At 73.8% G+C, this 57,671-nt stretch carries 43 protein-coding genes and 1 pseudogene (2 of these 44 only partly in view); 19 read left to right on the top strand and 25 right to left on the bottom strand.

The annotated features are described in order from the left end of the window. A protein-coding gene (locus AC27L3_RS06865) for a non-ribosomal peptide synthase/polyketide synthase (RefSeq protein WP_487233105.1) crosses the window boundary here: on the top strand, positions 1–13,900 show its 3' portion. The gene continues 9,902 nt to the left of window position 1, outside the view; 13,900 of the gene's 23,802 nt are visible here — the last part of the coding sequence; its start codon lies beyond the left edge, outside the window; its stop codon occupies positions 13,898–13,900. A 136-nt stretch (positions 13,901–14,036) separates the two neighbouring features. Here AC27L3_RS06865 and clpX read toward each other — a convergent pair whose 3' ends face one another. Beyond that, entirely contained in the window at positions 14,037–15,308 is a 1,272-nt protein-coding gene (gene clpX / locus AC27L3_RS06870; RefSeq protein WP_487233106.1) for an ATP-dependent Clp protease ATP-binding subunit ClpX, read from the bottom strand. A gap of 162 nt (positions 15,309–15,470) precedes the next feature. Between clpX and AC27L3_RS06875 the strand changes: the two genes are divergently transcribed. Continuing rightward, positions 15,471–16,652 (top strand): TetR/AcrR family transcriptional regulator, encoded by a 1,182-nt coding sequence (locus AC27L3_RS06875; protein WP_487233107.1) that lies wholly within the window; start codon positions 15,471–15,473, stop codon positions 16,650–16,652. Here AC27L3_RS06875 and AC27L3_RS06880 read toward each other — a convergent pair. Beyond that, complete coding sequence (locus AC27L3_RS06880; protein ID WP_487233108.1) at positions 16,603–17,838, bottom strand: alpha-hydroxy acid oxidase; 1,236 nt, start codon at positions 17,836–17,838, stop codon at positions 16,603–16,605. The two genes, AC27L3_RS06875 and AC27L3_RS06880, sit on opposite strands and share 50 nt — an antisense overlap. Before the next feature lie 181 nt (positions 17,839–18,019). Here AC27L3_RS06880 and AC27L3_RS06885 point away from each other — a divergent pair, with 181 nt between their 5' ends. After that, positions 18,020–19,222 (top strand): serine hydrolase domain-containing protein, encoded by a 1,203-nt coding sequence (locus AC27L3_RS06885; RefSeq protein WP_487233109.1) that lies wholly within the window; start codon positions 18,020–18,022, stop codon positions 19,220–19,222. 19 nt (positions 19,223–19,241) lie between these two features. On the opposite strand, the gene AC27L3_RS06890 is transcribed toward AC27L3_RS06885, so the two are convergent. From AC27L3_RS06890 to AC27L3_RS06910, 5 genes are all read right to left on the bottom strand, one after another. Next, complete coding sequence (locus tag AC27L3_RS06890; RefSeq protein ID WP_487233110.1) at positions 19,242–19,694, bottom strand: VOC family protein; 453 nt, start codon at positions 19,692–19,694, stop codon at positions 19,242–19,244. Between the two features lie 128 nt (positions 19,695–19,822). Next, positions 19,823–20,365, bottom strand: a complete 543-nt coding sequence (locus AC27L3_RS06895; RefSeq protein WP_487233111.1) for a hypothetical protein — start codon at positions 20,363–20,365, stop codon at positions 19,823–19,825. Between the two features lie 119 nt (positions 20,366–20,484). Then, the gene (locus AC27L3_RS06900; protein ID WP_487233112.1) at positions 20,485–20,886 is read right to left on the bottom strand and encodes a hypothetical protein; all 402 of its coding nucleotides are present in this window, start codon (positions 20,884–20,886) and stop codon (positions 20,485–20,487) included. Between the two features lie 89 nt (positions 20,887–20,975). Then, positions 20,976–22,499, bottom strand: a complete 1,524-nt coding sequence (gene exaC / locus AC27L3_RS06905; protein WP_487233113.1) for an acetaldehyde dehydrogenase ExaC — start codon at positions 22,497–22,499, stop codon at positions 20,976–20,978. An 89-nt stretch (positions 22,500–22,588) separates the two neighbouring features. After that, entirely contained in the window at positions 22,589–23,740 is a 1,152-nt protein-coding gene (locus AC27L3_RS06910; protein ID WP_487233114.1) for a GAF domain-containing protein, read from the bottom strand. Between the two features lie 208 nt (positions 23,741–23,948). On the opposite strand from AC27L3_RS06910, the gene AC27L3_RS06915 reads away from it, so the two are divergent. Further along, positions 23,949–24,212 (top strand): hypothetical protein, encoded by a 264-nt coding sequence (locus AC27L3_RS06915; RefSeq protein WP_487233115.1) that lies wholly within the window; start codon positions 23,949–23,951, stop codon positions 24,210–24,212. A 393-nt stretch (positions 24,213–24,605) separates the two neighbouring features. Continuing rightward, the gene (locus AC27L3_RS06920; protein WP_487233116.1) at positions 24,606–25,316 is read left to right on the top strand and encodes a hypothetical protein; all 711 of its coding nucleotides are present in this window, start codon (positions 24,606–24,608) and stop codon (positions 25,314–25,316) included. Positions 25,317–25,453: 137 nt separating this feature from the next. Here the strand turns inward: AC27L3_RS06920 and AC27L3_RS06925 are convergent, their stop codons facing one another. Continuing rightward, positions 25,454–25,630 (bottom strand): zf-HC2 domain-containing protein, encoded by a 177-nt coding sequence (locus AC27L3_RS06925; protein WP_487233117.1) that lies wholly within the window; start codon positions 25,628–25,630, stop codon positions 25,454–25,456. Between the two features lie 49 nt (positions 25,631–25,679). On the opposite strand from AC27L3_RS06925, the gene AC27L3_RS06930 reads away from it, so the two are divergent. Next, positions 25,680–26,279 (top strand): sigma-70 family RNA polymerase sigma factor, encoded by a 600-nt coding sequence (locus AC27L3_RS06930; RefSeq protein WP_487233118.1) that lies wholly within the window; start codon positions 25,680–25,682, stop codon positions 26,277–26,279. A gap of 82 nt (positions 26,280–26,361) precedes the next feature. Here the strand turns inward: AC27L3_RS06930 and AC27L3_RS06935 are convergent, their stop codons facing one another. Genes AC27L3_RS06935 through AC27L3_RS06945 form a run of 3 tightly spaced genes read right to left on the bottom strand, consistent with a single transcriptional unit; the run spans position 26,362 to position 29,560 of the window. Then, complete coding sequence (locus AC27L3_RS06935; RefSeq protein WP_487233119.1) at positions 26,362–26,838, bottom strand: copper chaperone PCu(A)C; 477 nt, start codon at positions 26,836–26,838, stop codon at positions 26,362–26,364. Beyond that, positions 26,835–29,363: a heavy metal translocating P-type ATPase gene (locus AC27L3_RS06940; protein ID WP_487233120.1), complete on the bottom strand. Its 2,529-nt coding sequence runs from the start codon at positions 29,361–29,363 to the stop codon at positions 26,835–26,837. Before AC27L3_RS06940 ends, AC27L3_RS06935 begins: the two co-directional genes overlap by 4 nt. Further along, the gene (locus AC27L3_RS06945) at positions 29,363–29,560 is read right to left on the bottom strand and encodes a hypothetical protein (RefSeq protein ID WP_487233121.1); all 198 of its coding nucleotides are present in this window, start codon (positions 29,558–29,560) and stop codon (positions 29,363–29,365) included. The genes AC27L3_RS06940 and AC27L3_RS06945 overlap by 1 nt, the downstream gene beginning before the upstream one ends. 231 nt (positions 29,561–29,791) lie before the next feature. Between AC27L3_RS06945 and AC27L3_RS06950 the strand changes: the two genes are divergently transcribed. Next, entirely contained in the window at positions 29,792–31,045 is a 1,254-nt protein-coding gene (locus AC27L3_RS06950) for a cytochrome P450 family protein (RefSeq protein WP_487233122.1), read from the top strand. A gap of 7 nt (positions 31,046–31,052) precedes the next feature. Further along, positions 31,053–31,994 (top strand): L-tyrosine/L-tryptophan isonitrile synthase family protein, encoded by a 942-nt coding sequence (locus AC27L3_RS06955; RefSeq protein WP_487233123.1) that lies wholly within the window; start codon positions 31,053–31,055, stop codon positions 31,992–31,994. A gap of 22 nt (positions 31,995–32,016) precedes the next feature. Here the strand turns inward: AC27L3_RS06955 and AC27L3_RS06960 are convergent, their stop codons facing one another. Genes AC27L3_RS06960 through AC27L3_RS06970 form a run of 3 tightly spaced genes read right to left on the bottom strand, consistent with a single transcriptional unit; the run spans position 32,017 to position 34,973 of the window. Next, the gene (locus tag AC27L3_RS06960; protein ID WP_487233124.1) at positions 32,017–32,838 is read right to left on the bottom strand and encodes an ABC transporter ATP-binding protein; all 822 of its coding nucleotides are present in this window, start codon (positions 32,836–32,838) and stop codon (positions 32,017–32,019) included. Beyond that, a complete protein-coding gene (locus AC27L3_RS06965) occupies positions 32,835–33,911 on the bottom strand; it encodes a FecCD family ABC transporter permease (RefSeq protein ID WP_487233125.1) in 1,077 nt (358 codons plus the stop codon). The genes AC27L3_RS06960 and AC27L3_RS06965 overlap by 4 nt, the downstream gene beginning before the upstream one ends. Further along, positions 33,912–34,973: an ABC transporter substrate-binding protein gene (locus tag AC27L3_RS06970; protein ID WP_487233126.1), complete on the bottom strand. Its 1,062-nt coding sequence runs from the start codon at positions 34,971–34,973 to the stop codon at positions 33,912–33,914. 163 nt (positions 34,974–35,136) lie between these two features. On the opposite strand from AC27L3_RS06970, the gene AC27L3_RS06975 reads away from it, so the two are divergent. Then, on the top strand, positions 35,137–35,868 hold the full coding sequence (locus AC27L3_RS06975) for a PIG-L deacetylase family protein (protein WP_487233127.1): 732 nt from the start codon (positions 35,137–35,139) through the stop codon (positions 35,866–35,868). On the opposite strand, the gene AC27L3_RS06980 is transcribed toward AC27L3_RS06975, so the two are convergent. The 4 genes and pseudogenes from AC27L3_RS06980 to AC27L3_RS06995 all read right to left on the bottom strand — a co-directional run bounded on the left by AC27L3_RS06980 (position 35,858) and on the right by AC27L3_RS06995 (position 39,670). Continuing rightward, entirely contained in the window at positions 35,858–36,985 is a 1,128-nt protein-coding gene (locus AC27L3_RS06980; RefSeq protein ID WP_487233128.1) for a PP2C family protein-serine/threonine phosphatase, read from the bottom strand. The genes AC27L3_RS06975 and AC27L3_RS06980 overlap by 11 nt on opposite strands. A gap of 126 nt (positions 36,986–37,111) precedes the next feature. Beyond that, positions 37,112–37,600, bottom strand: a complete 489-nt coding sequence (gene dhaM, locus AC27L3_RS06985; RefSeq protein ID WP_487233177.1) for a dihydroxyacetone kinase phosphoryl donor subunit DhaM — start codon at positions 37,598–37,600, stop codon at positions 37,112–37,114. Further along, positions 37,574–38,203, bottom strand: a pseudogene (gene dhaL / locus AC27L3_RS06990) (dihydroxyacetone kinase subunit DhaL); the annotation flags it as partial. The gene dhaM and the pseudogene dhaL, both read right to left, overlap by 27 nt. A 198-nt stretch (positions 38,204–38,401) precedes the next feature. Further along, complete coding sequence (locus tag AC27L3_RS06995; RefSeq protein ID WP_487233129.1) at positions 38,402–39,670, bottom strand: glycoside hydrolase family 18 protein; 1,269 nt, start codon at positions 39,668–39,670, stop codon at positions 38,402–38,404. 332 nt (positions 39,671–40,002) lie between these two features. On the opposite strand from AC27L3_RS06995, the gene AC27L3_RS07000 reads away from it, so the two are divergent. After that, complete coding sequence (locus AC27L3_RS07000) at positions 40,003–41,175, top strand: acyl-CoA dehydrogenase family protein (RefSeq protein WP_487233130.1); 1,173 nt, start codon at positions 40,003–40,005, stop codon at positions 41,173–41,175. 60 nt (positions 41,176–41,235) lie between these two features. On the opposite strand, the gene AC27L3_RS07005 is transcribed toward AC27L3_RS07000, so the two are convergent. Further along, positions 41,236–41,613, bottom strand: a complete 378-nt coding sequence (locus tag AC27L3_RS07005) for a hypothetical protein (RefSeq protein ID WP_487233131.1) — start codon at positions 41,611–41,613, stop codon at positions 41,236–41,238. A 195-nt stretch (positions 41,614–41,808) separates the two neighbouring features. Between AC27L3_RS07005 and AC27L3_RS07010 the strand changes: the two genes are divergently transcribed. The 5 genes from AC27L3_RS07010 to fxsA all read left to right on the top strand — a co-directional run bounded on the left by AC27L3_RS07010 (position 41,809) and on the right by fxsA (position 47,493). Next, positions 41,809–42,252, top strand: a complete 444-nt coding sequence (locus tag AC27L3_RS07010; protein WP_344433990.1) for an Lrp/AsnC family transcriptional regulator — start codon at positions 41,809–41,811, stop codon at positions 42,250–42,252. 53 nt (positions 42,253–42,305) lie between these two features. Beyond that, positions 42,306–43,934, top strand: coding sequence for an amidohydrolase (locus AC27L3_RS07015; RefSeq protein ID WP_487233132.1), 1,629 nt, complete (start codon positions 42,306–42,308; stop codon positions 43,932–43,934). Between the two features lie 478 nt (positions 43,935–44,412). Continuing rightward, a complete protein-coding gene (gene lnt, locus AC27L3_RS07020) occupies positions 44,413–46,089 on the top strand; it encodes an apolipoprotein N-acyltransferase (RefSeq protein WP_487233133.1) in 1,677 nt (558 codons plus the stop codon). Beyond that, on the top strand, positions 46,086–46,892 hold the full coding sequence (locus AC27L3_RS07025; RefSeq protein WP_487233134.1) for a polyprenol monophosphomannose synthase: 807 nt from the start codon (positions 46,086–46,088) through the stop codon (positions 46,890–46,892). Before lnt ends, AC27L3_RS07025 begins: the two co-directional genes overlap by 4 nt. A 43-nt stretch (positions 46,893–46,935) precedes the next feature. Beyond that, positions 46,936–47,493 (top strand): FxsA family membrane protein, encoded by a 558-nt coding sequence (gene fxsA / locus AC27L3_RS07030; RefSeq protein ID WP_487233135.1) that lies wholly within the window; start codon positions 46,936–46,938, stop codon positions 47,491–47,493. A gap of 101 nt (positions 47,494–47,594) precedes the next feature. On the opposite strand, the gene AC27L3_RS07035 is transcribed toward fxsA, so the two are convergent. Then, complete coding sequence (locus AC27L3_RS07035) at positions 47,595–47,969, bottom strand: RNA polymerase-binding protein RbpA (RefSeq protein WP_004948858.1); 375 nt, start codon at positions 47,967–47,969, stop codon at positions 47,595–47,597. A gap of 257 nt (positions 47,970–48,226) precedes the next feature. Further along, positions 48,227–48,862, bottom strand: coding sequence for a membrane protein YczE (gene yczE / locus AC27L3_RS07040; protein WP_487233178.1), 636 nt, complete (start codon positions 48,860–48,862; stop codon positions 48,227–48,229). Between the two features lie 202 nt (positions 48,863–49,064). Between yczE and AC27L3_RS07045 the strand changes: the two genes are divergently transcribed. Continuing rightward, positions 49,065–50,570: an SCO1417 family PLP biosynthesis transcription factor gene (locus AC27L3_RS07045; RefSeq protein WP_487233136.1), complete on the top strand. Its 1,506-nt coding sequence runs from the start codon at positions 49,065–49,067 to the stop codon at positions 50,568–50,570. A gap of 41 nt (positions 50,571–50,611) precedes the next feature. Here the strand turns inward: AC27L3_RS07045 and AC27L3_RS07050 are convergent, their stop codons facing one another. Together AC27L3_RS07050 and AC27L3_RS07055 are read right to left on the bottom strand one after the other, a co-directional pair. Then, positions 50,612–52,156: a hypothetical protein gene (locus AC27L3_RS07050; RefSeq protein WP_487233137.1), complete on the bottom strand. Its 1,545-nt coding sequence runs from the start codon at positions 52,154–52,156 to the stop codon at positions 50,612–50,614. 22 nt (positions 52,157–52,178) lie between these two features. Continuing rightward, complete coding sequence (locus AC27L3_RS07055) at positions 52,179–52,373, bottom strand: hypothetical protein (RefSeq protein WP_344440042.1); 195 nt, start codon at positions 52,371–52,373, stop codon at positions 52,179–52,181. A gap of 105 nt (positions 52,374–52,478) precedes the next feature. On the opposite strand from AC27L3_RS07055, the gene AC27L3_RS07060 reads away from it, so the two are divergent. Together AC27L3_RS07060 and AC27L3_RS07065 are read left to right on the top strand one after the other, a co-directional pair. Next, positions 52,479–52,895, top strand: coding sequence for an ankyrin repeat domain-containing protein (locus tag AC27L3_RS07060; RefSeq protein ID WP_365968726.1), 417 nt, complete (start codon positions 52,479–52,481; stop codon positions 52,893–52,895). 103 nt (positions 52,896–52,998) lie between these two features. Continuing rightward, entirely contained in the window at positions 52,999–54,993 is a 1,995-nt protein-coding gene (locus AC27L3_RS07065) for a glycoside hydrolase (RefSeq protein WP_487233138.1), read from the top strand. Here AC27L3_RS07065 and AC27L3_RS07070 read toward each other — a convergent pair. Then, positions 54,983–56,545 carry an ATP-dependent DNA ligase gene (locus AC27L3_RS07070; protein WP_487233139.1) on the bottom strand — a complete coding sequence of 521 codons (1,563 nt, stop codon included), beginning with the start codon at positions 56,543–56,545 and terminating at the stop codon, positions 54,983–54,985. The two genes, AC27L3_RS07065 and AC27L3_RS07070, sit on opposite strands and share 11 nt — an antisense overlap. A gap of 193 nt (positions 56,546–56,738) precedes the next feature. On the opposite strand from AC27L3_RS07070, the gene AC27L3_RS07075 reads away from it, so the two are divergent. Continuing rightward, entirely contained in the window at positions 56,739–57,035 is a 297-nt protein-coding gene (locus tag AC27L3_RS07075) for a hypothetical protein (RefSeq protein ID WP_487233140.1), read from the top strand. A gap of 31 nt (positions 57,036–57,066) precedes the next feature. Here the strand turns inward: AC27L3_RS07075 and AC27L3_RS07080 are convergent, their stop codons facing one another. Further along, positions 57,067–57,671, bottom strand: partial view of a cytochrome P450 gene (locus tag AC27L3_RS07080; RefSeq protein WP_487233141.1) — the 3' portion only. The gene runs 808 nt beyond the window's last position; the window shows 605 of its 1,413 coding nt (coding positions 809–1,413); its start codon lies off the right edge, out of view — the gene reads right to left on this strand; the stop codon is at positions 57,067–57,069.

Below are 57,671 nucleotides of genomic sequence, written 5' to 3' on the forward strand. Positions count from 1 at the left end.
GACCGTCCCGTCCGACCATCCCCGGCCGCCCGTCGCCTCCTACCGGGGGGCGGAATTCCGGTTCACCTGGGACGCGCGGACGCACGCGGCACTGAGGGAGTTCGCGCGTACCAGCGGCACCACGCTGTTCATGGTGCTGCATGCGGGTCTGGCCGCGTTGCTGACGCGGTTGGGTGCGGGCACCGACATCGCCGTGGGTTCACCGATCGCGGGGCGTACGGACGAGGGGCTGGACGATCTGGTCGGCTTCTTCGTCAACACCCTCGTGCTGCGTACGGACACCTCCGGCGACCCGAGCTTCACCGACCTGCTGGAGCAGGTGCGCGAGACGAGCCTGGCGGCCTTCACTCATCAGGACGTGCCCTTCGAGTACCTGGTCGAGAAGCTCAACCCCCGTCGCACCACCGCCCACCACCCCCTCGTCCAGATCATGCTCGCCCTGCAGAACAACGCCGACGTCCACTTCGAACTCCCCGGGCTCCACACCCGCCTCGAACACCCCGGCCCCGGCGGTTCCCAGTTCGACCTGACCGTCAACCTGGCCGAGACCTTCGACGCCGACGGCAACCCCACCGGGCTCACCGGCACCATCGACTACGCCACCGACCTGTACGCACCCGCCACCGTCGAGGCCCTGGCCGCCCGGTGGGCCCGCCTCCTCGACGCGGCGGCAGCCGCGCCGGACGAACCCGTCGGCGCGCTGCCCGTGCTCACGGCCGCGGAACACGAACTCCTGCTCACCCACTGGGGCACCAACGACGACCCCGCTGCACCCCTGCCCCTCCCGGCACTGCTCGAACGGCAGGTCCGTGCCACCCCCGACGCCACCGCGCTGACCGACGCCGCGGGCTCCCTCACCTACGCCGAACTCGACGCCCGCTCCAACCGGATCGCCCAGTGGCTCCTGCGCCGGCGCCCGGGCACCGCAACGAGCAGCGCAACCGAACAGATCGTGGCCCTCGCCGCACCCCGCACCGCGCTCCACGTCACGGCCGTCCTCGGCATCCTCAAGGCCGGCGCGGCCCATCTGCCCGTCGACCCGGACTATCCGGCCGAGCGCATCGCCACCATGCTCGCCGACGCCGCACCGGCCGTGCTCCTCACCACCCGCGGGATCGCCGAGCGCCTCCCGGCCGGCCTGCCCACCGAGGTCGTCCTCCTCGACGCCCCGGCCGTCGTCGCCGAACTGCGCGACCAACCGGACACCGACCCGCTCGACGCCGGCCTGATCGACGCCGGCCTGATCGACGACGGTCACCCCGCGTACGTCATCTACACCTCCGGCTCCACCGGGCACCCCAAGGGCGTCATCGTCACCCACGCGGGCCTGCCCGCGCTCGCCGCCACCCTGGACCGCTTCGCCGTCGCACCGGACAGCCGCATCCTGCAGCTCACCTCGCCCAGCTTCGACGTGTCGGTGATGGAACTGCTGATGGGCTTCACCGCCGGCGCGACCCTCGTCCTGCCCGGCACCGACCGGCTCGCGGGGGACGAACTCGCCCGCGTCCTCGCCGACCGGCGCATCAGCCACCTGTTCATCCCGCCCTCCGTCCTGCAGACCCTGCCGCCCGGTACCGAGGACGCCCTGCCCGACCTCGCCTGCGTCGTCGTCGCGGGCGAGGCATGCCCGCCCGAACTCGTCCGGCGCTGGGCGCCCGGCCGCCGGATGGTCAACGCCTACGGCCCCACCGAGACCACGGTCTACGCCACCACCAGCGGCCCGCTCACCGGAGCCGGCGCACCCATCGGCCGCCCGGTGACCGGCACCCGCGTCCACGTCCTCGACGACCGGTTACGGCCCGTCCCGCCGGGCGTGCCCGGCGAGCTGTACGTGGCCGGACCCGGCCTGGCCCGCGGCTACCTCGGCCGCCCCGGGCTCACCTCCGAACGGTTCATCGCCGACCCGTACGCCACCGCGCCGGGCGCGCGCATGTACCGCACCGGCGACGTCGTCCGCTGGAACACCGACGGGCAGCTGGAGTACCTGGGCCGGGCCGACGACCAGGTCAAGGTGCGCGGCTTCCGCGTCGAACCCGGCGAGATCGAGGCCCAACTGCGCCGCACGCCGCAAGTCCGCCAAGCCCTCGTCGTCGCCCGCGACCATCAGGACGACGACAGGCGGCTGGTCGCGTATGTCGTACCGGAGGACGGAGCCCGGTTCTCGGAGGCGGCGGTGCGCGAGGCGCTGCGCGAGCGGCTGCCCGGGTACATGGTGCCGTCGGCGATCGTGGTGCTGGACGCCTTCCCGCTGAGCCCGAACGGCAAGGTGGACCGGACCGCGCTGCCCGCGCCGGACTACGGGCCGGGTGCGCGGCGGGCGCCGCGCACGCCGCAGGAGGAGATCCTGTGCGCGCTGTTCGCCGAGGTGCTGGGCCTGGCGGAGGTGGGGATCGACGACGACTTCTTCGACCTGGGCGGGCACTCCCTGCTGGCGACCCGGCTCGTCAGCCGCATCCGCCGCGCCCTGGGCGCCGAAGTGCCCCTGCGCACCCTCTTCGACGCACCCTCCGTCGCCCGGCTCGCCCGCCACCTCACCACCGGCGACGTACGCGCCGCGCTCACCCCGCGGCCGCGGCCGGAGCGGCTGCCGCTGTCGTACGCGCAGCAGCGGCTGTGGTTCCTGCACCGGCTCGAAGGCCCCTCGGCGACCTACAACATGCCGCTCGCCCTTCGGCTTGTCGGGCAGCTGGACGTGGCGGCGCTGGAAGCCGCCCTCAACGACGTGATCGCCCGCCACGAGCCCCTGCGCACCCTGTTCCCCGAACGCGACGGTCACCCGTACCAGCACGTCCTCGCCCCGCAGCAGGCACGGCTCGACCTGCCGGTCGAGCCGGTCGCCGAACACCGGGTCCGGCAGGCGGTGGAGGAGACCGCGCGCCTCGGCTTCCGCTTGGAGCACGAGATGCCGGTGCGGGCACGGCTGCTCGTGCCGGGGCCGCAGGAGTCGGTGCTGGTGCTCGTCATTCACCACATTGCGGGTGACGGCTGGTCCATGGGGCCGCTGGCGCGGGACGTGGTGGCGGCGTACGCGGCACGGCGGGCGGGGAGCGCCGAGCCGCAGTGGTCGGCGTTGCCGGTGCAGTACGCGGACTACACGATGTGGCAGCGGGAAGTGCTGGGCGAGGAGTCGGATCCGGGGAGTCCGTTCGGGCAGCAGTTCCGGTACTGGCAGGAACGGCTGGCCGGCCTGCCGGACGAAGTGACCGTCCCCGCCGACCGGCCCCGGCCCGCCGTGGCCTCGTACGCAGGCGACGCGATCCGCGTCGACCTCGGGCCGCAGACGCACGACGCCCTGCGGCAGCTGGCGCGTTCTTCGGGCACCACGCTGTTCATGGTGCTGCACGCGGGGCTGGCCGCGTTGCTGACCCGCCTGGGCGCGGGCACCGACATCGCGGTCGGCAGTGGTGTGGCCGGACGCACGGACGAGGCCCTCGACGATCTCGTCGGATTCTTCGTGAACACGGTGGTGCTGCGGACGGACACCGCGGGAGATCCGTCGTTCGGTGAGCTGTTGGAGCGGGTGCGGGAGTCGAGTCTGGCGGCCTTCGCACATCAGGAGGTGCCGTTCGAGTACTTGGTGGAGCGTCTCAATCCGCAGCGGTCGGCGGGTCGGCATCCGCTGTTCCAGGTGGCGCTGGTGCTGCAGAACAACGAAGAAGGCCGCTTCGACCTGCCGGACCTGCAGGTCGGCACCGAACCCCTCGGCACCGGCACGGCGAAGTTCGACCTGACGCTGAGCGTCTCCGAGACCTTCGACGACGCCGGCCGCCCGGCCGGTGTCACGGGCTTCGTGGAGTTCGCCACCGACCTGTACGAGCGCGGGACGGTGGAGGCGTTCGCGGCCCGGTGGGTGCGCCTGCTGGCGGAAGCCGCGGCGGAGCCGGGGCGGGCGATCGGCGAGTTGCCGATCCTTGCCGAGGACGAGCGGGAGCGTCTGCTCGGTGAGTGGGGCGTTGGCGAGGAATCGGAGTCGCGCAGCTGGCCGGTGCTCTTCGAGGAGCGGGTGCGGGCCGATGCGGATGCGGTTGCGGTGGTGGAGGGGGACACCACCTGGTCGTACGGGGAGTTGGCCGCCCGGGTCGATCGCGTTGCGTGGTGGTTGGTGGAGCGTGGGGTCGGTCCGGAGGATGTGGTGGCGGTGTCGGTGCCTGCGGGTGCCGGGCAGGTGGCGGCGGTGCTGGGTGTGTTGAAGGCGGGGGCGGCGTATCTGCCGGTGGATGTGGAGTATCCGGCGGAACGTATTCGGCAGGTGCTGGATGACGCGGGGGCTCGGGTCGTTCTTGATGCTTCTGCTTTGGCTGAGGCGTTGGGGAGGGAGTGCGGTTCGGGGCCTGTGGTGCGGTTGTTGCCGCAGCATCCGGCGTATGTGATCTACACGTCGGGTTCGACGGGGGTGCCGAAGGGCGTGGTGGTCTCGCATGAGGGCTTGGCGGGGCTGGCTGCCGGTTTGCGGGAGCGGTCGGGGGTGCGTCCCGGCGCCCGGGTGTTGCGGGCTGCGTCGCTGAGCTTTGATGCGTCGGTGTTGGAGATGCTGCTGGCGTTGTCGTCGGGCGCGGCGTTGGTGGTGGCTACGGATCGTGGGCAGCTGGCGGGGGAGGAGCTGGAGTTCCTGCTGTCGGGCGGTGGGGTCACGCATGCGTTTCTGCCGCCGTCGGTGTTGATGTCGCTGCCTGCCGGCGCGTCGGAGCGGTTGTCGCGGCTGGAAACGCTGATGGTCGGGGCGGAGGCATGTCCGCCGGAAGTGGTCGCCGCTTGGTCGAAGGGGCGTCGCATGGTGAATGCGTACGGTCCGACAGAGGCCACCGTGGCAGTGGCGATGAGCCGCCCGTTGTCGGGAGCGCGCGCGCCGATAGGCGGCCCCGTGCCCGGAGTGCGGCTGCTGGTGCTCGACGAGCGGTTGAAGCTGGTTCCGTCCGGCGTTCCGGGCGAGTTGTACGTTGCCGGAGCTGCTCTGGCGCGGGGTTACGGGGGGCGTACCGATCTGACTGCCGAGCGGTTCGTGGCCTGTCCTTATGCGCCGGGTGAGCGGATGTACCGCACCGGCGACCTGGTGCGGTGGGCGGCCGACGGGCAGTTGGAGTTCCTGGGGCGGACCGACGATCAGGTGAAGGTCCGGGGTTTTCGTATCGAGCCCGGCGAGGTGGAAGCCGTCCTGCGCGCTCAGCCCGGCGTCGCCCAGGCCGTCGTCGTGGCGCGTCGGCACCAGGAACACGACACCCGCCTCGTCGCCTACATCGTGCCGTCCGGCTCGGACGATGGCGGCAGCGCGTCCGCCGGAGAGCAGGTCGACGAATGGCAGGAGATCTACGAGTCGGTGTATGCCCGGCCGGATTCGGAGGTGTTGGGCGAGGATTTCGCCGGCTGGAACAGCTCCTACACGGGTGAACCGATACCGCTGGGCGAGATGCGGGAGTGGCGTGATGCTGCTGTGGCGCGTGTTTGTGAGTGGCAGCCGCGGCGGGTGCTGGAGATCGGTGTGGGTTCGGGCCTGCTGCTGGGGCATGTGGCGGGTGAGGTGGAGTCCTACTGGGCCACCGACTTCTCCTCGGCCGTCATCGACCGGCTGAGTGGGCAGATCACGGCGGCCGGTTGGGATCACGTGCGGCTGTTGTGCCGTCCTGCCGACGATTTCACTGATCTGCCGGCGGGTTTCTTCGACACGATCGTGCTCAACTCGGTCGTCCAGTACTTCCCGGATCATGGTTACCTGCAGCGTGTTCTCGACCAGGCATGGCAGCTCCTTGCCGACGGTGGCCGGATTGTGGTCGGTGACGTCCGCCACCGTGGTTCGGTCCGTGCTTTCCACACCGCCATCCATGCCCCCCACGCCCCCGACACCGGTCACCTGCGTGCCGCGGTCGAGCAGGCAGTGGTCACCGAGAAGGAACTCCTCCTCGATCCCGGCTTCTTCACCACTTGGGCCACCACCCGGAACGTCCCCGTCGACATTCGTCTCAAGCGCGGCACCGCCCACAACGAACTCACCCGCCACCGCTACGAAGTCACCCTCCACAAAGCCGCAACAGCAACCGATGTGTCGGCTTTCCCTGCCCTCGCCTGGGGTCAGGACATCACCTCCCTGGACGACGCCACCGCCCCCGGCCCCGTCCGCATCACCGGCATCCCCAACTCCCGCCTGACCGGCGAGGTCGCCGCCGAGCGGGCGGCGGCCGGCGGGGCGCCGGTGCAGCGCATCCGTGAGCTGCTGGCCGAGGTGGCGGAGGGCGCAGGGCCGGACCCGGAGGCCGTTCATCGCTGGGCCGTGCAGCAGGGGTGCCGGGCCCTCCTCACCTGGAACCCTCAAGAGGTCGACCGGTACGACGCGGTGCTCGTCCCGTACGCCGACGAGGCGCGGGCGTTCACAGGGACGTACGCGCCCGTCACCGACCTGCCGTTGCCGGCGCTCGTCAGCGACCCCGCCCGTGCCCGCGGCACCGGCGACCTGGTCACCGACCTGCGGCACACGCTCAAGGAGGTGCTCCCGGCCCACCTCGTGCCGTCGGCGATCGTCGCCCTCGACGCCTTACCCCTCACCCTCAGCGGCAAGGTGGACCGTGCCGCCCTGCCCGCGCCGGACTACGGATCCGGCGCGCGGCGGGCGCCGCGCACGCCGCAGGAGGAGATCCTGTGCGCCCTGTTCGCCGAGGTGCTGGGGCTCGCGGAGGTGGGGATCGACGACGACTTCTTCGACCTCGGCGGCCACTCCCTCCTCGCCACCAAGCTCGTCAACAGGATCCGCACCACCCTCGGCGCCGAAGTGCCCCTGCGCACCCTCTTCGACGCCCCCACCGTGGCCCGGCTGGTACGACAGCTGCGGAGTGCCGTCGCTCTTCGTACCGCCCTTGCTCCTCGTCCGCGCCTGGACGCGCTGCCGTTGTCGTTCGCGCAGCAGCGGTTGTGGTTCCTGTACAAGTTCGAGGGGCCGTCGTCGACGTACAACATGCCGCTCGCCCTGCGGCTCACCGGTCGGCTGGACGTGGTGGCGCTGGAGGCCGCTCTCAACGACGTGGTCGCGCGGCACGAGTCGTTGCGGACGGTCTTCCCCGACACCGACGGCCGCCCGCGGCAGCACGTGCTCAGCCCGCAGGAGGCGCGGCTGCGGCTGCCCGTCGAGCGCGTCACCGAAGAGGAAGCCGTCCGCGCCCGGATCCATGAGATCGTCCGGCACGGATTCGCTCTCGACCGGGAGATTCCCTTCCGCGCCCGTCTCCTGTCCGTGGGGAACGGGACGGACGCATGGGTGCTGGTGCTGGCCGTGCACCACATCGCGGGCGACGGCTGGTCCTCCGGACCGCTGGGACGCGATCTGGCCGTTGCGTACGCGGCGCGTGTGGCGGGTGAGGAGCCGCAGTGGTCGCCGTTGCCCGTGCAGTACGCGGACTACACCCTCTGGCAGCACGAACTGCTCGGTGACGACAGCGATCCCGACAGCGTCTTTGCCCGCCAGGCCCGCTACTGGACCGATCATCTCGCTGCTCTGCCCGAGCAGGTGACGGTACCGGCCGACCATCCGCGGCCGCCCGTCGCCTCGTACGAGAGCGACACCCTCTCCTTCTCGCTCGACGCACGGGCGCACGAGGCGTTGAGGGAGTTGGCGCGTACCAGCGGCACCACGCTGTTCATGGTGCTGCATGCGGGTTTGGCCGCGTTGCTGACGCGGTTGGGTGCGGGCACCGACATTGCCGTGGGTTCACCGATCGCGGGGCGTACGGACGAGGGGCTGGACGATCTGGTCGGCTTCTTCGTCAACACCCTCGTGCTGCGTACGGACACCTCCGGCGACCCCTCCTTCACCGACTTGCTGGAGCAGGTGCGGGAGACGAGTCTGGCGGCCTTCAGCCACCAGGACGTGCCCTTCGAGTACCTGGTCGAGAAGCTCAACCCCCGCCGGACCACCGCCCACCACCCCCTCGTCCAGATCATGCTCGCCCTGCAGAACAACGCCGACGTCCACTTCGAACTCCCCGGACTTCGTGCGCAGTACCAGGATCCGGGCGCCGGAGGCTCGCAGTTCGACCTGACGCTGAGCCTGTCCGAGTCCTTCGGCAACGCAGGCGATCCGGCCGGTGTTCAAGGTGTTGTGGAGTTCGCCAAGGATCTGTACGACCGGGGGACGGTGGAGGCGCTCGCGGCGCGCTGGGTACGACTGCTGGCAGCTGCCGCAGCCGCACCGGGCCGACCGATCAGCGCCCTGCCGGTCCTCAGCGAGGACGAGCGGGAGCGCCTCCTCGACGACTGGGGCGTTGGTGTCGGTGGAGATGCCGGGCCGCAGCAGACCTGGCCTGCGCTGTTCGAGGAACGGGTGCGGGCCGATGGCGGCGCGGTTGCCGTGGTGGAAGGGGGCACCACCTGGACGTACGCCGAGCTCGATGCCCGGGCGAACCGGGTCGCGTGGTGGCTGGTGGAGCGTGGAGTCGGTCCGGAGGACGTGGTGGCGGTGTCGGTGCCTGCGGGTGCGGGGCAGGTGGCCGCGGTGCTGGGCGTGCTGAAGGCGGGCGCGGCCTACGTACCTGTGGACGCCGACTACCCCGCCGAACGCATCCGCCGGCTGCTCGCCGACGCCGACGCCGCGGTCGTTCTCGACGACTCCGCCCTCGCCGAGGCGCTGGCGATGCAGCGCGACTCCGGGCCTGTGGTGCGGTTGTTGCCGCAGCATCCGGCGTATGTGATCTATACGTCGGGTTCGACGGGTGCGCCGAAGGGTGTCGTGGTTTCGCACGAGGGCTTGGCGGGGCTGGCTACCGGTTTGCGGGAGCGGGCCGGGATCCGGCCAGGTGCTCGGGTGCTCCGGGCGGCCTCGCTGAGTTTCGACGCATCGGTTCTCGAAATGCTGCTGGCGTTGTCGTCGGGTGCGGCGTTGGTAGTGGCTGCGGATCGTGGGCAGTTGGCTGGGGAGGAGCTGGAGCTCCTACTGTCGGGCAACGAGATCACGCATGCGTTCTTGCCGCCGTCGGTGTTGATGTCGCTGCCTGCCGGCGCCCCGGAGCGGTTGTCGCGGCTGGAAACGCTGATGGTCGGGGCGGAAGCGTGCCCTCCCGAGGCGGTATCCGCCTGGTCCGCGGGTCGTCGCATGGTCAACGCCTACGGCCCCACGGAAGCCACGGTCGCGGTGGCGATGAGCTGCCCGCTGTCGGGAGCGCGCGCACCGGTAGGCGGTCCCGTCCCCGGCGTGCGGCTCCTCGTCCTCGACGAGCGCCTCGGCCTCGTCCCGCCCGGCGTGCCCGGTGAGTTGTACGTTGCCGGGCCTGGTCTGGCCCGCGGGTACGGGGGGCGTCCCGACCTGACCGCTGAACGCTTCGTGGCATGCCCCTACGCCACCGCGCCCGGGAGCCGCATGTACCGCACCGGCGACCTCGTGCGGTGGGCGACCGACGGGCAGCTGGAGTTCCTGGGGCGGACCGACGACCAGGTGAAGATCCGGGGTTTTCGTATCGAGCCCGGCGAGGTGGAAGCCGTCCTGCGCGCTCAGCCCGGTGTCGCCCAGGCCGTCGTCGTGGCGCGCCGGTACCAGGACCATGACACCCGCCTCGTCGCCTACATCGTCCCGACCCCCGCTCCCGACGAGCGGCTCTCCTCGACCGCCTCCCTTCGCACCTCCCTTCGTGCCTCCCTTCGCGACGCTCTCCGCACCCGGCTGCCCGCACACATGGTGCCGTCGGCCGTTGTCGTCCTGGACGCCCTGCCGCTCACCCCGAGCGGCAAGCTCGACCGCGCCGCCCTGCCCGCCCCCGACTACACCACGGACACCACACGCCAACCGCGCACTCCGCAGGAGGAAGCCCTGTGCGCGCTCTTCGCGGACGTGCTGGGCGTGCCGGAGGTCGGCATCGACGACGACTTCTTCGACCTCGGGGGCCACTCCCTCCTCGCCACCCGCCTCGTCAGCCGCATCCGCAGCGTGCTGGGCGCGGACATCGCCCTGCGGACGCTGTTCGACGTACCGACAGTGGCCGGCCTGGCCCACCACGTGGGTGCTCCGTCGGACACCGCCCGTACCGCTCTCGCCCCCCGCCCGCGCCCCGCCGTGCTCCCCTTGTCGTTCGCGCAGCAGCGGTTGTGGTTCCTGTACAAGTTCGAAGGCCCCTCCTCGACCTACAACATGCCGCTCGCCCTGCGCCTCACCGGGCAGCTCGACGTGGCAGCCCTGGAGGCCGCCCTCAACGACGTGATCGCCCGCCACGAGCCGTTGCGGACGGTCTTCCCCGACACCGACGGCCGCCCCCGGCAGCACGTCCTCACCCCTCAGGAGGCCCGTCTCCCGCTGCCCGTCGTGCGGGTGCGGGAGGAGCAGGTGGCGGAGGCGGTGCGCGACGCCGTGCGGTACGGCTTCGCGCTCGACCGGGAGATCCCCGTGCACGCCCGGCTGCTGTCAGTGGGGCCGGAGGAGTCGGTCCTGGTGCTCGTCGTCCACCACATCGCGGGCGACGGCTGGTCGATGGGGCCGCTGGCCCGTGACCTGGTGGCCGCCTACGGGGCCCGGCTGGAAGGCGGGGCGCCGCAGTGGTCGCCGCTTCCCGTGCAGTATGCGGACTACACCCTGTGGCAGCACGAAGTGCTCGGCGACGACAGCGATCCCGACAGCCTCTTCGTCCGTCAGGCCCGCTATTGGACCGACCACCTCGCCGGTCTCCCCGAGCAGGTGACCGTGCCGACCGACCGGCCCCGGCCGGCCGTCGCCTCCTACCAGGGCGACGTGGCGCCGCTGACGATCGATGCCCGCACGCACGCCGGGCTGCGGGAGCTGGCCCGCACCTCCGGCACCACGCTCTTCATGGTGCTGCAGACCGGTCTGGCCGCGCTGCTGACCCGGCTCGGGGCGGGTGAGGACATCACCCTGGGCTCGCCCATCGCCGGCCGGGGGGACGAGGGCCTGGACGATCTGGTCGGCTTCTTCGTCAACACCCTCGTCCTGCGCACCGACACCTCCGGTGACCCCGCCTTCTCCACTCTCCTCTCCCGCGTCCGCGAGACGAGCCTGGCGGCCTACATGCACCAGGATGTGCCCTTCGAGTACCTCGTGGAGAAGCTCAACCCGCAGCGGTCCACCGCTCATCACCCCTTGTTCCAGGTGGTGCTGGTGCTGCAGAGCGGCGACGACGCCCGGTTCGAGCTGCCGGGGCTGCGCGTGCGCACGGAGCCGATCGGGGTGGGATCGGCCAAGTTCGACGTGTTCTTCAGCGTCGCCGAGACGTTCGACGACGGGGGCCGTCCCGCCGGGCTGACCGGCCTGATCGAATACGCCACCGACCTGTACGACGCGCAGACCGTGCGCGTCCTCGCCGACCGGTGGTCCCGGCTGCTGCGGGCAGCGGTCGCGGATCCCGGGCGGTCGATCGGGGCGCTGGAGATCCTCGGAGCGGGGGAGCGGGAGGAGTTGCTGGCGTGGTCGCGGGCCGACCGGTCCGACGAGCCGGCGGTGACGCTGCCGGAGCTCTTCGCCCGGGCGGTGGCCCGGGACCCGGGCGCGGTCGCGCTGCGGTGGGACGCCGGGCACCTGGCGTACGGGGAGCTGGACCGGCTCTCCAACCGCATCGCGCACTGGCTGCTCGACCGCGGGGTGGGGCCCGAGCGGCGCGTGGCGCTGCTGATGCGGCGCGGTCCCGGGCTGGTCGCGACCGTGCTCGGCGTGCTGAAGACCGGGGCGGCCTACGTCCCCGTCGACCCGGACTACCCGGCCGAGCGCATCGCGTTCATGCTGCAGGACGCGGAGCCCGCCCAGGTGTTCGACGACGGATGGACCGAGCGCGAGGATCTCTCCCGCTTCCCGGACACCGCACCCGAGGTGACCGTCCATCCCGCGCACCCCGCGTACGTCATCTACACCTCCGGTTCCACGGGCCGGCCCAAGGGGGTGGCCGTCACCCACGCCGGCATCGCCAACCTGGCCAGGGCGCAGGTCGACGGCTTCGCCCTCACACCGGAGAGCAGGGTCCTGCAGTTCGCCTCGCCCAGCTTCGACGTGTCCGTGTGGGAGCTGGTGATGGCCTTCGCCGCCGGGGCGAGCCTGGTGGCGGTCCCGGCCGACGCGCTGGCGGGCGAGGCGCTGCAGGAGACCATGCGGCGCCTGCAGGTCACGCACGTGACGCTGCCGCCGTCGGTGCTGGCCACCTTGGACGGGTACGGGCCCGGTGGCGCCCTCGCCGGGCTGGCGGTGCTGCTGGTGGCGGGCGAGGCGTGCCCGCCGGACCTGGTGGGCCGGTGGGCCCCGGGGCGCCGCATGATCAACGCGTACGGGCCCACGGAGTCGACCGTCGGGGCGGCCATGAGCACGCCGCTGACCGGGCGCGAGGCGCCTGCGGTGCCGATCGGCCGGCCGCTGTTCGGGCTGTCCGGGTTCGTGCTGGACGCCGGGCTGCGCCTGGTGCCGCGGGGCGTGGTGGGCGAGCTGTACATAGCCGGTGCCGGGCTGGCCCGCGGGTACCTGGGCCGGCCGGGACTGACGGCCGAGCGCTTCGTCGCACATCCCTTCGGCGGCCCGGGCGAGCGGATGTACCGCACGGGCGACGTGGTCCGCTGGAACGCCGAGGGACAGCTGGAGTTCCTCGGGCGCGCCGACGACCAGGTCAAGATCCGCGGCTTCCGGGTCGAACCCGGCGAGGTGCAGGCCGCCTTGCGGCGCCTGCCCGGCATCGTGCAGGCCGTCGTCGTCGCGGACCGGCACGCGGCGGGCGACACCCGCCTGGTGGCGTACGTCGTGCCCGAGCATCCGGAGTCCTTCTCCACCGCGGACGTGCGCGAGGCGCTGCGCGACCGGCTCCCGGCGTACATGGTGCCCGCGGCCGTCGTGGCCCTCGACGAGCTCGTCCTCAGCCCCAACGGCAAGGTCGACCGGCGCGCCCTGCCCGCCCCGGACTACGGGGGCGGCCCGGTGCGACCGCCGCGCACCCCGCAGGAGGAGGTGCTGTGCGGTTTGTTCACGGAGGTGCTGGCGGTGCCGGGGGTGGGGGTCGACGACGGGTTCTTCGACCTGGGCGGGCACTCCTTGCTGGCGACCCGGCTGATCAGCCGCATCCGTGACGTCCTGGGTGTCGAGCTGCCCCTGCGGGCCCTGTTCGAGGCGCCGACGGTGGCCGCGCTCGCGCAGCGGTTGGGCGGCGAGGGGGAGAGGTCCAGTGCCTTCGACGTCCTGCTGCCCCTGCGGGCGAGGGGGGAGCGGCCGCCGCTGTTCTGCCTGCACTCCGGTGGCGGCATGAGCTGGAACTATGCCGCCCTGCTGCCGCACTTGGCCGCTGACGTCCCACTGTACGGGCTGCAGGCCCGCGGCCTGGCGCACCCCGACGACCTGCCGCGGTCGCTGGAGGAGGTGGCCGACGACTGCATCGAGGCGATGCGCCGGGTGCAGCCGTCGGGGCCGTACCACCTGCTGGGTCACTCCTTCGGCGGGGTGGTGGCCCACGCCATGGCCGCCCGGCTGCGCGAGCGCGGGCAGGAGGTCGCCCTGATCGTCTGCCTGGACGCCAAACCGGCCGCCGACGAGGGCGAGCTGGAGGAGCATGCGCACGAGGAGTACTACCGGGGGATCCTCGACCTGCTGGGCGTCGGCACGGAGCAGGTGCCGGCCGGGCCGATGGGCTTCGAGGAGTTCGCCGAGCTGGCCCGGACCACCAACACCGTGCTCGGCAGCATCGAGGAGGAGGAATTCCTCACCATCATGCGGGTGCTGGAGAACAACATCGCCGTCACGGCGCGCTACCGGCATGAGCGGGTCGCCACGCGCATGGTGCTGTTCGCGGCGACGGAGGAGACCGACACCGTGCTGGACGCCGGCAGCTGGCGCCCGTACGTCGACGGCGAGGTCGTCTGCCACCGGGTGGCCACCACCCACGCCGGCATCCTCAAGCCGGAGATGCTCGGCCGGATCGCCTCGGTGATCGAGGCGGAGCTGCGCGCGGGGAGGTGATGGCGAGGAGCGACGGCAAGGGGTGACGGTGAGGACGACAACGGTGAGGACGGCAACGGCGAGGGGCCCGCATCGCCGGCCGACGTACCGTACGTCGGCGGGCGGCGCAGGCCCCCGGGCCGCCGGGCAGCTGCCGTCAGGCGGAGTGGCCGCCGGACACCTCGGAGAAGGGCGGCCGTGTCACGATCATCGGGCTGCGGTTCTCGGTGACCGTGCGCTCGTTGATGACGACCTTGACGACGTCGCTGCGGCTCGGTATGTCGAACATGACCGGCCGCAGGACGTTCTCCATGATGCCGCGCAGACCGCGGGCGCCCGTGCCGCGCAGAATGGCCCGGTCGACGATCGCCTCCAGCGCGCCCCGGCTGAACTCGAGCTCCACCTGGTCCATTTCGAACAGCTTCTTGTACTGCTTGACCAGCGCGTTGCGCGGCTCGGTCAGCGTCTTGAGCAGGGCCGCCTTGTCGAGGCTGGAGACGCGGGCGATGACCGGCAGCCGGCCGATGAACTCGGGGATCAGCCCGTACTTGACGAGGTCGGCCGGCATGACGCTGGCGAAGACGTCCCCGTCCGCGCGCGTCGTGACCGGCTCGATCTGGGCGCCGAAGCCCAGCCCGCGCCGGCCCACCCGGTCGTTGATGATGTTCTCCAGGCCCGCGAAGGCACCGGCCACGATGAACAGCACGTTGGAGGTGTCGATCTGGATGAACTCCTGGTGCGGGTGCTTGCGCCCGCCCTGCGGCGGCACCGAGGCCGTCGTGCCCTCCAGGATCTTCAGCAGCGCCTGCTGGACGCCCTCGCCGGAGACGTCCCGGGTGATGGAGGGGTTCTCGCTCTTGCGGGCGATCTTGTCGATCTCGTCGATGTAGACGATGCCGGTCTCGGCCCGGGTCACGTCGTAGTCGGCGGCCTGCAGCAGCTTGAGCAGGATGTTCTCGACGTCCTCGCCCACGTAGCCGGCCTCGGTCAGGGCGGTCGCGTCGGCGATGGCGAACGGGACGTTCAGCAGCCGCGCCAGGGTCTGCACGAGGTAGGTCTTGCCGCAGCCGGTGGGTCCGAGCATCAGGATGTTCGACTTGGCGACCTCGACGTCCTTGTCGTCGTCCTCCATGCCCCACACGCGCTTGTAGTGGTTGTAGACGGCCACCGCCAGCGAGCGCTTCGCGGCCTCCTGGCCCACCACGTACTGGTCGAGGAACCGGTGGATCTCCGCCGGCTTGGGCAGCTCCTCCAGCGGCGCCTCGGTGACGACCGCCAGCTCCTCCTCGATGAGCTCGTTGCACAACCCCACGCACTCGTCGCAGATGTGCACGCCGGGCGGGCCGGCGATGAGCTTCCTGACCTGTTTCTGCGTCTTCCCGCAGAAGGAGCACTTCAGCAGGAACCCCTCGTCACCGATGCGTGCCATGACCCGTCGACCCGTCCCCTCCGGTGCGCCGCGGCCCCGCCTGGGAACCCCGCGCGCTCTTGCGTGACTTTAACAGCTGCCCCTGCCATCCAGATGTTCCCGTCATCCCGATGCTAGGGTAATTTGACGGCCGCCCTGTGGGGGCCCGGTACGAGGAGGACAATGGCTCGGCTCAACAGGGCGCAGACGCAGGAGCGCACGCGTGCCAGGGTGCTGGCCGCCGCCCGTGAGGAGTTCGCCGAGAAGGGCTTCCGGGCCGCCCGGATCGACGCCGTCGCCGAGCGCGCCGAGCTCACCCGCGGCGCCGTCTACTCCAACTTCCCCGGCAAACGGGCCCTGTACTTCACCGTTCTGGCCGAGCGCGCCGAACGCGCGCCCGCCCCGCCGGCCACCGAGGCGGGCGGCACGGCCCGCGAGGCGCTCGGCGCCCTTGCGCGCACCTGGGTCGCCCGGCTGCCCGGCACCGGCTTCGCCGACGCCGGTTCCGCTCCCGGAGGCGTCCCCCCGCAGTACGGCGAGGCCCGCATCGACGTCGACGCGCTGCCCGAAATCCTCGCCGACACCCGGCTCGCACAGCCGTTCGTCGAGCTGATGAAGCTCGACGCGCTCCTCCTCGCGCTCGCCCTCGAACACCTGCGGCCACCCCGGTCGCCGCAGGGCGCGCCCCCCGGCCGGCTCGTCCGGCTCGCCGAGACGGTGCTGACCTCCCTGCACGGAGCCCGGCAACTCGCCGCCGCCGCGCCCGGGTTCGTGCAGCCCTTCGACATGGTCAGCGCCGCCGAGCGGCTGTGCGGGCTCGAACTCAACGACTGGTGGGCGCCCCCGCCCGTGCACCCGCCCGCCCGCGCCGAGGACCGGCCCTGGGAGCCGCCCGCGGCCGTCGACGCCGTACGGGCCGCACCCGCGCCCCTGCACGAGGACGGCATCGTCGCCGTGCTCGGCCTGCACCGGCTCTCCGCGGTCGAGGAGGCCGTCCGCGCCGCACCACCCGGCACTCCCGTCACGGTGGTCGTCGTCACCGGCGACCCCGGCGAACTCATGCCCCTCGCCCGGCTCGTCGTCGCCGAGCTGTGCGGCTGCCTGCGCAGCGCCTTCCCCCGGTCGGCCTGGCCGGCCCTGCGCGTCGTGTGCGACACCGCCGGCGCCGTCGCCGCAGCCGCGGGCGTGACGGCCGTGGACGACGACACCGAGACGGCGATCCGCATCGAAGCCGGGCGCGTCGTCGGCCGCGCCGACGGGTTCGGGGCCTGCCACGCGATGGCGTCCGCCCGGCCGGTGGGCAGCGCCTCCGAGGTCACCGGCCCGAGGGCCGCAGGCGTACGCGTTCCGGTGTCAGGTCCTTGACGGACGTCGCGCCGAGCAGCTGCATCGTCTGCCGCACCTCCGCGCCCAGGATGTCCAGGACCCGCCGCACGCCGGCCCCGCCGCCCGCCATCAGCCCGTACAGGTACGCCCGTCCCACCAGTACGGCGGTCGCGCCCAGGCACACCGCGGCCACGGCGTCCGCCCCCGACAGCACGCCCCCGTCGACGTAGACCTCCGCCCGGCCGCCGATCGCCTCGACAACCGCGGGCAGTTCCTCCAGCGGCACCGGGGCCCGGTCGAGCTGCCGGCCGCCGTGGTTGCTCACCACGACCGCGTCGGCGCCGGCCTCGACGACCGACAGGGCGTCCTCCGCGCTCTGCACGCCCTTGACCACCAGCTTGCCCGGCCACACGGCACGCACATGGGCGAGATCGGCGAGCGAGGCCGCCGGATCGAACATCCGGTCCGCGAGCTCCGCGACGGTACCGCCCCACTGTCGCAAGGACGCGAACTCCAGCGGGGCGGTGGTCAGCAGATTCAGCCACCAGCCCGGGCGCAGCGCGCCGTTGACGAACGTACGGGCGGTGAGGGCGGGCGGCAGCGTCATCCCGTTGCGCACGTCGCGAAGCCGTGCCCCCGCCACCGGCGTGTCGACCGTCAGGACGAGCGCCTCGTACCCCGCGTCCGCGGCACGCCGCACGAGTTCTTCGCTGCGTTCCCGCTCGCGCCACAAGTACAGCTGGAACCACCGGCGGGTGCCGGGAGCCGCCGCGGCCAGCTCGGCCACCGACGTCGTACCGAGGGTCGACAGCGCGTAGGGGACGCCGGCGCGGCCCGCCGCCCGGGCCACGGCCACCTCGCCCTCGTGGTGCATCATCCGCGTGAACCCGGTCGGCGCGAGCACCAGCGGCAGGGCGCAGGGGCTGCCGAGCACGGTGGCGGTGGTGTCCACGGCGGAGACGTCGCGCAGCACACGCGGCCGGAATTCGATGCGCGCGAAGGCCGCCCGATTGCGGGCGAGCGAGAACTCGTCGCCGGCGCCCCCGTCGACGTAGTCGAAGACGGCCCTCGGTACGCGGCGGCGTGCGGCCCGGCGCAGGTCCGTCACGGTCGCCGCGGCGGCGAGCCGGCGCCGGGTGCCGTCGAGCTCCAGGGGACGCGGGCGCAGCAGCGCGGCCACGTCCGCCGGCCTCGGCACCCTCCGGCGGGGACGGTCGTGAAGCATGCGAACACCATTACGGATGCGGTGCGTTGGGTGCAATGCCCACCGGCTGCGTCAGGGACTTCCTCGACAGGAAGGTCAGGGACGCGTCGGGGTCGGGTCAGGGTGATCCCGGTCGTACGGGAAGATCACCGACGGAAGAGTGGACGTCGCAAGCGAAGAACGAGGAAAAACGGAGTCCTGCATGCGTCGCTCATCGGCCCTGTCCCTGGCCGCCGCCACGGCGGCCACAGCCGCCGTCGTGCTCACCATGGCCCCCGCGCATGCGGCGACGGGCGCGCCCGGCGGCCTGGACCGCGCCGCCCTGAACGAGGCCATCGGTCTGCGCCCGACCGACGGTGCCGCGGCCGCCGTCGCCGAGGTGCACAGGGACGCGCAGACCTGGCGGGGCACCTCCGGGGACCTGGTCACTGGCAAGCACATCAGCACCAGTGCTCATTTCCGGATCGGCAGCATCAGCAAGCCCATGGAAGCGGTGATCCTCCTCCAGCTGTCCGCCGAGGGCCGGGTCGACCTCGACCAGAGCGTGCAGCACTACCTGCCCGGCCTGCTGCCGGAGGACCGCTTCAAGGAGCCCATCACCGTACGGCAACTGCTCAACCACACCAGCGGCCTCCCCCAGGACTTCGAGGGCGCCCCCGCCTCCACACCGGACCAGGACATCGACGGCCGCCTCGGCTCCCTCACCTGGGACCAGATCATCCAGCAGACCCTCCGCCCCGAGGGCCGCCCCGGCCCCGGCCCGCGCTTCGGCCCCGGCACCCAGCAGGAGTACAACTCCTTCGGCTACCGCATCGCCGGCAAGCTGATCGAGCAGATCACCGGGCACCCGTACCAGTACGAGGTGACCAAGCGCATCCTCAAGCCGCTGAAGATGCGCGAGACCAGGACCGCGGTCCCCGGACGCAGCATCCCCGTCCCCCGCCCCTACCTCCCCGGCTACATGCCCCGGAGCAACGGCGAGCTCGTCGACGTCAACGTGCAGGGCGGCCTGCCCGCCAGCATGACCTCCACCACCGGCGACCTCGACCGCTTCATCACCGGCCTGTTCGACGGCAGCCTCCTGCGCCCGGCCCAGGCCGCCGAACTCTTCACGGTGCCCAAGGGCCTCGACGGCAAGCCCCTGCGCTACGCCAACAACCTCAACTGCAACACCGGCCCCACCAAGGGCACGGCGTGCTTCAGCGTCGGCCTGATGTCCTTCACCCTCCCCGACGGCTCGACCGCCTGGGGCAAGACCGGCAGCGACCCCGGCTACCGCAGCGGCGTCTTCGCCACCCGCGACCTCAACCGCCGAGCCGTCTACGCCCTGGGCACGTCCTCCACCGCCAACCAGAACGCCCCCGCGGTCGGCCTGCGCCTGGCCCTGGCGGCCTTCGGGAAGTAGGGACCATGCCGGCCGGCCCCTACGCGGCGCAGAACTCGTTGCCCTCCGGGTCCTGCATGACCCACCAGTGGCCGGCCGGACCCTTGTTCACCTCCCGCACACGAGTCGCCCCCAGCCCCTCCAGTCGCTCGACGAGCGCGTCGAGCCCGCCGGGCTCGCTGTGGACGTCGATGTGCAGCCGGTTCTTGCCCGTCTTGCCCTCACCGACATCCTGGAACAGCAACCGCCGCCCCCGCCCGACCCCGCTCACCTCGTCGTACGGATCATCGGGATGCCGGATCCCGGCGAAACCACGGAAGGTCCTGCGCCCCTGATGCACGGCAACGGCCTCCTCACCGATCTGCCCGGCGGCCAGCAGCCGCTCGACGAGCCCACTCGGGTCCTCCACCACGTACCCCAGCGCCTCGGCCCAGAAGTCCGCGAGGGCGGGTGCGTTGGAGCTGTCGACGACGAGTTTCCAGTTCAGTGCCATGAGGACGGTTATATCGGCACCCACTGACAGGCTGCGCCCAGCGATCGCATGGCGATGCGCGCCGGGTGTCGACCAATCCCGGTAGTACCCATCGGCGCTCCTTCAATGGAGGGCGACAGAACTCGTGCTTACAGGATCTGGAAGGCCAGCCTTTCGGCCGCTGTAGCAATCAACGCCATGGTGCTGATGAGAAGGGAGCGAGTCGCGCGGTGCAGTCTGGCCATCCTCAGCTGGTGGAGCGTCATGCAGCGCCATAGTTCGAGGAGCGCCGACCGTGTGGCATCACCCGTGCTTTGTGCCATGAATCCGGCGCCGAAAGCCTCCGGGTCGCTGAATTCGTCCAGGGTGTCCTTGTAGCTGAAGGCCAGGGCGGGCGGGGATCCGGGTGGGCGGGACAGGTCGCGCCCGCGTAGCGGACCGGTGAGCACCCCGGTCACCTGAACCACCGAGTATGTGCTCATCGTCAATACGGCAAGGGTGGACCCCCAGATGATCGGCGCCAGGCGCGAAGAGGGCGCACTGGAGACGAGAACTGCTCCGGCGACGACGAGCGCGTTCGCGCTCAACAGCGCGCTGGTGCGGCTCACCAGGCCCAAGCGGAGCTGATCCGCTCGACTCAGGTGCCATTGAGCGAGCTTGAGGGCATCTTTTGCCTGTATTTCTTCATTCATCGGGCGCATCCGACCTTTCGGCTCCCAGGTGCTGCCTTGACGCTGCCCCTGAGGATTGCCCTGCAATCGTGCGGAGGATCACGAAGCCCCTCTCCTGGCGGCAGGAGAGGGGCTCGGGGTTACTTCTTGCGGCGCTTGCGCGGGGCGGGGATGGCCGGGGGCTCGGTTTCACGGGCGGCTGCCATGAAGGGGGCCATGGCCTCCTCGTACTGCTTCAGGGATTCGGCGCCCAGGTCGACTTCGAGCCACTTGGGCACCTGGATTTCCTTGATTTCCGTCACCGGGGAACCGTCCTCGTGCATCTCCCCGGTGAAGTCCTCCATTTCCTCCGTCACCGTCACGGCGAACTTGACCGTGGTCAGGTCTTCGGTCACCTCGGGGGCGAGGTCGTCGAAGTCGATGCGCTGGACGAAAATCGGCGTCGTGATCGTCTGACCGCCGACCTCGATCGTCTTCACCCCTTCCTCAACGCCCGGCTGACCCTTGTGGGTCTCGTCCACCTCGATGAATTTGGTGCCCATGGACGGCGCCTCTCCTCTGTGCTGTTGGGTGCGTAAATTCTAGAGCACCGGGCACAGTTGACGCCAATTCAGGAAGCCCGGCGCGGCTTCTAGAAGAACCCCAGCTTCTTCGCGGAGTACGACACCAGCACGTTCTTCGTCTGCTGGTAGTGGGAGAGGGCCATTTTGTGGCCTTCGCGGCCGAAGCCCGATTGTTTGTAGCCTCCGAAAGCGGCGTGGGCGGGGTATTGGTGGTAGGTGTTCGTCCAGACGCGGCCGGCCTGGAGGGCTCGGGCGGTGCGGTAGGCGGTGGTGTGGTCGCGGGTCCAGACGCCGGCGCCGAGGCCGTAGAGGGTGTCGTTGGCCAGGGCGACGGCGTCGTCGAGGTCGGTGAAGGGGGTGACGCCGACGACCGGGCCGAAGATCTCCTCCTGGAAGACGCGCATGCGGTTGTGGCCCTCGAAGACGGTGGGTTCGATGTAGAAGCCGCCGGCGAGTTCGCCGCCGAGGGCGGCGCGGGTGCCGCCGGTGAGGGTGCGGGCGCCTTCCTGGCGGGCTATGTCGAAGTAGGAGAGGATCTTCTCGAGCTGGTCGTTGGAGGCCTGGGCGCCGATCATGGTGTCGGTGTCCAGGGGGTGGCCGGGGACGATGGCCTCGGTGCGGGTGAGGGCTGCGGCGAGGAAGTCGGCGTAGTGGCCGCGCTGGATGAGGGCGCGGGAGGGGCAGGTGCAGACCTCGCCCTGGTTGAGGGCGAACATGGTGAAGCCTTCGAGGGCCTTGTCGAGGAAGTCGTCGTCGGCGGCGGAGACGTCGTCGAAGAAGATGTTGGGGCTCTTGCCGCCGAGTTCGAGGGTGACCGGTTTGAGGTGCTCCGAGGCGTACTGCATGATCAGGCGGCCCGTCGTCGTCTCGCCGGTGAAGGCGATCTTGGCGACGCGGGGGGAGGCGGCGAGAGGCTTGCCGGCCTCGGCGCCGAAGCCGTTGACGATGTTGAGGACGCCGGGCGGGATGAGGTCGGCGACCAGGTCGAGCCAGACGTGGACGGAGGCGGGGGTCTGCTCGGCGGGTTTGAGGACGACGGCGTTGCCGGCGGCCAGCGCGGGGGCGAGCTTCCAGGCGACCATCAGCAGGGGGAAGTTCCACGGGATGATCTGGGCGACGACGCCCAGGGGCTCGTGGAAGTGGTAGGCGACGGTGTCCTCGTCGAGTTCCGAGAGGCTGCCCTCCTGGGCCCGGACGGCGCCCGCGAAGTAGCGGAAGTGGTCGATGGCCAGGGGGATGTCGGCGGCGAGGGTCTCGCGGACGGGTTTGCCGTTCTCCCAGGACTCGGCGACGGCGAGGGCTTCGAGGTTGCGTTCCATGCGGTCGGCGATGCGGTTGAGGACGGCGGCGCGTTCGGCCGGGGAGGTGCGGGCCCAGGCGGGGGCGGCCGCGTGGGCGGCGTCCAGGGCGCGTTCGACGTCCTCCGCGGTGCCGCGGGCGACCTCGGTGAAGGTGCGGCCGTCGACGGGGGAGGGGTTCTCGAAGTAGCGGCCCTGCTTGGGCGGTACGTAGGTGCCGCCGATCCAGTGGTCGTAGCGCGGCCGGTACGAGACGAGTGCGTCGGGCGAGCCGGGGGTGGCGTAGCGGGTCATGGGTTCTCCAGCCCTGAAGGCGGACGGTGCGGGAACGGGCGGCCGCACGGTAGCCGTTCGTACGTTGCGCGAAGGTTGCTCGCGGACGCTTACCGGCCACTCCCCGTCGCATGGGCTGCGGCCCGGCGCAGCCGGTCCTCCAGCAGTCGGCGCAGCCGGGCCACCCCCGGCGCCTCCGACGTGGGCAGCACCGGGCCCGGGTAGGCGCGCAGGGCCGCCCGGACGTCGCCGTGGTCCAGTTCCCGTTCGACCAGGGCGATGTCGGTGTGCAGCGGTACGGCCGGGCGGTACGGGCGCGAGTGCAGCAGGCCGGGCACCAGGCGGCGCAGCCGGCAGATCTCCGCGCGCAGGGTCACCGGCGGTACCGGCCGGTCCCCGTACAACGCCGCGGTGAGCTGATCGCCCGTCAGGCCGTCGGGGCGGGCGGCGAGCAGGACGAGGATCTCGCTGTGCCGGCGCCCGAGCCGTACCCGCCGTCCGTCGGTGACCAGCAGCGCCTCGTCGCGGCCCAGTACGGACAGCGCGGGGCCCGGCAGGGGCGGGCCGGGGGACGCGGTCGCCAGCTGGGCCTCGGCGGCGCGGGCCGTCGCCCGGACGAGGGCGAGGGTGTGCGGTACGGCCAGGTGGTGGCCGCCGGTGAGGTCCACCGCGCCGAGCAGCTGCCCGGTACGCGGATCGTGGACGGGCGCGGCCGCGCAGGTCCACGGCTGGACGAGACGGTTGTAGTGCTCGGTGGCGAAGATCTGCACCGGACGGTCGAGGGCGAGCGCGGTGCCGGGCGCGTTGGTGCCGGCGTGCCGCTCGTCCCAGCGGGCGCCTGGGACGAAGTTCATGTGCTCGGCCCGGCTGCGGACCCCCGCGTGCCCCTCCACCCACAGCAGCCGGCCCGCCGCGTCGCACACCGCCAGCAGGTGCGCCCCGTCGTCGGCGATGGAACCGAGCAGCTCCCGGAACAGCGGCATCGCCCGCGCGAGCGGGTGCGCCGCGCGGTACTGCTCCAGCTCGTCGTCGCCCAGCTCCACCGGTGCCATGAACTCCGGGCGCGGCAGCACCGCCGCGGACCGCCGCCAGGAGGCCGCGACGACCGGGCGCAGAGCCGGGTCCAGTACGCCGTCCGCGACGAACGCCGAGTGCGCGCCGCCGACCGCCCGGCACCGCTCGGCGGGGTCGACGGCCGGCACGGGCGCGGCGCCCGCGCTCCAGGGGTCGCCCGCACAACGGTCACGCTGGGGGTTGGCCATGTGGACCCTCCCTGTTCCGCCCGTCGCGGCGACGATACCGCCCTCGCCACGGGTGCCGAACGGGTCCGGTACGGGTAAGACCCCGAGCAGCGGAAGCTTGGAGTGCACACGTCACGCCGCGCCCTCCGTCCCCGCTCCCGACAGCACGACAGCACGACAGCGCAACCGCCCGACCGCCCGACCGCGACTTTCGAACGGAAGCACCTGCATGAACAGCAAGGTCATCTCCGACATAGCCGAGCGGACCCTCGCCGCGTACGTGACCACCTTCCTCGGCATCCTCATCGCCGACGGGTTCGACCTCACCAGCATCTCCGCGATCAAGGCCGCGGCCATCGCGGCACTGCCCGCCGCGCTCTCGGTGATCAAGGGCGCCATCGGCAGCCGCTTCGGCGACCGCAGCAGCGCCGCATGGCTGCCCCACCACGGCGCGAAGAAAACGAAGCAGGCCGGCTCCCGCTCCTCGTCGTAGCCCGTAGCCCGTAGCCCGTAGCCCGTAGCCCGTAGCCCGTAGCCCGTAGCCCGTAGCCCGTACCCCCCGTATTCCCGAAGCCGGTAGCCGGTAGCCCGCGCCCCGGCCGCTGTGGAAGGGGTCATTCCACACGGGGTGTGCGCGGCCGCACCCGCATTGACCCGCTGCACACGCTCCCGCCGCCGCCTCCGCCGCGCTTGACTCGGCGGTGCGAGTCCCACTGGCGCAACGGGACGGGGCCTGCCGGTCTTCCCCCCGAGCCGGCGGCCCGCCGCCCCGTACCGCCGGGCGGACGGTACGGGGCGGAGCCGTGCGCCGAGCGGGGGGTCGTACGGGCGTCAGCGCGCCCCCCGCCGTCGACGCGCGCGGGGCGGGTGCAACGATGTCCCCGTCATGAAAACAGGGCAGCAGGCCGGTCAGGTCCCGCGCACGCTGCGAGCCGGGGTGTTCGCAGCGGTCTGCGTGCTGCTCGCCGCCCTCGGCCACGCCCTGATGTCCGGCACCACCGTGCCCTGGTGGGCCGTCGCCGTCGCCCTGACCGGAACCGGCAGCTGCGCCTGGTTCCTGGCGGGCCGGGAACGCGGGCCGCTGCTGATCACGCTCGCCACGGTGGGCGCACAGACGGCTCTGCACTCCTTCTTCACGGTCGCCCAGAGCGTGCAGCAGGGTGCGCAGGCCGTGCCGAGCGGCCCGTTCGATCACGCCCTGATGCCCGCCGCCGGAACGATCTGCGGCGGGTACGGGCTGCCCGCCCCGGGCGCGGGGGCACCTCATGACATGGCCGGTATGAGCGGCGGCATGGGCATGCCCGGCATGTCCCACGCCGGGCACGGCGCGCTCGGCATGTGGTCCGCGCACGTCCTCGTCGCCCTCGTCTGCGGCATCTGGCTCGCCGGCGGCGAGCAGGCCGCGTTCCGGCTCGCCCGCACCGTGCGGGCCCGCCTGCGCGCGCCCCTGCTGCTGGTCCTCGACGTCATACCGGTACGGCCCGGGCCGCCCCGCGTCCGGGCCGGGCTGGCCCACGCCGTACAGCGGCTGCGCCAGCTGCTGTACGCCCACGTCCTCCCCACGCGCGGTCCTCCTGCCCGCGTCGCCGTCGTCTGACGGCGACCCACCGGGCCGAATCACTTCACCGGGCCCGCCCACCGCAGGGGAGCGGAGCAACCGCCCCCGGCCGCCGGGCGCCCGGATTCCAGGAAGGACCCAGGGCGATGACCCCTGCCCTCACACCGCCGGCCTGCTCAGCCGAGGTCCAGCCCCGCCGCGAGGACCTTCAGCCTGCGGGCCCGCTCCTGCCACTCCCGGCACTGCGCGCACCCCTCCAGGTGCGCCCCGACCACCGGCCCCGGCACCCCCGGGGGCGCCTCCTCGCCGTCGAGGCGGGCGGAGACGGCGGTACGTACCTCACTGCAATGCACCCCGCCATCGTCCCCGGCACCACGCCGCGCCCCCGCACCGGGGGGCGTCGTGCGTGACGACGAGACGGTGACCGCCTGGGCCCTGGCCGCGCGCAGCGGCGACGCCGAAGCGGTCGACCGCTTCATCAGGGCCACCCAGAACGACGTGCGCCGCTACGTGGCACGGCTCAGCAACGACCCGCAGGGCGCGGACGACCTCGTCCAGGAGACGTACCTGCGCGCGCTGCGCTCCCTGCCGCGCTTCGAAGGCCGCTCCTCGGCCCGCACCTGGCTGCTGTCCATCGCCCGGCGCACGGTCGTGGACCGGCTGCGCTTCCAGGCGGCACGGCCGCGGCTGTCGGACACCGACGACTGGCAGTCCGCCGCCGAACGCGCCCAGCCGGCCGCGCTGCCCGGCTTCGACGAGGGCGTCGTCCTCTCGCAGCTGCTCGACCGCCTGCCCTGCGAACGGCGCGAGGCCTTCGTCCTCACGCAGATGCTCGGGCTGCCGTACGCCGAGGCCGCCGTGGTCGCCGGCTGCCCGGTGGGCACCGTCCGCTCGCGCGTGGCGCGGGCACGGGAGGCGCTGATCGTCCAGCTCGCCGCGGCCGAGCACGAGGCCGCCGCGGAAGCGGCGGCACGGGAGCGGGTGCCCGCGCTGGCGGGCTGACGCCCAGCTCGGTCACGCAAGGGGCCCACGGTGCGGACGTCGCACCGTGGGCCCTTTTACTCGTTGTGCCCCTTGCGGGGTGCTAGTTCCCCGGCCGTACGACGACCGCCTCCCCGCGGACCGTGCCGCTCTCGCGGAAGCGCAGCACGTACGGCAGCCGGTCGCCGACGCGCAGGGCGGGCGGCCGGTAGACCATCACGTCCACCGTGTGCGGCGACATCACCAGCGTCCGGCGCGCCGGTACGGTCACCGAGTGGACCATGCGCATCGTGCCGGCACCGTTGCGGACCACCGTGCGGCTGAGCATCGCGCCGCCGGCCGTCGGCACGTCCACGCCGATCAGCTCGTCGTCCACGTCGCCGGAGTTGCGCAGCCGCAGCAGCGCGGCGGTGTCGTCCGAGCCGAACGGTACGAGGACCCGAGCCTCCTCCACCGTCACCGACGCCGGCCGGCCGGCCGCGCCCGAGGCCGCCCACGCGGTCAGGCCGGCCAGGGCCAGGGCACCGGCCGCGGCCGGCACGAGCGCGGCGCGGGCCGCGCCGATCAGGGAGTTCTTCACCGGGACTTCCTTGCGGCGGGGGGACGGGGCTGCCAGCTGCGCAGCCGCAGGCTGTTGCCCACGACCAGCAGCGAACTGACGGACATCGCCGCCGCCGCGAGCATCGGGCTGAGCAGGCCGACGGCGGCGAGCGGCACGGTGACGAGGTTGTACGCGAATGCCCACGCGAGGTTGGACCGCACCGTCACCGACGTGCGCCGGGCCAGCCGGACCGCATCGCCCAGCGCCCCCATGTCCTCGCGCACCAGCGTGACGTCCGCCGCACCGATCGCGGCATCCGTGCCGCTGCCCATGGCGATCCCGAGATCCGCACCGGCGAGGGCGGCCGCGTCGTTGACCCCGTCGCCGATGACGGCGACGCGGTGGCCGCTGCCGCGCAAGGCGCGCACGAGGGCGGCCTTCTCCTCCGGCGTGGCCCGCGCGTGCACCTCGTCGATGCCGAGGCGCTCCGCGACGGAGCGGGCGGCCGCCTCGGTGTCGCCGGTGGCGAGGACCGGGCGCAGACCGAGGCGCCTGAGGTGGTCCACGGCGCGGTAGGTGTCGGGGCGGACGGTGTCGCCGAGGGCGATGACGGCTGCGGGCGTGCCGTCGATGTGGACGACGACGGGGGTGTCGCCGCGGGCGTCGGCGGCCGCCAGGGCGGTGCGGAGGGCTTCGGCGGTCGCGGATGCCGCCGGGTGCTCGGTGGGGTGGGAGGGGTGCCCCAGTCCCGCCCTTCCACCGTTCCCGGGGGGCAGGCCCCCCGACCCCCCGTCACGGGGCTCCGCCCCGGCCCCGGGGTGGGTGGCGAGGGCGGCTGCCGCGCCTTCGTGCGCCCCGGCCTCGGGCGAGCCCTCCGGCTCCCCGTCCCGGGGCTGCGCCCCGGCCCCCGCGTGGGGGGTGGGGGTGACTGCCCGGTGGGCGCCGGGGGCGGTTGCCGGCGTTGTGGTCGCCGGGGCCTCGCCCGCCCCCGGGCGCATCACCGTCACCTCGTGACCCTCCACCGTCGCGTGGACGCCCAGGCCCGGAGTTGCCGTGAAGGCTGTCGCCTCCGGGAGGGGGCCTGCCACCGTCGTCGCGTGGGCGTGGATCGCGCGGCCCACCGGGTGTTCGGAGCCGGCTTCCGCCGCGCCCGCCAGGGTCAGGGCCTGCTCCGCGGTGCAGCCGGGCAGGGCGACGACGTCGGTGACCGTCATGGCGCCCGTCGTCAGGGTGCCCGTCTTGTCGAGGACCACCGTGTCCACCCGGCGCAGGCCCTCCAGGGCCTGCGGGCCGCTGACGAGGATGCCGAGGCCGGCGCCGCGGCCCGTGGCGGCGAGCAGGGCGGTGGGGGTGGCCAGGCCCAGGGCGCAGGGGCAGGCGACCACGAGGACGGCCACCGCGGCGGTGACCGCCGCCTGCGGGGCGGCGCCGGCGCCCAGCCAGAAGCCGAGGACGGTGACGGCGACGGCCAGGACGGCGGGGACGAAGACGCCCGCGATGGCGTCGGCCACGCGCTGCACGCGGGCCTTGCCGGTCTGGGCCTCCTCCACCAGGCGGGCGATGCGGGCCAGTTGGGTGTCGGCGCCGACGGCCTCGGCCCGTACCTCCAGCAGGCCGCCGGAGTTGACGGCGCCACCGACGACCGCGCAGCCGGGTCCGGCCTCGACGGGGGCGCTCTCGCCCGTGACCAGGGACAGGTCGAGGGCCGAGCTGCCGGTGACGACCACGCCGTCGGTGGCCACGCGCTCACCGGGGCGTACGACGAAGCGGTCGCCGACCCGCAGCTCCTCGATGGGCACCCGGCGCTGCGTGCCGTCGGCGGCGCGGACGACGACGTCCTTGGCGGCGAGCGAGGCCAGGGCCCGCAGGGCGGAGCCGGTGCCGTGCCGGGCGCGGGCCTCCAGCAGGCGGCCGGTCAGGACGAACAGGGGCACGCCGACGACGGCCTCCAGGTAGACGTCCGCGGTGCCACCGGTGGCCGACGGCACGAGCGTGAACGGCATCCGCATGTCCGGCTCGCCCGCGCCGCCGAAGAAGAGGGCGTACGCCGACCACAGGTAGGAGGCGACCACGCCCAGCGAGACGAGGGTGTCCATGGTGGCCGTGGAGTGCCGCAGCCCGCGCAGCGCCCGGTCGTGGAAGGGCCAGGCGCCCCAGACCGCGACGGGGGAGGCGAGGACGAAGCACAGCCACTGCCAGTTGCGGAACTGCAGGGCCGGGACCATGGAGAGCACCAGGACCGGTACGGAGAGCAGGGCCGTGATCAGCAGGCGGACCAGCGGGCCCGGCCCCTCGCCCTCGGCGGGGGCCGTCTCCTGCGCCGGTGGCTGCGGCAGCGCGGCCGTGTAGCCCGCGCCCTCCACCACGGCCACCAGCTCCTCGGCGGTCACGTGCGCGGGGTGGCCGATCCGGGCCCGTCCGGTGGCCAGGTTGACGCTCGCGCTCACGCCCTCCAGCCGGCCGAGCTTCTTCTCGACGCGGGCCACGCAGGCGGCGCAGGTCATGCCGCCGACGATCAGCTCCGTGGTGACCGCCGGCGCCTGGGTCGAGGCCGGGGTGCTCATCAGTGGTTCATCCCGTTCATGCCGCCCATGCCGCCGCCACCCGTGCCGGAGCCGGAACCGGAGCTCCCGCTGGGGTGCATGCCGGGCGCCACGGGGCCGGCCGCGGCACCGGCCGCCCAGGCGACGCCGAAGAGGGCGGCCAGCAGCAGCACGAAGCCGACGAGGGGTGCGTACGGGGGTACTCGGCGTGCGGTCATCTCCGCATCGTGGCACGGTCCGCCCGGCCGCCCGGGCGCATCGCCCGCTTCCCGGCGCGTGAGGATTGTCCCTTTCGCAGCCGGGAACCAGCGGGCCCGCGCGGCCGACTACCCCGGGATACCGGGGGCATCGACGGGCGCCGGCCCGGGAGTCGTACGAAAAGCCGGGAACTCGCCCGCGCGGGCGTACGACTTCCTTGGGGTCCACGACCTCGCGAGGAGCCCCACGCCGTGCCGCTGCCCGACCCCGTCCCCCTCTTCGGTCCCGCGTACAAGCGCGACCCCTACCCGTTGTACGCGCGGCTGCGCGCGCAGGGCCCCGTCCACCGGGTGCTCTTCCCCAGCGGGGTGACCGCCTGGCTGGTCACCGGGCACGCCGCCGCGCAGCGCACGCTGGCCGACCCGCGGCTGGGCAAGAACCACGCGCTCGGCAACGACGCCTGGCGCGCCCGGGCCTCGATCATGCCCGAGCCCCAGCACTCCCAGCTGCAGGTGCACCTGCTGCACCAGGACCCGCCGAAGCACACGGTCATGCGCCGCCTGGTCACCGACGCCTTCGCGCCGCGGCGCATGGAGGCGCTGCGGCCCCGCTTCCAGGAGATGGCCGACGCGCTGCTCGACGCCGCCCTGCCCGCGGACGGGGCCGCCACCGTCGACCTGGTGCGCTGCTTCGCGGCCCGCTTCCCCTTCCAGGTGCTCGCCGAGGTCATCGGACTGCCCCCGCACCTGGCGGCGCGCTTCCGCCGCGACTGGGGCAGGGTCGTCGCGCCGGTCGGCCCGACCGACCCGGGCCGGCCCGCGTACGAGGCGCTGCTGCGCGAGCTGCAGACCTACATCGCCGAGGTCGTCGCGGACCGGCGCGAGCACCCCGGCGACGGGCTGCTCGCCCGCCTGGTCACCGCCCACGACGCGGGCGAACTGACCCGCGAGGAGCTGGACTCGATGGTCTTCCAGCTGCTCGTCGCCGGCCAGGAGCCGGTCACCAACCAGATCACCACCGCCCTGGTGGCGCTGCTGCGCGCACCGGAGGCCCTGGCCAGGCTGCGCGCCGAGCCGGACCTGATGCCCGCCGCCGTCGAGGAACTGCTGCGCATCGACAGCGCCTTCGAGCTCACCACCTGGCGCTTCCTCGCCGAGGACGCCGACCTGCACGGCACCCGCGTGCCCGCCGGCGACTCGGTCATCGTCTCGCTGTGCGCGGCCAATCGCGACCCCGAGCGCTTCCCCGACCCGGACACCCTCGACCTCGACCGGGCGCAGGGCCCGCACCTGGCCTTCGGCCACGGCATCCACTTCTGCCCCGGCGCGGCCCTCGCCCGCATCGAACTGCAGGTCGCGCTCGGCACGCTGATCGCCCGGCTGCCCGGGCTGCGCCTGGCCGTGCCGGACGAGGAGCTGCAGTGGATCCCCGCCGTCCTGGGCCGGGGCACCAGCTCCCTGCCCGTCTCCTTCGCCCCGCCCGCCTGCCCCCGCCACCGTGGATGACCGCAGCATGACCCTCGCCCCTCCCGCCCCCGCACCCGCCCCCGCCTCCTGCCTGGAGGCCCGCATCCTCGGGCTGCTGCTGCCCTACCACCGCACCGCCGGACCGGCCGTGCCGGACCCGGCCCGGCACGAGCGGCAGTTGCAGCGGATACGCAGGTTCACGGACGCGGGCGAGCCCGTCGTGCTGACCCTGCCGGGCTTCCCCTGCAAGTCGCCCAACCCCGCCAAGGTCCTCGGGCGCCTGCCCGACGAGGGCGAGCGCCTCTCGCTGGCCTTCCTCGACGGCCTGTGCGCCCGCATCGGCGAGCTGTACGCGCCCGGGGCCCGCCTGGTCATCTGCTCGGACGGCCACATCTTCGCCGACAGCATCGGCGTGAGCGACGAGGACGTGGACGCCTACGGGGACGAACTGCGCGCCCTCATCCGCCGCGAGGGCCTGCGCCACCTGGAGACCTTCGACCTGCGCGACGTGCACGGCGACCTCGGCCACGACGCCAAGCGGCGCCTGGTGACCGACGCCTACGCCCCCCGCCTGGAGGAGCTGCGCGCCGCGGTGCGCAGCGACGAGGAGACCGCCCGGCTCTACCGCGGCATCACGCGCTTCCTCGTCGAGGACACCGCCCACCACACCGGCAGCCGCTCGGCCCTGCAGCGGGCCTGCCGGGCCCGCGCCTACGAGGTGATCGCCCGGAGCCGGGCATGGGGCGCGTTGGTCGCCGACCGCCATCCGGACGCCGTGCGCCTGTCGATCCACCCGCAGCCGGTGGGTGGCGAGAAGTTCGGGATCCGGCTGCTGGAGTGCGCCGACGTGTGGGCCACGCCCTGGCACACGGCCGTCCTGAAGGACGCCGGCGGCCGGGCGCGGCTGATGCGCCGCGCGGACGCCGAGCGGCTGGGGCGCCTGGTCCTGCGCGACGGACGCCCCAGCCACTTCGAGGCGACGGCCTGACCGGCCGATGCCCGACGGCCGCTCAGCGGGCGGCGGCGCCGCCCGCGGCGGTCACCGCGCCCGGCGGGCCGCCCGCGGGCGAGCGGTGGTCGAAGGCGATCAGCGGATCACCCGTCAACGGGTGCTCCACCACGGCCACCCGCACCCCGAACACCTCGGCCAGCAGGCCGGGGGTGAGCACCTCGCGCGGCGCGCCGGAGGCCACCAGCGCCCCGTCGTGCAGGACGTGCAGCCGGTCGCACACCGACGCGGCCGCATTCAGGTCGTGCAGGGCGATCAGCGTGGTGCGGCGCTGCTCGCGCAGCAGCGCCAGCAGCTCCACCTGGTGGCGTACGTCGAGGTGGTTGGTGGGCTCGTCGAGCACCAGCACCCGCGGGTCCTGGGCCAGGGCGCGGGCCAGCAGGACGCGCTGGCGTTCGCCGCCGGACAGCGCCGAGAAGCGCCGCCGGCCGGCGCCGGCCATGCCCACCCGCTCCAGCGCGGCCGCGACCAGCTCGGCGTCCGTGCCGTCCTCGCCGGCGAAGGCCCGCTTGTAGGGGGTGCGGCCCATGGCGACGACCTCGCGCACGGACAGCTCGAAGTCGCTGCCGCGCTCCTGCGGCAGGGCCGCGACCCGCTGCGCCGACTGCGTCGGTGTCAGCGTACGGATGTCCGTACCGCCCACCAGGACGCGCCCGGCGTCGGGCGCGAGGTGGCGGTAGACGGTGCGCAGCACGGTGGACTTGCCGCTGCCGTTGGGCCCCACCAGGCCCACGATCTCGCCGTCCTCGGCGATGACGTCGATGCCGTGGACCACGGTCCGTCCCGACAGGGACACCGCGAGGTCCTCGATGGCGATCCTCATGCGCGCTCCAGTCGCCGGTCCAGCAGGTACAGCAGTGCGGGCGCGCCCACCAGTGACGTCACGACGCCCACCGGCAGCTCCTGGTCGGGCAGCGCGGTGCGGGCCACCAGGTCGACGACCGTCAGCAGGACGGCGCCGAACAGGGCGGAGACCGGCAGCAGCCGGCGGTGGTCGCCACCGATCACCATGCGGCAGGCGTGCGGCACCATCAGCCCCACGAAGCCGATGGCCCCGGAGACCGCCACCAGCACGCCCGTCAGCATGCTGGTGACGACGAACAGCTCGCGCCGCAGCCGGACGACGTCGACGCCCAGGCCGGCGGCGGTCTCGTCGCCCATCAGCACGGCGTTCAACGCCCGGCCGCGGGCCAGCAGCACGGCCAGGCCCAGTGCCACGGCGGCCGCGGGCAGGGCCAGGGTGGACCACTGGGCGCCGCCCAGGGACCCCATCAGCCAGAACAGCGCCCCGTGGGTGCGCTGTTCGTCCCCGGCCTGCAGCACCAGGTAGTGGGTGAAGCCGGAGAGGAACTGCCCGATGCCCACGCCCGCCAGCACCAGCCGCAGCGGCCGGAAGCCGCCGCCGCGCCGGGCGAAGGCCCACACCAGCGCGAAGGAGGCGAGCGCCCCGGCGAACGCCGCCGAGGCCAGGCCGAGCCCCAGGGCCCCGCCCGCCCCGGCGCCCAGCACCAGGGCGGCGACGGCGCCCAGGGAGGCGCCGCTGGAGATGCCCAGCAGGTAGGGGTCGGCCAGCGGGTTGCGCACCAGGGCCTGTACGGCCGTGCCGACCAGGCCCAGACCCGCGCCGACGACCGCGGCCAGCAGGGCGCGCGGCACCCGCAGGCGCCACACGATCAGGTCCTGGGTGCCCGGCGCCGGGTCCTGGCCGGTGATGCCGCGCACCACGGCCGACCACACGTCCGGCAGCGGCACGTTCGTCGAGCCCAGGCACACCGACGCGGTCAGGGCGAGGACGAGGGCGCAGCCGAGCACGGCGCAGACCGGGCCGGCGCGCACGGTGCGCGCCTCGGCGTCCCCGCCGGCCCGCCGCGCCGCCGCCCGGGCGAGTGCCGCCATCTACTTGACCCGGTCCGGGTGCAGGGTGTGGGCGATCTCGCGCACGGTGTCCGCGCTGCGCACGCCGCCGATCGTGGTGCGCTCGGAGCCGATGCGCAGGAAGCGGCCTTCCTTGACGGCCTTCAGGCCCGCCGTCGCCGGGAAGGTGCGCAGGAACTCGGCGGCCTCGTCGAACGCCTTGGCGTTCGCCTCCTCGCTGCCGCGGTTGCGCACGGCCAGCTGGATCCAGTCCGGGTCCTTGGCGACGACGTCCTCCCAGCCGACGGGCTTGAAGTCGCCCTCGCAGTCGGCGAAGACGTTGCGGGCGCCCGCCAGGGTGATCACCGCGTTGGCGACCTGCCGGTTGCACACCGCCATGGGCTGCTTGGTGCCGGCGTCGTAGTCGAAGAGGAAGTAGGTGGGCCGCTTGTCGGCCGGCAGGTCCGCCAGCGCGCCCCGGACCTCGTCGGTCTTCTTGCGCATGCCGGCCACGAGCTCCCCGGCACGCGCCGAGGTGCCCGTCACCTTGCCCAGCTCCTGGACGTCGGCCTCGACGCCGGACAGGTCGGTGCGGGCGGTCTTGTTCATCGCGGCGCAGGCCGTCGACTTCAGGAAGACGTGCTTGATGCCGGCGGCCTTGAACTCCTCCGCCGTCGGGGCGTCGCCCATCTTGCCCATGTTCTTCATGGAGGAGAAGGAGTCGAGGTACAGGTCGGCGCCGGAGCCGAGGAGCTTCTCCTTCGGGATCACCGTCCGCCCCAGCACCGGCACCTTCGCGGCCTGCGCGGCGTACTGCTGCGGCAGCGTGCCGGCCCCGGGCGGGAAGCCGGTGCCGACGACCTTGTCGCCGGCACCCAGCCACATCAGCAGCTCCAGGCCGGCCGCGTTGCTGGTGACGATCCTGCGCGGGGCGGCGTCGAACGTCGTCCTCGTCCCCATGCAGTCGGTCACGTCCACCGGGAATCCGGACCGGGCGGCCGCGGCGGCACCGGCGTCGTCCGCCTTCTTCCCGCCGCCACCGCCGCACGCCGTCGCCGACAGGGCCACAGCGGCCAGCACACCGCACCACGCACGAGGACGCATCAGTAACTCTCCAGACAATCGCATCCGCACGAGCCGCCGACCGGGCGACCCGGATCAGGTAGTCGGACCGCGCCCCGGCCCGGTTCCCGGCCGGGCCGGGGAAACTGCACGACCATGCGGGCAGGGGATCCCACAGCAAGGGGGAGCAGGAAAGAAGGCAGCCATGGCCGAGCAGCTCGCGCCGATGCCCACCGACTGGCGCCGTGCCCTGGCCGTCGCCGCCCACCCCGACGACCTGGAGTACGGCGCCGCCGCAGCCGTCGCCGTCTGGAGCGACGAGGGACGCGAGTGCACCTACCTGCTGGCCACCTTCGGCGAGGCCGGCATCGACACCCTTGCGCCGCAGGAGGCGGCCGAGCTGCGGGAGGCGGAGCAGCGGGCGAGCGCCGTGGTCGTCGGCGCCGCGGCGGTGGAGTTCCTCGGGCACACCGACGGCGTGCTCGAGTACGGCATGGCGCTGCGCCGCGAGATCGCCGCCGCCGTCCGCCGGCACCGCCCGGAGCTGGTGCTCACCCTCAACCACCACGACACCTGGCCCGGCGGCTCCTGGAACACCCCCGACCACCGGGCCGTGGGCCGGGCCGTGCTCGACGCCGTCGGCGACGCCGGCAACCGCTGGATCTTCCCCGACCTCGCCGAGGACGGCCTCGCGCCCTGGAACGGCGTGCGCTACGTGGCCGTCGCCGGCTCCCCGGCGCCCACGCACGCCATGGACGCGGGCGCCGGGCTGGAGCGGGCCGTGCAGTCGCTGCTGTGTCATCGCACGTACATCGAGGCGCTCACCGACGAGCCCCCCGAGCGGTACTGCCGCAGGTTCCTCGAAGGCGGCATGGCCGCCGTCGCCGAGCGGTTCGGCGGGCGCCCCGGGGTCGCCTTCGAGCTGTTCACCCGCTAGCGGCCGCGGGCGCGCGCTCCAGGACCAGGACCGCCACGTCGTCCTGCAGCCGGCCGCCGGTGTGCCGGGCCAGGTCCGCGCGCAGGCGGGCCAGCAGCTCGGCGGTGGGCAGCGCCGCCCAGCCGGCCAGCCGCTCGGCGAGCGGGTACAGCTCCCGCCGCCCGCCGGGCGCCCGGGCCTCGGTCACCCCGTCGGTGCAGGCCAGCACCCGGCCGCCGGGCGGCAGTGGGATCCGCCGCCCGGGCCGGCGGCCCGGCAGCAGCTCGCCCAGGCCCAACGGCAGGCCCTGCTCGGCCGGTTCCAGCTCGCGCACCGTGCCGTCAGCGCGCAGCAGGTACGGCGGCGGGTGCCCGCAGTCGACGAAGACCAGCGCCACCGCGCCCGCCTCCTCCTCGGTGCCCAGCACCAGCGCCGTGACGAACTCCTCGGCGGCGTGCGCGTCGTGCGTACGGGCCTGGTACTCGGCCGAGCGGTGGTAGCGGTACAGGCCCTCCTCCGTCGCCACCACCCCGCCGGCCAGGTCCGAACGGTGGTAGGCGGCCTCCCGGAAGGCGGAGAGCACCGCGGCCCCCGCCCCCAGCGTGCCCAGCCCCTTGCCGCGGACGTCCCCGAGGAGCACCCGGGTGCCGTAGGGGGTGTCGACGACCTCGTAGATGTCGCCGCCCACCAGCGCCTCGTGCTGCGAGGAGACGTAGAAGCCGTCGACGACCACGCCGCTGGTGCGCAGCGGCAGCGGGCGCAGCAGCGCGCGCTGCGCGGCCTCGCCGGTGGCCCGCACCCGCTGCAGCAGCGCCTCGCCGTCGCGGCGCAGCCGCGCGACGACGACGGCCGCGCCGACGATGAGCAGGTTGCCGAGCACCGCGCCCACCCGGTTGACGGCCGAGGAGTCGTCGCCGAGCACGCCGTGGTGGGCCGCCATCAGCAGGAAGTCGGCGATCCCGACGAAGACCGTCTGCCGGTAGGTGCACACCGCGGCGGCGGTCACCGGCGCGAGCGCGGCGTAGACGTCCAGGCGCAGGTACGACGGTGTCACCAGGTCGGTGACCACGATGCCGGTGAGGTAGGCCAGGACCGCGGCGAAGGGCACGGCGGACGACAGCGTGGCGGTGCGCGACACCGGGGCGGGACCTTTCGCGGACGGACGAACGGGGGGCGAACGCGTAGACAATTCCAGACTTTCGTCCCGAATGCCCGGTGCCGGGCCTCGTGTCGGCGCTTTCCGGCCGCCCCGCCGGCCGTCCCCTCAGAGCTTGCGGTACGCCCGGGCGTCGTCCGCCGCGGCCAGCACCGCAGCCAGGTCGCCGCCCGCCGAGGCGGTCACCACCGCCGCCACCGCCCCCTCCACGAAGGGGGCGTCGGCGATGTGCACGCCCTGCAGCTCCTTGTTCTCCAGCAGCGACTTCACCGTCAGCACCGCGCTGCCCATGTCGCACAGCACCACCACCCCGGCGCCCTCGTCCGCGTCGGCCGCCGCCCGGCGCACCAGCTCGGCACTGGTGCCCACCGCACCGTCCGGCAGCCCGCCGGCCGGAGCGACGCGCGCCGGCACGCCACCGCCCGCCAGCGCCCGGGCCAGCGCCGCGGTGGACTCGGCGACCGCCCGGCTGTGCGAGACCAGCACCACGCCCACCCGGGCCGCCCGCCGCTGCGCGGGCCCGGCCGCGTCCTGGTCCCGGGGCTGCGGCGCGGTGGCGCACAGGCCGGGGTCCGTCGCCTCGTACAGCGCGGTCATCAGCAACGCCGAGGACGCCGCGCCCGGGTCGAGGTGGCCCACGCTGCGCTCACCCAGATAGCTGGCGCGGCCGCGCCGCGCCCGCAGCGGGACCGTCGCCTCCGCGCCCTCCCGGGCCGCCCGCGCGGCGGCTTCCAGCGCCCCGGCCGTCCCGCCGCCGGGCAGGGCCGCGGCGTAGGCGTCGGCCGCCGGCTGCAGCGCGTCGACCATGGTCTTGTCGCCGGGCGCCGAGTCGCCGAGCCGGCGCACGCTCGCCACGGCCGCGGCCAGCGCCCGGCCCAGCGTCTCCGGCTCGACGACCGCGTCCTCGCCGAGCACCTTGCCCATGCGCCGCAGCACCGTGCCGTACAGCGGGCCCGAGGCGCCGCCGACGGTGTTGGTCAGATGGGCGCCCGCGGCCGTGAGCAGCTCGCCGGGAGTCCCTGCGCCGGCTTCGGCCAGCGCGCCGGCCATCGAGGTGAAGCCCCGCTTGAGGTTGGTGCCGTGGTCGGCGTCGCCGATGGCGGCGTCGAGCTCGGTCAGGCGGTCGGCCTCGGCGGTGACGACCTGCGCGGTGCGGTCGAGGAAGCGGCGGAAGAAGGAGGCATCGAGCGTGACGGTCATCGGCGGCGGCTCCTTGAACGGGCTCGGGCGCCCCAGCGTAATGCGGGCCGGCACGGGGACGGCGGCCGAGGAGCGAGCCGGGCCTGTTCCCGGCCGGGTGGGGCGCAGGAGGCACGACGCGGGGCGCCTCCCGTCCGCGCGGCCCCTGGCGGGGCCGGCGGGCGGGAGGCGCCTTCGTGGTGCGGGGGCGGGTGCGGATCAGCCGATGGCCCTGATCAGCTCGCCGTCGGGGGTGTCGCCCCCCAGCTCCCAGAAGAACGTGCCGCCCAGGCCCTGACGGTTCTTGTAGGCGACCTTCCCGGCGATCGTCGCGGGGGTGTCGTAGCTCCACCACTCGTCGCCGCACTTGGCGTACGCCGTGCCGCCGACCGTACCGGTGGCCGGACAGCGGGTCTTGAGGATGCGGTAGTCCTCGAAGCCGGCCTCGGAGGTGCCCTTGGCCGGTCCGGTGGCGGTGCCGCCGGGCGCCGACCGGGTCACGCCGCTCCAGCCGCGGCCGTAGAAGCCGATGCCCAGCAGCAGCTTGCCCGCGGGTATGCCGAGCGACTTCAGTTTGCCGATGGTGGAGTCGGTGTCGAAGCCGGCCTTGGGGATGCCGGGGTAGGACGTCAGCGGTGAGTGCGGGGCCGTGGGGCCCTTGGCGTCCCAGGCGCCGAAGTAGTCGTACGTCATGGGGTTGTACCAGTCGACGTACCGGGCGGCGCCCGCGTAGTCCACCGCGTCGATCTTGCCGCCGGCCGAGGCGTCGGCGGTGATGGCCGCGGTGACCAGGTTGCTGCGGCCGAACTTCGCGCGCAGCGCCGCCAGCACCTCGCGGAAGGCGTCACGGCCGCTGGTGTCGCAGGTCAGGCCGCAGGCGTTGGGGTACTCCCAGTCGATGTCGATGCCGTCGAAGACATCGGCCCAGCGCGGGTCCTTCACCAGCCCGTAGCACGACTCGGCGAAGGCGGCGGGGTTCTTCGCGGCCTCGCCGAAGCCGCCGGACCAGGTCCAGCCGCCGAAGGACCAGACCACCTTCAGGCCCGGGTGCAGCTTCTTGAGCTTGCGCAGCTGGTTGAAGTTGCCGCGCAGGGCGCCCTCGTCCCAGGTGTCGGCCTTGCCGTCGACGCTGCCGGCGGCGTCGTAGAACTTGTCGTAGTCGGCGTAGGAGTCGCCGATCGTGCACCTGCCGCCGCTGACGTTGCCGAAGGCGTAGTTGATGTGGGTGAGCCGGGCGGCGGCGCCGGAGGTCTCGATGTTCTTGACGTGGTAACCGCGCTGGTAGACGCCCCAGTTGGTGAAGTAGCCGACGACGCGCCGGCCGGCGGAGGTGTCGGTGGTGTCCGGGGTGTCGTCGGCCGCGCCGGTGGCGGGGGTGGTGGGGGCGGCGGTGGCGGAGCCCGCGGTGAGGCCGCCCGCCAGCAGGGTGGCGCCGGCGGCCAGTGCCGCGAGCCAGGCGCGGGCGCGGTGTCCGTACGGTCTGGGCATGAGGTCTCCTCGGTGGGGGAGAGAAGCGTGCTCTTGACATGGACGCGTTGAACGGTGGGGAAACCGTAGGAGGACTAGACCAATACGGTCAATGGTTCGTACCAAATCCGCCGGGGACCGCGCCCCCGGAGCGGTTTTCCATGAACGGTTTTTCATGATCAGTCAACCCGTGACGCCACGCCCCCGATCGGGCATACTCCAAACCCGCCACAGCCGCAGGTCACGCCCCTCCGAGACCCGGAGCGCGACCATGGACTGGGCATCAACGGTGACGGCGCCGACACCCCGGCGCGCCGGCCGCCGCCGCGCCCGACAGGGAGGAGAGCCGCCTCATGACCGATCACGGCCCACAGCCGGTGGAGCGTCAGCTGCCCACCGAGGAGGCACGCGACCTGATCTCACTCGTCCGCGAGCTGGTGCAGCGGGAGATCAGGCCCCGTGCGGCCGAGGAGGAGGAAGCCGGCCGCTTCCCCCGCGAGGTCTTCCGGCTGCTGTCCGCCTCCGGCCTGCTCGCCCTGCCCTACGCCGAGGAGTTCGGCGGCGGCGACCAGCCGTACGAGGTCTACCTGCAGGTCCTCGAGGAGCTGGCGGCCGCCCGGCTCACCGTCGGCCTCGGGGTGAGCGTCCACACCCTCGCCTGCCACGCCCTCGCCGGCTACGGCACCGAGGAACAGCGGCAGGAGCACCTGCCCGCCATGCTCGGCGGCGGCCTGCTGGGCGCCTACTGCCTGTCCGAACCGGCCGCCGGCTCCGACGCCGCCTCCCTGCGCACGCGCGCCACCCGCAACGGCGACACCTGGACCCTCGAGGGCACCAAGGCCTGGATCACCCACGGCGGCGTCGCCGACTTCTACACCGTCCTCGCCCGCACCGGCGGCCCCGGATCCCACGGCATCACCGCCTTCCTCGTGCCCGGCGACGCGCCCGGCCTCGGCGCCGCCGCGCCCGAGCGGAAGATGGGCATGAAGGGCTCGCCCACCGCCCAACTGCACTTCGACGGCGTCGAGGTCCCCGACGCCCGGCGCATCGGCGAGGAGGGGCAGGGCTTCACCATCGCGCTGTCCGCCCTGGACTCCGGCCGCCTCGGCATCGCCGCCTGCGCCGTCGGCGTCGCCCAGGCCGCCCTCGACGAGGCGCTCGCCTTCGCCGCCGAGCGGCGGCAGTTCGGCCGCCCGATCGCCGACTTCCAGGGCCTGCGCTTCATGCTCGCCGACATGGCCACCCAGATCGAGGCCGGCCGCTCCCTGTACCTCGCGGCGGCCCGGCTGCGGGACGCGGGCCTGCCCTTCGCCAAGCAGGCCGCCATGGCCAAGCTCTTCTGCACCGACGCCGCGATGCGGGTGACCACCGACGCCGTCCAGCTCATGGGCGGCTACGGCTACACCGCCGACTTCCCCGCCGAGCGCTACATGCGCGAGGCGAAGGTCCTGCAGATCGTCGAGGGCACCAACCAGATCCAGCGGATGGTCGTCGCCCGCCACCTGGCCGGCCCCGAGACCCGCTGACCGAACGGAGCGGGCCGGCCACCCGGGAGGTGGCCGGCCCGAACGAACGCGGGATCCCCGTCAGGCGCGGCCGTGCGGCTCGGGCACGCGCAGCGGGCGCGAGCCGGGACCGCCGATGTGCGAGAAGGGCTGCGTCCGCCAGTCCAGCCCCTCCGGCAGCGTCAGCAGCATCGCCGCGTCCAGCTCCTGCGAGTCCAGCGACTCGTCGGCCGGCGCGGCCTCCTCCACCGAGCGCCCCGAACCGGCACACACGGTCAGGCCGAACGGGTTCCACGGGGAGGGGCAGCGGGCGTGCTCCGGCAGCACCTCCTCGTCCGCGAGGAGCGCAATGGGCCGGGCGCAGTCCGGGCACAGGACCCGGAACATCTCGTAGGTCTCGTCGTACGAGCCGAAGTCGCCTTCGCCGTCGTGACCGGCGTGGTCCAGGCTGCTGGGCATAGTGGTCTTCCCCCTCGGATGAACCGGCGGGGCACCCCGGCCCCGGCCACCCGAAGCACTTCCCGCCGGGCGAGTGGCGTAATCGCCGCGTCCGGGAGGACACGGGTGCATACCTGTGGCGTTGGTCACATACCCTGTGCGCCTGCGGCGCCGCCGGCTGTGCCGCGCACGCCACGACACAGTAGGTTGATCCGCGTGGAGGAGCTGGACAAAGAGATCGTGGAACTGCTCGTCAAGGACGGGCGGATGAGCTACACCGACCTGGGCAAGGCCACCGGCCTGTCCACCTCGGCGGTGCATCAGCGGGTGCGCCGGCTCGAACAGCGGGGCGTCATCCGCGGCTACGCCGCCGTCGTCGACCCCGAGGCCGTCGGCCTGCCGCTGACCGCCTTCATCTCGGTGAAGCCCTTCGACCCCAGCGCTCCCGACGACATCGCCGACCGGCTCGCGGAAGTGCCCGAGATCGAGGCCTGCCACAGCGTCGCCGGCGACGAGAACTACATCCTCAAGGTCCGCGTCGCCACCCCGCTGGAGCTCGAACACCTGCTGGCGCGCATCCGCTCTCTGGCGGGCGTCTCCACGCGGACGACGATCGTGCTGTCCACCCCCTACGAGGCGCGCCCCCCGCGGGTGGGGTGACCTGCGCGGGGCCGGGTGGGGAAGCCGGTCACCGCCACGTCACACTAGGTGCCATGACCTCGCGCTCCGAAAAGACCGTGCTCCTGCGCGGCGGTGACGTCCACAGCCCCGCCGACCCGTTCGCCACCGCGATGGTGGTCCAGGGCGACTCCATCGCCTGGGTCGGCTCCGAGGGCGCCGCGGACTCCTTCGCCGACGGCGTCGACGAGGTCGTCCACCTCGAAGGCGCCCTCGTCACCCCCGCCTTCACCGACGCCCATGTGCACACCACCGCCACCGGGCTGGCCCTGACCGGCCTGGACCTGACCGGTGCGGCGGGGCTCGCCCCCGCCCTGGAGCGCATCCGCGCCCACGCCGCCGCCCGGCCCGCGGACCGGGTGCTGCTCGGCCACGGCTGGGACGCCAGCGCCTGGCCCGAGCAGCGGCCCCCGTCCCGCCGGGAGCTGGACGAGGCCACCGGCGGCCGGCCGCTGTACCTCACCCGCGCCGACGTGCACTCCGCCGTCGCCACCACCGCGCTGCTCGACCTCGTCCCCGGCGTGCGCGAGCTGCCCGGTTACGCCCCCGACGCGCCCCTGACCGGCGCCGCCCACCACGCCGTGCGCGCCGCGGCCTACGGCGCCCTGACCCCCGCCCAGCGCACCGAAGCACAGCGCGCCGCGCGCGCCCGCGCCGCCGCCCTGGGCATCGGCTCGCTGCACGAGTGCGCCGGACCGGACATCTCCGGCGAGGACGACCTGACCGGGCTGCTGCGCCTGGCCGCCGAGGAGCCCGGCCCCCGCGTCACCGGCTACTGGGCCGAGGCCGTCACCTCCGCCGCGGACGCGGCGCGCATCCGCGCCCTCGGCGCGGTCGGCGCCGCCGGCGACCTGTTCGCCGACGGCTCCCTCGGCTCGCACACCGCCTGCCTGCACGAGCCCTACGCCGACCGGCCCGGCCACACCGGCACCGCCCAGCTGGACGCCGCCGCCGTCGCCGCCCACGTGACCGCCTGCACCGAGGCCGGTCTGCAGGCCGGCTTCCACGCCATCGGCGACGCCGCCCTGAGCGCCGTCGTCGACGGCGTGCGCGCCGCCGCCGACACGCTCGGCCTCGCCCGCATCCGCGCGGCCCGGCACCGCGTCGAACACGCCGAGATGATGACCCCGGAGCACATCGCGGCCTTCGCCGAACTGGCCCTGACCGCCTCCGTGCAGCCCGCCTTCGACGCCGCCTGGGGCGGCGAGGACGCGCTGTACGCCCGGCGCCTGGGCACCGAGCGCGCCCGCACCCTCAACCCGTACGCGGCCCTGCTGCGCGCCGGCGTGCCGCTCGCGCTCGGCTCCGACAGCCCCGTCACCCCGCTCGACCCCTGGGGCACCGTCCGCGCCGCCGCCTTCCACCGCACGCCCGAGCACCGCATCTCGGTGCGCGCCGCCTTCACCGCGCACACCCGCGGCGGCTGGCGGGCCACCGGCCGGGACGACGCCGGCGTGCTGGTGCCCGGCGCCCCCGCCGACTACGCGATCTGGCGCACCGGCGACCTCGTGGTGCAGGTCCCCGACGACCGCGTCGCCAACTGGTCCACCGACCCCCGCTCCGGCACGCCGGGCCTGCCGGACCTCACCCCCGGCACCGCGCTGCCGGTCTGCCTGCGCACCGTGGTGGCCGGGCACACCGTGTACGCGGGGCCTAACGAGTGACGCCCCACGATCCGCGTACCGCCGAACGATGATCCCGCACCCCGTCGTGCAGCGCCCCGCCCCCGCGCACTGACCTGCTGATTTGGTCAAGGCGCGCTGGTGGCGAGGGTGTTGACACGGTGCGGGCGGCGGCCGGTAGGTTCTCGCTGTCCACCACAGGACGTCCGGTCGGGGTGCCTTCGCACAGTCGTCGAACGCCGCTGGGCCACGGGGCGGTGCGCCGGGACGCGCGCCGCCACTGGGAGCCAGGTCCAGCGCACGGGGGCGGGGGAGGTTCCGCCGGACCGGCAGGTGCGACCCGGGTGGGGCCCGGACGTTCAGTAGACAACGGCTCCCGGCAACCGCAGCCGGCGGTTCCGGGGCCGGCCCGAAGGACGCCGGGTCCCCATTCCGCCCTCCCTCTCCCCGGCGCTCCACCGCCTGCGCCGTTCGAGGTACGGTCAGCTGATACCCCTGACACGCTCCAGGAAGAAGCACCGTGCCCCCCGGTCCCGAAACCACTGAGGAACCCGCCGCGAGCACCCGGCCGGCCACCGGCGCGCCCGCGGCCGACGCGCGCCCGCGCCGGGCCGTGCGCCTGGCCCGGCTCGCCCGCCGCGAGGCCGCGCGCACGGCGCTGGCGGCCCTCGCCGGCGGCTGCCTCGCCGCGGCCTTCCCGCCGTACGACCTGTGGCCGCTCTCGCTCGTGGCCGTGGCCGCCCTGGCCCTGCTCACCCGCGGCCGGACCGCCCGGCAGGGCGCCTGGACGGGCTTCGCCCTCGGGCTGCCGTTCTTCTTCTTCCTGCTGCGCTGGCTGCACGTGGTGGGCTACGACGCGGTCGTGGGCCTGTCGATCGTGGAGGCGGCATTCCTGGCCGTCCTCGGCGCCGGCCTCGCGCGCACCTCCCGGCTGCCGGCCTGGCCGCTGTGGGGCGCCTGCCTGTGGGTGGCCCAGGAGTGGGCGCGCGACCGGCTGCCCTTCGGCGGCTTCCCCTGGGGACGGCTCGCCTTCGCCAACACCGGCTCCGCCTTCACCCCGCTCGCCGCCCTCGGCGGCGCGCCGCTGGTGACCTTCGCCGTGGCCCTGGCGGGCGGCACGCTGGCGTACGCGGCGCTCGCCGCCCGCCGCGCGCTGGGCGCCGGCGGCGGACGGCTGCGGGCCGTGCTGCCGGGCGCCGGCGCGCTGGTGCTCACCGGCTGCCTGATCGGCGCCGGGTACGCCGTGCCCGTGCCCACCCGGGCCGACGACACGGTGGACGTGGCGATCGTCCAGGGCAACGTCGAAAAGCCCGGCATGGACTTCCTCGGCCGCCCGCTGATGGTGCTCGACAATCATGTGGAGGCCACCCTGCAGCTGGCCCGGGACGTGCAGGCGGGCAAGGTCCGCCGGCCCGACCTGGTCATCTGGCCGGAGAACTCCTCCGACCTCGACCCCTTCCAGTACTCCCAGGCCTACGAGCGCATCCAGCGGGCCGTGCAGGCCGTGGGCGTGCCGGTGCTGGTCGGCGCGCTGGTCGACCACCCCGGCAAGCCGGGCTTCATCGACAACAAGGGCATCGTCTGGGACCCGGTGACCGGGCCGGGCGCCTGGTACGCCAAGCAGCACCCGGTGCCGTTCGGCGAGTACGTGCCCTTCCGCGAGCAGCTCGGCAAGGTGATCTCCCGGCTCCAGCGCGTCCCCCGCGACTTCTACCCCGGCGACCGCACCGGCGTGCTGCGGATCGGTCCGGCGCGGCTGGGCGACGTCATCTGCTTCGAGGTCGCCTACGACGGGATCGTCCACGACACCGTCCGCGCCGGCGCCCGCGCCCTGGTCGTGCAGACCAACAACGCCACCTACGGCCGCACCGGGCAGCCCGAGCAGCAGCTGGCGATGTCCAGGCTGCGGGCCATCGAGCACGGCCGGGCCGTGGTCACGGCGGCCACCAGCGGCATCAGCGCGGTCGTCGCGCCCGACGGCAGGGTGCTGCAGCGCAGCGAGGAATTCACGCGTGATGTGATCAGTGCGCGCATCCCCCTGCGGGACGGCACGACGGTCGCCGACCGCGTCGGTGCGGCGCCCGAATGGGCGCTCGCTATCGTGGGACTTCTGTCCTGGGCGGCCGCTCTCCTGATGGGCCGTCGGCTCCGGCCGGAGGGACCCGTACAGAACATGGACAAGAAGGGCCAGCAGTGAACGACGGCGGTCAGCGGAGATTCGGTCCGCTCGGCACGACCTTGGTGATCATCCCGACCTACAACGAGGCGGAGAACATCAAGCCCATCGTCGCCCGGGTGCGCGAGGCCGTACCGGAGGCGCACGTCCTCGTCGCCGACGACAACAGCCCCGACGGCACCGGCAAGCTCGCCGACGAGATGGCGGCCGAGGACGACCACGTCAAGGTGCTGCACCGGCAGGGCAAGGAGGGCCTGGGCGCCGCCTACCTCGCCGGCTTCCGCTGGGGCCTGGAGAACGGCTACGGCGTCCTCGTGGAGATGGACGCCGACGGCTCCCACCAGCCCGAGGAGCTGCCCCGGCTGCTCACCGCGCTCAAGGGCGCCGACCTGGTGCTCGGCTCGCGCTGGGTGCCCGGCGGCCGGGTGGTGAACTGGCCGAAGTCGCGCGAGTTCCTCTCCCGTGGCGGCTCCACCTACTCCCGCCTGATGCTGGACGTGCCCATCCGGGACGTCACCGGCGGCTACCGGGCCTTCCGCCGGGAGACGCTGGAGGGGCTGGGCATGGAGGAGGTCGCCTCGCAGGGCTACTGCTTCCAGGTCGACCTCGCCTGGCGCGCCGTCAAGGCCGGCTTCCACGTCGTGGAGGTGCCCATCACCTTCGTCGAGCGCGAGCTGGGCGACAGCAAGATGAGCCGGGACATCGTCGCCGAGGCGCTGTGGCGCGTCACCTCCTGGGGCATCGGCTCCCGCGTGGCGAAGGTGGGCAAGGCGCTCACCCAGCCGCCGGCGAAGGAGCGCGGACGGTCCGTCAAGGACGGATAAGGACGCCCCGGCCGTATCCGCGCACTGCGGGCACACTTGAGGCATGACGTTCGGAGCACAGCAGGAGACATTGCACAGCCGGCCGCCGCGCCGCGGCCGGGCCCGCAGGCTGGTCCCGCTCGGCGTGGCCGCCTGGGTGGTCCTGGAGGTGTGGCTGCTGACCCTGGTGGCCGACCTGGCCGGCGGCCTTGCGGTGCTCGCCCTGCTGGTGGCCGGCGTGGTCGCCGGCTCGTACGTGATCAAGCGGGCGGGCCGGCGGGCCTGGCAGCGGCTGACGGGCTCCCTGCAGACGCCCGGCTCCGACGGGGCCGCCCCGGCCCCCGGCGAGAGCGGCGGCAACGCCCTGACGATGCTGGGCGGCCTGCTGCTGATCGTGCCGGGCCTGGTCTCGGACGTGGCGGGCCTGCTGTGCCTGTTCCCCCCGACGCGGGCGCTGCTGCGGCGCGCGGGGGAGCGGTGGCTGAGCCGTCCGGGCACCCTCGGCGGGGCGTTCCAGCAGGTGCGCATGCACCAGCCGGACGGCAAGGTCGTCCAGGGTGAAGTGATCCACGAGGACGAGCGCCCCGGCCAGGGCCCCGCAGGCCCGCAGCTGCCGCGGTAGCGGCCGGTAAGGGGCGCGACAAGGTACGAAAGGGCCCGGGCCACTGCGTGAGGCAGTGGCCCGGGCCCTTCGTCGTACGCCGGTGGCGCGCGCCGCCCGCTTTACGCGGACTTGCGCGTGTCCCGCGGATGCACCGCGATGTTCATGGCGCCGGAGCGCAGAACGGCCAGCCGCTCGGCCAGCACCTCCTCCAGCTCCTCGCGGGTGCGTCGCTCCATGAGCATGTCCCAGTGCGTACGCGCGGGCTTGCCCTTCTTCTCCTCAGGACCGTCGCCGTCCACCAGGAGTGCCACGGCGCCGCACGCCTTGCACTCCCACTCCGGCGGAATTTCCGCCTCCACCGAGAACGGCATCTCGAATCGATGGCCGTTCGGGCATGCGTACTCCACCGCCTGGCGCGGGGCCAGATCGATGCCGCGGTCGGTCTCGTAGCTGGTAACCACAAGTCGCGTGCCGCGGAGAGCTCGCTCACTCATGAATCGTGCCTCCCGGGCTTGTCGCCCACAGGACAGGTGTCGCTGTCGTCGTCATCCGGTCAACGTCCGGTCGGCGGTGAAGATTCCCCGTTGAGGGACATGCGTCGCCCGTCGTGCCGCCCCTTGTTGTACCCATCGGCGCCCGTTTTGTCACATCTGGCAATGGTTGTCACCCTGTGCTGCGGCGCTGTGAACGCGCAGTAACGATCCGCCTGGTGGGTCGAAGGCGTACACTACCGGCCCTGCCCGGTCACCACCTAAACCGGGTCCGGAACCGACCGGTCCGACATGACCGGATTCGCCGAATCCGCCGCCTGGCCGGTCCCGGCCGCCCCCGCCGGAGCCGGTGCGAACAGGCGCAGGAAGAACTGGGCCAGCGGCCCGATCCCCAGGGCGAAGACCACCGTGCCCACGCCGACCGAACCGCCCAGCGCGAAGCCGGTCACCAGCACCGACAGCTCGATCGTCGTGCGCACCAGCCGCACCGAGCGCCCCGTGCGCCGGTGCAGCCCGGTCATCAGCCCGTCCCGCGGGCCCGGGCCGAAGCGCGGCGAAATGTACAGTCCCGTCGCCACCGCGCACAGCACCACGGCCAGGAGCAGCAGCGGTATGCGCACCCACAGTGCATCGGGCGCCGGCAGCAGGGCCAAAGTGGCATCGACCACCAGACCGATCACCAGCACGTTGGACACCGTCCCCAGCCCCGGCCGCTGCCGCAGCGGGATCCACAGCAGCAGCACCAGCGCACCCACGGCGATGCCCGCCTCGCCGATCGACAGGCCCGTGTGCCGCGCGACACCCTGGTTGAGCACGCTCCACGGCCCCAGCCCGAGCCCGGCCCGCAGCTGGAGCCCCTCGCTCACCCCGTACAGCACCAGACCGGCGTACAGCATGACCAGCCGGCGCAGCAGCCCCGGCCCGGCCGGTGGCGGCACCGGAACGGACGCGGACGACGGCGCGGCATCGGACGGCTCGGCATCGGGCGCGGACATGAGAATTCCCCCCTGCGGTGGTATCAGTGGCCTGAGACATGACAGTCTGTGGACCGGGTCGAGCACAGATCCATGGCCAATCCCCGAAAGGTGGACCGGAAAAATGAGCCCGTGGACCTCTTCGGTGGGGGCACCCCAGCTGGCACGCCTCCTCGGCTCCCAGAACGGACGCGGCTCCGTCACCCCCCTCGCCGGCCGCCGCACCCCCGCCTACCGCTCCCTGGCCGACGGGGTACGCACCCTCGTGCTCGAAGGCCGCGTCCCCGTCGCCGCCCGCCTCCCCGCCGAACGCGAGCTCGCCGCCGCCCTCGCCGTCAGCCGCACCACCGTGGCCGCCGCCTACGAGGCCCTGCGCGGCGAGGGCTTCCTCGAATCCCGCCGCGGCGCCGGCAGCTGGACGGCCGTACCCGCCGGCAGCCCCCTGCCCACCCGGGCCCTGGACCCGCTGCCCCCCGAGGCCGCCGGCTCCGTCATCGACCTCGGCTGCGCCGCCCTGACCGCCCCCGAGCCCTGGCTCACCCGCGCCGTCCAGGGCGCCCTGGAGGAGCTGCCGCCCTACGCCCACACCCACGGCGACTACCCCGCCGGCCTGCCCGCCCTGCGCAGTGCCCTCGCCGACCGCTACACCGCCCGCGGCATACCGACCATGCCCGAACAGATCATGGTCACCACCGGCGCCATGGGCGCCGTCGCCGCCATCTGCCGCCTGATGGCCGGCCGCGGCGAGCGCGTCGCCGTCGAATCCCCCTCCTACGCCAACGTCCTGCAGCTCATGCGCGAGGCCGGGGCCCGCCTGGTGCCCGTCGCCATGGCCGACGGACTCGCCGGCTGGGACCTCGCCGCCTGGCGCCAGGTGCTGCGCGACGCCGCCCCCCGCATGGCCTACGTCATCGCCGACTTCCACAACCCCACCGGCGCCCTCGCCCCCGAGGAACAGCGCCGCGAGCTCGTCGAGGCCGCCCGGGCCGCCGGCACGCTCCTGGTCGCCGACGAGACCATGTCCGAGCTCGTGCTCGACCCCGACCTGCGGCTCCCGCGGCCCGTGTGCGCCTTCGACCCCGCCGGCAGCGCCGTCATCACCGTCGGCTCCGCCAGCAAGTCCTTCTGGGCCGGCCTGCGCATCGGCTGGGTACGGGCCGCCCCCGACGTCATCCGCGGCCTCGTCGCCGCCCGCGCCTACGCCGACCTCGGCACGCCCGTCCTCGACCAGCTCGCCGTCACCTGGCTGCTGAGCTCCGGCGGCTGGGAGCAGGCCATCGCGCAGCGACGCGAACAAACACGCGAGAACCGCGACGCGCTCGTGGCCGCCGTGCGCCGCCACCTGCCCGAGTGGGAGTTCACCGTGCCCGGCGGCGGCCTGACCCTGTGGGCCCGCACCGGCGGACTGTCCGGCTCGCGCATCGCCGAGGCCGCCGAGCGCCTGGGCGTCCGCGTCCCCTCGGGCCCCCGCTTCGGCGTCGACGGCGCGTTCGAGGGCTATGTGCGGCTGCCCTTCACGGTCGCCGGTGCGGTGGCCGACCAGGCGGCCACGCGCCTGGCGGAAGCCACGCGCCTCGTCGCGAGCGGCGCGGTGGCGGCGGCGGAGATGCCGCGCACGTACGTGGCGTGACCGCCTGCGGCGGGCCTCCCCGGCCCCGCCGGCCGGTGTCCTCAGCCCGCCGCAGGCGTCTGCGTCGGCTCCGGTACGAGCGCCGCCACCGCACGGCGCAACTGCTCCGGCGCCTCCTCGTCGTACGGATCCGGCGTCGCCGGCACCTGCAGCCGGTGCACCGGCCCCGCCCCCACCCGCGCGTACCCCCGCCCCGGCGGCACGCACTCCGGCGGCGTGGTGTGCGGAGCCGTCCCCAGGACGGCCGCGATCTGCTCGGGCGTGAGCGGGCCGAGCACGGCCCGGGCCCGGGTGTGGGTGAACAGCGCCTCGCCGAGGAGGCCGGCGGCCTCGTACTGCTCGCCCACCGCGACGGTGACGTTCGCGGTGCGCCCGTGCCGCAGCGGCACGGTCAGCAGGCCCTGCGGGTCGGCGCGGCCCTCGCCGGCGGCCAGGTGGCCGAGGGCGGCGGGCCGGTCGACGACGATCCACAGGGGCCGGCGGACGTCGTCGGGCGCCGGATGGCCCTGGCGGCGGGCGAAGTTCGCGGCCAGCAGTCGCCGCTCGGTCTCGCGGCAGGCCCATTCGAGGACGGACAGGGCGCCGGCGACGGACGACTCGACGGCGAGGACGCCCTCGCGGCCGGTGAGAAAGGCGTACTCGCCGGTGGCGCCGCCGTCCACGACGACGACGTCGCCGTGCTGCAGGGCCTGCAGGGTCACCGACCGCAGCAGGGTGGTGGTGCCGCTGCCGGCCTGGCCGAGGGCGAGGAGGTGGGGTTCGGTCGAGCGGGGGCCGGTGCGCCAGACGACGGGCGGGGCGTCGCGCAGTTCCTCGCCGTCGGTGACGGGCAGGGTGCGCTGGACGGCGTCGGCGTCGGTGAAGCCCAGCACCGTCTCGCCGGGGGCGGTCACGAAGCGCTGGGCGTGGATGCCGGTGGACAGCGGGGGCAGGGCGGCGAGGGTGAGGCGGTTGTCGGCCTCGTCCCAGTCGAAGCGGTATTCGGGGCCGCGCCCGGCCTTGAGCTGCAGCAGTTGTTCGATCCGGGTGCGGGCCCCGTCCTCGCCGTCGGTGAAGTAGCCGGGGTAGCGCAGCCGCAGCCCGGTGAGCCGGCCGTGCTCGTCGAAGGCGTGCTCGTCGAAGGCGGTCCGCCAGTCGCCGCCGTGCTCGTACAGCGGCCGGGGGTCCTGGGGCGCGGAGAAGTAGGGCACGAGCGCCTCGTAGAGGGCCTGCAGCCGGGTGCTCTCGGGTGTGTCCGGCCGGGCGGCGGCGGTGCGGGGCCCGTGCTCGGCGGCCCGGGCCTGCCCGCGTCCGGCCCAGGCGCCGGCTGCGAGCAGGGCCGCGGTGCCCAGGGTGGGGCCGTAGGGCACGAGGGCGACGATGACCAGGCAGGAGGCGGCGAGCAGCAGGGCCGGGCCGCGCCGGTCCCGGGGGGTCCGCTCCCATGTGCGGCGCCCGCGCCCGGCCAGGGCGCGCAGTCCGCGCAGGACGACGAGCAGGGGATGCAGGACGTCCCTGGCGCTGTCGGCGGCGGTACGCGCAAGGTCGCGGCCCCGGGGGGACGCGGGGGCGGGCGTCAGTGTGCGGGGCAGTGCTCGCCGGCCCACGTCGGCCTCCTCTTCAGGCTCGTCAGAACTTGATCCCGCCGAGCAGGTCGGCCAGGCTCGCCCCGCCGGCCCGGATGCTGGGGGCGATCCCGGTCCCGGAGAGGTAGAAGCCGAACAGGGCGCAGATGATGCCGTGCGATGCCTTGAGGTTGTCCTTGCGGAAGAACAGGAACACGACGACACCGAGCAGTACGACGCCCGAGATGGAGAGGATCATGGGAATCTCCTGGGAACTGGGGGGCGGTCACCTCAAGTCCCTCCAGCTTCACAGAAAGTATTAATACGGCAACCGGTGATACACCCGTACGGAGGATGACAGACCATGCCCGAGCAGATGCCCGCGTCCGAAGAGCCCGCACACGACCCGGAGGTGCTCCAGCTCGCGGCCAAGGTCTTCGACCTGGCGCGGCACGGGGACACCGACACCCTCGCCGCCTACGTGGACGCCGGTGTTCCGGTGAATCTCACCAACGACAAGGGCGATTCCCTGGTCATGCTCGCCGCCTACCACGGTCATCCGGCGACCGTCACCGCCCTGCTGGAGCGCGGCGCCGACCCCGACCGGCCCAACGACCGCGGCCAGACCCCCCTGGCCGGAGCCGTCTTCAAGGGCGAGCAGGAGGTCGTGCGCCTCCTCGTCGCACACGGCGCCGACCCGGCGGCCGGAGTGCCCTCCGCCCTGGACACCGCCGCGATGTTCGCCCGCCAGGACCTGCTGGAGCTCCTGCAGGGCAAGTAGGAAACCCGCGGAACCCCGGACGGCTCCCGGCACCCCCCCGGGAGCCGCCCCCGATACGACGGCTTCTTAAAACCTTCTTAAGCCCGTTCGTTATCAACTCCCCATGACCTTCCTGAACTCCAGCCGCACCGCCCGCGCGGCCGCCGTGGCGCTTGCGGTCACCCTGCCCTGTCTCACCCTTGCCGCCCCTGTGCACGCCGCGCCGCGCCCTGCGGGGGACGTGCGGGTGCACGAGCAGTCCGTGGAGGTGCCCGTCAGGGGCGGGACCGCCGTCGTCGACGCCGCGACGCTGCGCGTGACCGCCCGTACCGACGCGGGGGCCACCTGGGAGATGTCCGCGCCCGCGGCGGGCGCGCTCGGTGCGCCCGGCCGCATCACGACCACGGCCGGCGGCGCCCGGTGGAGCTACGCGCACAGCGGGCTGACCGTCTCCGTGCGCGCCGAGGCCGGTCGCCTGGTGGTGGACGTGCAGTCCACCGGCAGCGCCGACCGCACCCTGCAGTGGCCCGTCACCGGCGCCGACCCCGCGGTCACGGCGCTGCAACTGCCGCGCGGCGAGGGCCTGTCCATACCCGTGGGCGACCGCTTCTGGAACTCGCCCGCCGCCGGTCTCGCCGGCAGCAGCACCGCCGTTGCCGGCGGGCTCTCCCTGCCTCTGTGGGGCTACTCCGCCGGCCGTACCGGCGCCAGCTACCTGGTCCCCACCGACATCGGCACCGAGCTGCGGATCGCCTCCGACCGGGGCCGGCTGCGCACCACCGCCGTCCACTCCTTCTCCCGGGCCGAGGGCACCACCGGCTACACCGTCACCCTCGCCCTGACCGACGGCTCCCCGGTCGCCCCCGCGCTGGACTACCGCGCCTGGCTGAAGGAGCACGGGCACCTGGGCAGCCTCAAGCGCAAGATTGCGGCCGTGCCGGCCAACGGCAAGCTGCTCGGCGCCTTCCACGCCTACCTGTGGGGACAGGCCCGCACCGCCGAGGGGGTGGGTGCGCTGCGCTCCCTCGGCGTGGATCGCATGTGGCTCGGCTACGACGCCGGCGACGACCCCATGGACGCCGCCGCCGTCACCGCCGCCAAGAAGGCCGGCTACCTCGTCGGCCCGTACGACTCCTTCGCCAACGGTCAGAAGCCCGAGACCTCCGACAGCCCCACCTCCGCCTGGCCGGACGGCATCTACCCCGGCTACTGCGTCCAGAGGGCCGACGGCAAGCCCGAGCCCGGCTTCCACGACCGCGGCTGCTACATGAGCTCGCAGGCGTTCGAGCAGGCCGAGCCGACCCGCCACTACCTCGACAAGCGCACCCGCGCGATGACGGCGAACGGCGCCGAGTCCTACTTCCTCGACGTGGACGCGGCCGGCGAGTTCTTCCGCGACCACAGCAGCGCCCACCCCATGACCAAGGCGCAGGATCGCGCCAACCGCCTGGCCCGGATGCAGCGCATCACCGACGGCAGGCGTCTGGCCCTCGGCTCGGAGTCCGCCGGGGCCTGGGCCAACGAGGTCCTCTCCTACGACCACGGCTCCGGCACCCCCGTCCACGACGGCCTGTGGGCCGCCGAGCGGGACAGGAAGAACTGGGGCGGCTACACCCCCGCCAAGGCGCCCGACGTCTTCTTCAAGCCCGCCGAGCTCCCGGCGGACGTCGCCAAGGCCATGTACGACCCCACCTACCGCGTCCCGCTGTTCGAGACGGCCCTGCACGACTCCCTGGTCAACGTCGAGCGCTGGGAGCTGCCGTACGACAAGCTGCCGCGGCAGAAGACCGACCGGGCGCTGCTGGCGATGCTCTACAACACGCCGCTGAACTTCGTCATCGGCACCGGCACGCTGCAGAAGCAGGGCAGCGAACTGGCGGCCCTGCAGAAGTACTTCTCGCCCCTGCACAAGGCGGCCGGCACCGAGCCGATGACGTCCTTCCGCACCCTCACCGGCGACCGCACCGTGCAGCGCACGACCTTCGGCGACGGCACGCTCACGGTGACGGCGAACTTCGGCACCGGCGCGTACGAGGGGCTGCCGGGCGGCTGCGTCGACGCCAAGCTCAAGGGCGACAAGGAGCCGCGCCGCCTGTGCCCGGCGGACGTCAACCGGTGAGGGACGCACCGGTGACGGGGCCCCCGGACGCGAGCACCGTCTCCACGGTGTCCGCGTCCTCGGGGCGCTTGTCCTCCCGGTAGCGCACCACCCGGGCGAAGCGCAGGGTGACGCCGGCCGGGTAGCGCGGGGAGCGCTGGATGCCGTCGTAGGCGATCTCCACCACCAGCTCGGGCCGCACCGTCACCGTGAAACCGTCGTCGCTCACGGCGAGTTCGCGCAGGCGCTGCGTCTGCCAGGCCAGCATCGCGTCCGTCATGCCCTTGAAGGTCTTGCCGAGCATCGCGAAGGAGCCGTCGGGGCGGCGGGCGCCGAGGTGGATGTTGGACAGGCTGCCGCGGCGCCGGCCGTGCCCCCACTCGGCGGCCAGCACCACCAGGTCGAGGGTGTGCACGGGCTTGACCTTCAGCCAGGAGGCGCCGCGTCGGCCGGCGGTGTACGGCGCGTCCAGGGCCTTGACCACGACGCCCTCGTGGCCGCGCCGGAGCACCTCGCGCAGGAAGGCGCGGGCGGCCGCGCGGGCCGCGGCGTCGGCGGGGTCCGGCACGGTCAGCCGGCGTACGCGCAGCGGTCCGGGCACCACCTGGGCGAGCACCGCGTGGCGCTCGGCGGCCGGCAGGTCGAGCAGGTCGCGGCCGGCGACGGACAGGGCGTCGAAGAACACCGGCGACAGCGGAAGGGCCCGGCCCGCGGCCGCCACGTCCAGGCGGGAGCCGACCCGGCCGGCCACGTCCTGGAACGGGTGCGGGCGTCCGGCCGCATCCAGGGCGATCACCTCCCCGTCCAGCACCGCCGAGGACACCGGCAACGCCAGCGCCTGCTCGGCCAGTTCCGGCAGGCGTTCGGTGATCTCGTCGAGGGTGCGGGTGTAGACGTGCACCCGGTCGCCGTCCCGGTGCACCTGGACCCGGATGCCGTCCAGCTTCTCCTCCACCGCGCACGGGCCGAGCCGGTCCAGGGCCTCGTCGACGTCCTTGGCGCTCTGCGCCAGCATCGGCAGCACCGGCCGGCCCACCTCCAGGCGGAACCGCTCCAGCGCCGCCGGGCCCTGCGCCAGCAGCTCCCGCGCCACCGCCCCCAGCGACCCGCCGAGCATCACCGCGCGCCGCACCTCGGCGGCGCCGGCGCCCGTGGCGGCCGCCAGGCCCTCGACGGCCAGGGCGTCCAGGGCGCCCTGGCGCAGCTCCCCGACGATCAGCCGCACCAGGAAGTCCTGCTCCGCGGCCGTGGCGGCGCCCAGCAGCCCGGTGAGCAGCCGTTGCCGCTCGGCCCGGGCGCCCGGGCCCGCGACCGCCGCGAGGGCGTGAAGCGTGCGGTCCACCTCCCGTACGGTCAAGGTGGGCTCCGCGGCCGGCGGCGGGGGGTGGCGCAGGGCGCTCCAGCCGACGCCGGTACGGCGCTGGGGGAGCCGGCCCGCCAGGTAGGGGATGACGACGGGGGCGTCGTCCGGCTCGGCGCGCCGGAACAGCTCCGCCAGCAGCGCGGTCTTCTCCGTCCGGGCGGTGGTGGCCGCGACCTGCCCGGAGACCCGCGCGACCTCGGCCAGCAGCATGCCCCCATCGTCCCCCGGGAAGCACCGCGGCGCCCGCCATCGGGGTCACGGTGGGTGATGTCGCGCACACTTCGTGGAAGGGACGTAACCGGCCGGTGCCGCCCCGAGTTGCCCTACCGGCACCGCCGGATCGACCACCGCAGGGTCGACCACCCGCAGGATCGACGACGCAGGACGGAGCAGTGGTTCAGCGATGAGCAAGCGCCAGAAGGGCCGCCGGCACCGCACGGTCAACCGCACCCCCCGCCCCGTGCGCTCCTCCCCGGCCCGCACGGCGACCGGGCCCGGGCCCCGCACCCTGGGCCGCCACGAGGCGCGCACCTGGGAGAGGCTGTGCGCCACCGGCACCGGGGGCGCGTCGGTCGAGGAGCTGAGCGCGGCGGTGGGCTACCAGGCGCGCACCATCCTCAAGCACATGACCGGCCTGTCCGGCCAGGGCCTGGCCGAACTCCGCGGCGACCGCTGGTACGCGGCCGGAACCGGCCGCTGACGACCGGGCCCGTGGGGGCGGCGCAGGGGCGCTACGCCCGCCGGTACGGCCGGTACCCGATGCGCAGGCGCCCCGTGTCCAGCGCGTACGGCAGCGGCCGCGCCGGCCCCAGCCGTACGCCCGCCACTGCCAGCTCCCCGCCGCGCAGGAACTCCGCGACGAACCCCGTGGCCAGCAGCAGCCCCACCTCCATGCCGCTGCACCGCGCCTCGCCCCGCCCGAACGGGCTCGTGGCCCAGTCGGCCGGGGCCGGGCCGTCCAGCCACGTCTCGGGCGCGAAGCGGTGCGCATGCTCCAGCCGCTCGGCGTCCCGGGCGTGGAAGCCCGCGGGCACCAGCACGTCGATGCCGCCGGGGGCCACCGCCGAGCGCCAGCGCGTCTCGCCGGTGGTGCGCCGCACCAGCTGCGGCACCGGGGGCCACAGCCGCACCGCGTCCAGGACGCACGCCCGCAGGTACGGCATGTCCCGGAAACCCGGCACCGTGGGGGTGGCGTGCCGCCGGTCGGCCTCGCGGACCTCCTGCGCGGCGCGCCGGTGCTGCTCCGGGTGCGTGGCCAGCAGGGTCAGGGTGCGCACCACCGCCGCGTGCACCGGCCCCAGCGCCATGAACCACTGGGCCACCTGCCCCTCGGGGG

This window comes from Streptomyces sp. PKA51 (assembly GCF_057552455.1).

Coding starts and splice junctions, on each gene's coding strand:
- AC27L3_RS07045 (WP_487233136.1), top strand. CDS start 49,065: ATGAGCCCGTGGACCTCTTCGGTGGGGGCACCCCAGCTGGCACGCCTC.
- AC27L3_RS06875 (WP_487233107.1), top strand. CDS start 15,471: ATGGCTCGGCTCAACAGGGCGCAGACGCAGGAGCGCACGCGTGCCAGG.
- clpX (WP_487233106.1), bottom strand. CDS start 15,308: ATGGCACGCATCGGTGACGAGGGGTTCCTGCTGAAGTGCTCCTTCTGC.
- AC27L3_RS06955 (WP_487233123.1), top strand. CDS start 31,053: ATGACCCTCGCCCCTCCCGCCCCCGCACCCGCCCCCGCCTCCTGCCTG.
- AC27L3_RS06880 (WP_487233108.1), bottom strand. CDS start 17,838: ATGCTTCACGACCGTCCCCGCCGGAGGGTGCCGAGGCCGGCGGACGTG.
- dhaM (WP_487233177.1), bottom strand. CDS start 37,600: ATGACCGCGCTGTACGAGGCGACGGACCCCGGCCTGTGCGCCACCGCG.
- AC27L3_RS06975 (WP_487233127.1), top strand. CDS start 35,137: ATGGCCGAGCAGCTCGCGCCGATGCCCACCGACTGGCGCCGTGCCCTG.
- AC27L3_RS07060 (WP_365968726.1), top strand. CDS start 52,479: ATGCCCGAGCAGATGCCCGCGTCCGAAGAGCCCGCACACGACCCGGAG.
- AC27L3_RS07035 (WP_004948858.1), bottom strand. CDS start 47,969: ATGAGTGAGCGAGCTCTCCGCGGCACGCGACTTGTGGTTACCAGCTAC.
- AC27L3_RS06970 (WP_487233126.1), bottom strand. CDS start 34,973: ATGCGTCCTCGTGCGTGGTGCGGTGTGCTGGCCGCTGTGGCCCTGTCG.
- AC27L3_RS06995 (WP_487233129.1), bottom strand. CDS start 39,670: ATGCCCAGACCGTACGGACACCGCGCCCGCGCCTGGCTCGCGGCACTG.
- AC27L3_RS06965 (WP_487233125.1), bottom strand. CDS start 33,911: ATGGCGGCACTCGCCCGGGCGGCGGCGCGGCGGGCCGGCGGGGACGCC.
- AC27L3_RS06945 (WP_487233121.1), bottom strand. CDS start 29,560: ATGACCGCACGCCGAGTACCCCCGTACGCACCCCTCGTCGGCTTCGTG.
- AC27L3_RS06915 (WP_487233115.1), top strand. CDS start 23,949: ATGAACAGCAAGGTCATCTCCGACATAGCCGAGCGGACCCTCGCCGCG.
- fxsA (WP_487233135.1), top strand. CDS start 46,936: ATGACGTTCGGAGCACAGCAGGAGACATTGCACAGCCGGCCGCCGCGC.
- AC27L3_RS07055 (WP_344440042.1), bottom strand. CDS start 52,373: ATGATCCTCTCCATCTCGGGCGTCGTACTGCTCGGTGTCGTCGTGTTC.
- AC27L3_RS06960 (WP_487233124.1), bottom strand. CDS start 32,838: ATGAGGATCGCCATCGAGGACCTCGCGGTGTCCCTGTCGGGACGGACC.
- AC27L3_RS07005 (WP_487233131.1), bottom strand. CDS start 41,613: ATGCCCAGCAGCCTGGACCACGCCGGTCACGACGGCGAAGGCGACTTC.
- AC27L3_RS06920 (WP_487233116.1), top strand. CDS start 24,606: ATGAAAACAGGGCAGCAGGCCGGTCAGGTCCCGCGCACGCTGCGAGCC.
- yczE (WP_487233178.1), bottom strand. CDS start 48,862: ATGCTGTACGCCGGTCTGGTGCTGTACGGGGTGAGCGAGGGGCTCCAG.
- AC27L3_RS06890 (WP_487233110.1), bottom strand. CDS start 19,694: ATGGCACTGAACTGGAAACTCGTCGTCGACAGCTCCAACGCACCCGCC.
- AC27L3_RS06895 (WP_487233111.1), bottom strand. CDS start 20,365: ATGAATGAAGAAATACAGGCAAAAGATGCCCTCAAGCTCGCTCAATGG.
- AC27L3_RS07070 (WP_487233139.1), bottom strand. CDS start 56,545: ATGCTGCTGGCCGAGGTCGCGCGGGTCTCCGGGCAGGTCGCGGCCACC.
- AC27L3_RS07000 (WP_487233130.1), top strand. CDS start 40,003: ATGACCGATCACGGCCCACAGCCGGTGGAGCGTCAGCTGCCCACCGAG.
- AC27L3_RS06885 (WP_487233109.1), top strand. CDS start 18,020: ATGCGTCGCTCATCGGCCCTGTCCCTGGCCGCCGCCACGGCGGCCACA.
- AC27L3_RS06940 (WP_487233120.1), bottom strand. CDS start 29,363: ATGAGCACCCCGGCCTCGACCCAGGCGCCGGCGGTCACCACGGAGCTG.
- AC27L3_RS06900 (WP_487233112.1), bottom strand. CDS start 20,886: ATGGGCACCAAATTCATCGAGGTGGACGAGACCCACAAGGGTCAGCCG.
- AC27L3_RS06910 (WP_487233114.1), bottom strand. CDS start 23,740: ATGGCCAACCCCCAGCGTGACCGTTGTGCGGGCGACCCCTGGAGCGCG.
- AC27L3_RS07015 (WP_487233132.1), top strand. CDS start 42,306: ATGACCTCGCGCTCCGAAAAGACCGTGCTCCTGCGCGGCGGTGACGTC.
- AC27L3_RS07065 (WP_487233138.1), top strand. CDS start 52,999: ATGACCTTCCTGAACTCCAGCCGCACCGCCCGCGCGGCCGCCGTGGCG.
- exaC (WP_487233113.1), bottom strand. CDS start 22,499: ATGACCCGCTACGCCACCCCCGGCTCGCCCGACGCACTCGTCTCGTAC.
- AC27L3_RS07075 (WP_487233140.1), top strand. CDS start 56,739: ATGAGCAAGCGCCAGAAGGGCCGCCGGCACCGCACGGTCAACCGCACC.